Source organism: Azotobacter chroococcum, from assembly GCF_004339665.1.
GTDB classification, from domain to species: Bacteria; Pseudomonadota; Gammaproteobacteria; order Pseudomonadales; family Pseudomonadaceae; genus Azotobacter; species Azotobacter chroococcum.
Window position 1 is genome coordinate 56,449 of sequence record NZ_SMMU01000013.1, and the last position, 54,454, is coordinate 110,902.

General features: G+C 69.3%; 52 protein-coding genes and 2 pseudogenes (2 of these 54 running past the window's edge). 30 read left to right on the forward strand and 24 right to left on the reverse strand.

Annotated features, from left to right (window positions below):
- On the forward strand, positions 1-485 hold the 3' portion of the coding sequence (locus EV691_RS12865) for a rhomboid family intramembrane serine protease (protein ID WP_207390131.1). The gene continues 379 nt to the left of window position 1, outside the view; only the last 485 of its 864 coding nucleotides appear in the window; its start codon lies beyond the left edge, outside the window; it ends in the stop codon at positions 483-485.
- 9 nt (positions 486-494) lie between these two features.
- Here the strand turns inward: EV691_RS12865 and EV691_RS12870 are convergent.
- Positions 495-1,744, reverse strand: a pseudogene (locus tag EV691_RS12870) (OprD family outer membrane porin).
- Positions 1,745-1,950: 206 nt separating this feature from the next.
- On the opposite strand from EV691_RS12870, the gene EV691_RS12875 reads away from it, so the two are divergent.
- The 9 genes from EV691_RS12875 (at position 1,951) to EV691_RS12915 (ending at position 9,084) form a co-directional block, all read left to right on the forward strand.
- The gene (locus tag EV691_RS12875; RefSeq protein WP_165496511.1) at positions 1,951-2,637 is read left to right on the forward strand and encodes a thermostable hemolysin; all 687 of its coding nucleotides are present in this window, start codon (positions 1,951-1,953) and stop codon (positions 2,635-2,637) included.
- Positions 2,621-4,081, forward strand: coding sequence for an AMP-binding protein (locus EV691_RS12880; RefSeq protein ID WP_131297330.1), 1,461 nt, complete (start codon positions 2,621-2,623; stop codon positions 4,079-4,081). Before EV691_RS12875 ends, EV691_RS12880 begins: the two co-directional genes overlap by 17 nt.
- A 9-nt stretch (positions 4,082-4,090) precedes the next feature.
- The gene (locus EV691_RS12885) at positions 4,091-4,744 is read left to right on the forward strand and encodes an iron-containing redox enzyme family protein (RefSeq protein WP_039803135.1); all 654 of its coding nucleotides are present in this window, start codon (positions 4,091-4,093) and stop codon (positions 4,742-4,744) included.
- A 10-nt stretch (positions 4,745-4,754) separates the two neighbouring features.
- Positions 4,755-5,546, forward strand: a complete 792-nt coding sequence (locus EV691_RS12890; protein WP_039803138.1) for an SDR family oxidoreductase — start codon at positions 4,755-4,757, stop codon at positions 5,544-5,546.
- A gap of 34 nt (positions 5,547-5,580) precedes the next feature.
- Positions 5,581-6,237, forward strand: a complete 657-nt coding sequence (locus tag EV691_RS12895) for a tetratricopeptide repeat protein (protein WP_131297331.1) — start codon at positions 5,581-5,583, stop codon at positions 6,235-6,237.
- A 23-nt stretch (positions 6,238-6,260) separates the two neighbouring features.
- Entirely contained in the window at positions 6,261-6,920 is a 660-nt protein-coding gene (locus EV691_RS12900) for a response regulator (protein ID WP_131297332.1), read from the forward strand.
- Positions 6,920-8,338: an ATP-binding protein gene (locus EV691_RS12905; RefSeq protein WP_131297333.1), complete on the forward strand. Its 1,419-nt coding sequence runs from the start codon at positions 6,920-6,922 to the stop codon at positions 8,336-8,338. Before EV691_RS12900 ends, EV691_RS12905 begins: the two co-directional genes overlap by 1 nt.
- A 108-nt stretch (positions 8,339-8,446) precedes the next feature.
- On the forward strand, positions 8,447-8,872 hold the full coding sequence (locus tag EV691_RS12910) for an HIT family protein (protein ID WP_131297334.1): 426 nt from the start codon (positions 8,447-8,449) through the stop codon (positions 8,870-8,872).
- Positions 8,869-9,084, forward strand: a complete 216-nt coding sequence (locus tag EV691_RS12915) for a SlyX family protein (protein ID WP_169531523.1) — start codon at positions 8,869-8,871, stop codon at positions 9,082-9,084. The genes EV691_RS12910 and EV691_RS12915 overlap by 4 nt, the downstream gene beginning before the upstream one ends.
- Positions 9,085-9,105: 21 nt before the next feature.
- Here the strand turns inward: EV691_RS12915 and EV691_RS24140 are convergent, their stop codons facing one another.
- Positions 9,106-9,720, reverse strand: coding sequence for a cold-shock protein (locus tag EV691_RS24140; RefSeq protein WP_131297335.1), 615 nt, complete (start codon positions 9,718-9,720; stop codon positions 9,106-9,108).
- A gap of 265 nt (positions 9,721-9,985) precedes the next feature.
- Here EV691_RS24140 and EV691_RS12925 point away from each other — a divergent pair, with 265 nt between their 5' ends.
- The 4 genes from EV691_RS12925 (at position 9,986) to EV691_RS12940 (ending at position 15,487) form a co-directional block, all read left to right on the forward strand.
- On the forward strand, positions 9,986-10,249 hold the full coding sequence (locus EV691_RS12925) for a YeaC family protein (protein WP_131297336.1): 264 nt from the start codon (positions 9,986-9,988) through the stop codon (positions 10,247-10,249).
- Positions 10,249-11,076: a DUF2797 domain-containing protein gene (locus EV691_RS12930; protein WP_131297337.1), complete on the forward strand. Its 828-nt coding sequence runs from the start codon at positions 10,249-10,251 to the stop codon at positions 11,074-11,076. The genes EV691_RS12925 and EV691_RS12930 overlap by 1 nt, the downstream gene beginning before the upstream one ends.
- A gap of 74 nt (positions 11,077-11,150) precedes the next feature.
- Entirely contained in the window at positions 11,151-13,808 is a 2,658-nt protein-coding gene (pepN, locus tag EV691_RS12935; protein WP_131297338.1) for an aminopeptidase N, read from the forward strand.
- Between the two features lie 182 nt (positions 13,809-13,990).
- Entirely contained in the window at positions 13,991-15,487 is a 1,497-nt protein-coding gene (locus EV691_RS12940) for an acetyl-CoA hydrolase/transferase family protein (protein ID WP_039803157.1), read from the forward strand.
- A gap of 106 nt (positions 15,488-15,593) precedes the next feature.
- On the opposite strand, the gene EV691_RS12945 is transcribed toward EV691_RS12940, so the two are convergent.
- The 7 genes from EV691_RS12945 to EV691_RS12975 form a co-directional block, all read right to left on the reverse strand.
- Positions 15,594-15,845 (reverse strand): hypothetical protein, encoded by a 252-nt coding sequence (locus EV691_RS12945; RefSeq protein WP_131297339.1) that lies wholly within the window; start codon positions 15,843-15,845, stop codon positions 15,594-15,596.
- 280 nt (positions 15,846-16,125) lie between these two features.
- Positions 16,126-17,760 (reverse strand): BatD family protein, encoded by a 1,635-nt coding sequence (locus tag EV691_RS12950; RefSeq protein ID WP_131297340.1) that lies wholly within the window; start codon positions 17,758-17,760, stop codon positions 16,126-16,128.
- A complete protein-coding gene (locus tag EV691_RS12955; RefSeq protein ID WP_131297341.1) occupies positions 17,757-19,502 on the reverse strand; it encodes a VWA domain-containing protein in 1,746 nt (581 codons plus the stop codon). The genes EV691_RS12950 and EV691_RS12955 overlap by 4 nt, the downstream gene beginning before the upstream one ends.
- Positions 19,499-20,506 carry a vWA domain-containing protein gene (locus tag EV691_RS12960; protein ID WP_131297342.1) on the reverse strand — a complete coding sequence of 336 codons (1,008 nt, stop codon included), beginning with the start codon at positions 20,504-20,506 and terminating at the stop codon, positions 19,499-19,501. Before EV691_RS12960 ends, EV691_RS12955 begins: the two co-directional genes overlap by 4 nt.
- Positions 20,499-20,990, reverse strand: a complete 492-nt coding sequence (locus tag EV691_RS12965) for a DUF4381 domain-containing protein (RefSeq protein ID WP_131297343.1) — start codon at positions 20,988-20,990, stop codon at positions 20,499-20,501. The genes EV691_RS12960 and EV691_RS12965 overlap by 8 nt, the downstream gene beginning before the upstream one ends.
- On the reverse strand, positions 20,987-21,943 hold the full coding sequence (locus tag EV691_RS12970) for a DUF58 domain-containing protein (protein ID WP_089168641.1): 957 nt from the start codon (positions 21,941-21,943) through the stop codon (positions 20,987-20,989). Before EV691_RS12970 ends, EV691_RS12965 begins: the two co-directional genes overlap by 4 nt.
- Entirely contained in the window at positions 21,943-22,902 is a 960-nt protein-coding gene (locus EV691_RS12975) for an AAA family ATPase (protein ID WP_131297344.1), read from the reverse strand. Before EV691_RS12975 ends, EV691_RS12970 begins: the two co-directional genes overlap by 1 nt.
- Positions 22,903-23,182: 280 nt before the next feature.
- On the opposite strand from EV691_RS12975, the gene EV691_RS12980 reads away from it, so the two are divergent.
- Positions 23,183-28,039 carry an NAD-glutamate dehydrogenase gene (locus EV691_RS12980; protein ID WP_131297345.1) on the forward strand — a complete coding sequence of 1,619 codons (4,857 nt, stop codon included), beginning with the start codon at positions 23,183-23,185 and terminating at the stop codon, positions 28,037-28,039.
- Between the two features lie 23 nt (positions 28,040-28,062).
- Here the strand turns inward: EV691_RS12980 and EV691_RS12985 are convergent, their stop codons facing one another.
- The 3 genes from EV691_RS12985 to EV691_RS12995 all read right to left on the reverse strand — a co-directional run bounded on the left by EV691_RS12985 (position 28,063) and on the right by EV691_RS12995 (position 30,626).
- The gene (locus tag EV691_RS12985) at positions 28,063-28,437 is read right to left on the reverse strand and encodes a hypothetical protein (RefSeq protein WP_039803174.1); all 375 of its coding nucleotides are present in this window, start codon (positions 28,435-28,437) and stop codon (positions 28,063-28,065) included.
- A 247-nt stretch (positions 28,438-28,684) separates the two neighbouring features.
- A complete protein-coding gene (locus EV691_RS12990; protein WP_131297346.1) occupies positions 28,685-29,710 on the reverse strand; it encodes an alpha/beta fold hydrolase in 1,026 nt (341 codons plus the stop codon).
- Positions 29,711-29,735: 25 nt separating this feature from the next.
- Positions 29,736-30,626 (reverse strand): DUF6685 family protein, encoded by an 891-nt coding sequence (locus EV691_RS12995; protein WP_232487113.1) that lies wholly within the window; start codon positions 30,624-30,626, stop codon positions 29,736-29,738.
- A 198-nt stretch (positions 30,627-30,824) separates the two neighbouring features.
- Between EV691_RS12995 and EV691_RS13000 the strand changes: the two genes are divergently transcribed.
- Together EV691_RS13000 and EV691_RS13005 are read left to right on the forward strand one after the other, a co-directional pair.
- Positions 30,825-31,970, forward strand: coding sequence for an aldo/keto reductase (locus EV691_RS13000; RefSeq protein ID WP_131297347.1), 1,146 nt, complete (start codon positions 30,825-30,827; stop codon positions 31,968-31,970).
- Between the two features lie 154 nt (positions 31,971-32,124).
- Positions 32,125-33,165, forward strand: a complete 1,041-nt coding sequence (locus EV691_RS13005) for a quinone-dependent dihydroorotate dehydrogenase (protein WP_131297348.1) — start codon at positions 32,125-32,127, stop codon at positions 33,163-33,165.
- A 93-nt stretch (positions 33,166-33,258) separates the two neighbouring features.
- Here the strand turns inward: EV691_RS13005 and rmf are convergent, their stop codons facing one another.
- A complete protein-coding gene (gene rmf, locus EV691_RS13010; protein ID WP_039803184.1) occupies positions 33,259-33,474 on the reverse strand; it encodes a ribosome modulation factor in 216 nt (71 codons plus the stop codon).
- A gap of 411 nt (positions 33,475-33,885) precedes the next feature.
- On the opposite strand from rmf, the gene rlmKL reads away from it, so the two are divergent.
- Positions 33,886-36,099: a bifunctional 23S rRNA (guanine(2069)-N(7))-methyltransferase RlmK/23S rRNA (guanine(2445)-N(2))-methyltransferase RlmL gene (rlmKL, locus tag EV691_RS13015; RefSeq protein WP_131297349.1), complete on the forward strand. Its 2,214-nt coding sequence runs from the start codon at positions 33,886-33,888 to the stop codon at positions 36,097-36,099.
- 42 nt (positions 36,100-36,141) lie between these two features.
- On the opposite strand, the gene dacB is transcribed toward rlmKL, so the two are convergent.
- From dacB to EV691_RS13045, 6 genes are all read right to left on the reverse strand, one after another.
- Positions 36,142-37,602, reverse strand: coding sequence for a D-alanyl-D-alanine carboxypeptidase/D-alanyl-D-alanine endopeptidase (gene dacB / locus EV691_RS13020; protein ID WP_131297350.1), 1,461 nt, complete (start codon positions 37,600-37,602; stop codon positions 36,142-36,144).
- 136 nt (positions 37,603-37,738) lie between these two features.
- A complete protein-coding gene (locus EV691_RS13025; protein ID WP_193388196.1) occupies positions 37,739-38,800 on the reverse strand; it encodes an FUSC family protein in 1,062 nt (353 codons plus the stop codon).
- A gap of 80 nt (positions 38,801-38,880) precedes the next feature.
- Positions 38,881-40,212: a deoxyguanosinetriphosphate triphosphohydrolase gene (locus EV691_RS13030; protein ID WP_131297351.1), complete on the reverse strand. Its 1,332-nt coding sequence runs from the start codon at positions 40,210-40,212 to the stop codon at positions 38,881-38,883.
- A 97-nt stretch (positions 40,213-40,309) separates the two neighbouring features.
- Positions 40,310-40,654 (reverse strand): hypothetical protein, encoded by a 345-nt coding sequence (locus EV691_RS13035; protein ID WP_039803193.1) that lies wholly within the window; start codon positions 40,652-40,654, stop codon positions 40,310-40,312.
- Positions 40,651-41,037, reverse strand: a complete 387-nt coding sequence (locus EV691_RS13040; RefSeq protein WP_131297352.1) for a phage holin family protein — start codon at positions 41,035-41,037, stop codon at positions 40,651-40,653. The genes EV691_RS13035 and EV691_RS13040 overlap by 4 nt, the downstream gene beginning before the upstream one ends.
- A 20-nt stretch (positions 41,038-41,057) precedes the next feature.
- Positions 41,058-41,447, reverse strand: a complete 390-nt coding sequence (locus tag EV691_RS13045) for an ElaB/YgaM/YqjD family protein (RefSeq protein WP_243649661.1) — start codon at positions 41,445-41,447, stop codon at positions 41,058-41,060.
- Positions 41,448-41,617: 170 nt separating this feature from the next.
- Between EV691_RS13045 and EV691_RS13050 the strand changes: the two genes are divergently transcribed.
- A complete protein-coding gene (locus tag EV691_RS13050; RefSeq protein WP_131297353.1) occupies positions 41,618-41,875 on the forward strand; it encodes a glutaredoxin family protein in 258 nt (85 codons plus the stop codon).
- On the opposite strand, the gene EV691_RS13055 is transcribed toward EV691_RS13050, so the two are convergent.
- The 3 genes from EV691_RS13055 to EV691_RS13065 all read right to left on the reverse strand — a co-directional run bounded on the left by EV691_RS13055 (position 41,862) and on the right by EV691_RS13065 (position 43,580).
- Positions 41,862-42,365: a thermonuclease family protein gene (locus tag EV691_RS13055; protein ID WP_131297354.1), complete on the reverse strand. Its 504-nt coding sequence runs from the start codon at positions 42,363-42,365 to the stop codon at positions 41,862-41,864. The two genes, EV691_RS13050 and EV691_RS13055, sit on opposite strands and share 14 nt — an antisense overlap.
- Positions 42,366-42,655: 290 nt before the next feature.
- Positions 42,656-43,036: a VanZ family protein gene (locus tag EV691_RS13060; protein ID WP_165901255.1), complete on the reverse strand. Its 381-nt coding sequence runs from the start codon at positions 43,034-43,036 to the stop codon at positions 42,656-42,658.
- A 13-nt stretch (positions 43,037-43,049) separates the two neighbouring features.
- Complete coding sequence (locus tag EV691_RS13065; protein ID WP_131297355.1) at positions 43,050-43,580, reverse strand: hypothetical protein; 531 nt, start codon at positions 43,578-43,580, stop codon at positions 43,050-43,052.
- A gap of 254 nt (positions 43,581-43,834) precedes the next feature.
- On the opposite strand from EV691_RS13065, the pseudogene cas3 reads away from it, so the two are divergent.
- The 9 genes and pseudogenes from cas3 to cas2e form a co-directional block, all read left to right on the forward strand.
- A pseudogene (gene cas3, locus EV691_RS13070) lies at positions 43,835-45,709 on the forward strand (CRISPR-associated helicase Cas3'); the annotation flags it as partial.
- Between the two features lie 410 nt (positions 45,710-46,119).
- On the forward strand, positions 46,120-46,491 hold the full coding sequence (locus tag EV691_RS24195; RefSeq protein ID WP_341352478.1) for a hypothetical protein: 372 nt from the start codon (positions 46,120-46,122) through the stop codon (positions 46,489-46,491).
- The gene (casA, locus tag EV691_RS13075; protein WP_131297356.1) at positions 46,488-48,047 is read left to right on the forward strand and encodes a type I-E CRISPR-associated protein Cse1/CasA; all 1,560 of its coding nucleotides are present in this window, start codon (positions 46,488-46,490) and stop codon (positions 48,045-48,047) included. Before EV691_RS24195 ends, casA begins: the two co-directional genes overlap by 4 nt.
- Positions 48,044-48,586, forward strand: a complete 543-nt coding sequence (gene casB, locus EV691_RS13080) for a type I-E CRISPR-associated protein Cse2/CasB (RefSeq protein ID WP_131297357.1) — start codon at positions 48,044-48,046, stop codon at positions 48,584-48,586. The genes casA and casB overlap by 4 nt, the downstream gene beginning before the upstream one ends.
- 10 nt (positions 48,587-48,596) lie before the next feature.
- Positions 48,597-49,739: a type I-E CRISPR-associated protein Cas7/Cse4/CasC gene (gene cas7e / locus EV691_RS13085; RefSeq protein ID WP_131297358.1), complete on the forward strand. Its 1,143-nt coding sequence runs from the start codon at positions 48,597-48,599 to the stop codon at positions 49,737-49,739.
- Positions 49,740-49,741: 2 nt separating this feature from the next.
- Positions 49,742-50,404, forward strand: a complete 663-nt coding sequence (cas5e, locus tag EV691_RS13090; protein ID WP_131297359.1) for a type I-E CRISPR-associated protein Cas5/CasD — start codon at positions 49,742-49,744, stop codon at positions 50,402-50,404.
- A complete protein-coding gene (gene cas6e / locus EV691_RS13095) occupies positions 50,379-50,993 on the forward strand; it encodes a type I-E CRISPR-associated protein Cas6/Cse3/CasE (protein WP_131297360.1) in 615 nt (204 codons plus the stop codon). The genes cas5e and cas6e overlap by 26 nt, the downstream gene beginning before the upstream one ends.
- Positions 50,993-51,910, forward strand: coding sequence for a type I-E CRISPR-associated endonuclease Cas1e (gene cas1e / locus EV691_RS13100; protein WP_207390133.1), 918 nt, complete (start codon positions 50,993-50,995; stop codon positions 51,908-51,910). The genes cas6e and cas1e overlap by 1 nt, the downstream gene beginning before the upstream one ends.
- Positions 51,910-52,209 carry a type I-E CRISPR-associated endoribonuclease Cas2e gene (cas2e, locus tag EV691_RS13105; protein WP_039803226.1) on the forward strand — a complete coding sequence of 100 codons (300 nt, stop codon included), beginning with the start codon at positions 51,910-51,912 and terminating at the stop codon, positions 52,207-52,209. The genes cas1e and cas2e overlap by 1 nt, the downstream gene beginning before the upstream one ends.
- Before the next feature lie 483 nt (positions 52,210-52,692).
- Here the strand turns inward: cas2e and EV691_RS24145 are convergent, their stop codons facing one another.
- Complete coding sequence (locus EV691_RS24145; protein ID WP_278250219.1) at positions 52,693-52,986, reverse strand: dienelactone hydrolase family protein; 294 nt, start codon at positions 52,984-52,986, stop codon at positions 52,693-52,695.
- Positions 52,983-53,345 carry a dienelactone hydrolase family protein gene (locus EV691_RS24150; protein WP_278250218.1) on the reverse strand — a complete coding sequence of 121 codons (363 nt, stop codon included), beginning with the start codon at positions 53,343-53,345 and terminating at the stop codon, positions 52,983-52,985. The genes EV691_RS24145 and EV691_RS24150 overlap by 4 nt, the downstream gene beginning before the upstream one ends.
- A gap of 172 nt (positions 53,346-53,517) precedes the next feature.
- Here EV691_RS24150 and EV691_RS23365 point away from each other — a divergent pair, with 172 nt between their 5' ends.
- Together EV691_RS23365 and EV691_RS13115 are read left to right on the forward strand one after the other, a co-directional pair.
- A complete protein-coding gene (locus EV691_RS23365; RefSeq protein WP_165496507.1) occupies positions 53,518-53,826 on the forward strand; it encodes a hypothetical protein in 309 nt (102 codons plus the stop codon).
- Between the two features lie 20 nt (positions 53,827-53,846).
- Positions 53,847-54,454: the start of an OprD family porin gene (locus tag EV691_RS13115; protein ID WP_131297361.1), read on the forward strand. Its footprint extends 721 nt past the window's final position; only the first 608 of its 1,329 coding nucleotides appear in the window; its start codon is at positions 53,847-53,849; the stop codon falls past the right edge of the window.

Genomic DNA, 54,454 nt, shown 5'->3' on the forward strand with positions numbered 1-54,454 from the left:
TGTATTTCGTCCCCCTGGCAGAAAGCCTGGCTGCCGGGCAGTGGTGGCGCCTGCTGACCCCCATGCTGATCCACTTTGGCTGGTTGCACCTGGCGATGAACGCGCTCTGGTACTGGGAGCTGGGGCAGCGCATCGAGGCTCGCCAGGGGGCGCTGATGCTGCTGCTCCTGACCCTGCTGTTCGGCCTGGCGTCCAACGTCGCGCAATACCTGTTCGGCGGCCCGGCGCTGTTCGGCGGCCTGTCCGGGGTGCTCTACGGCCTGCTCGGCCACTGCTGGATCTTCCACCGGCTCGCGCCCGGCGCGGCCTATCGCCTGCCGCCGGGCGTGGTGGTGATGATGCTGATCTGGCTGCTGGTCTGCCTGTCCGGACTGGTCACCGCTCTGGGGCTGGGGGCCATCGCCAATGCCGCGCATGTCGCCGGACTGGTCGCCGGCTGCCTGACCGGCGCCCTCGGTGGCGCCTGGGCACGCCGCAGAGGCTGAATCCGGGGTTCAGAGAAGCTCCAGCGGGTATTCGATGAACAGCCAGATCTCGTTCAGGTCGCGGCTGGCGCGGTAGATCGAGCCATAGAGGTTGATCGACAAGTCCTTGGCCGCGCCTTCCGGCACCACGTACAGGATCTGGTTGTAGAACTCCCGTTCGCTCGCCGTGCCGCCCCAGCCGGTGTCGATCTGGCTGCCGTGCACGTAGGCGCTCTTCCAGCTCAGCCCCGGCACCCCATAATCGGTGAAATCCAGTTCGTAGCCGAGCTGCCAGGAGCGTTCGTCCTTGCGGTTGAAGTCGGAGTAGAAGGCGTTGGCCAGGTAGTTGGCGTCGCCACCGTCGCCGAAGTCGAAATCGTAGCCGTGGGTGACCGGCTGGCCGTCCTCGTCAAGGTTCTCGAAACCGCCGATGGAGCGCTGCCAGGCGAGGATGAGGGCATGGGGACCTCAGTGATAGGTGGCCATCAGGCTCCAGATGCGGTTGTCCTCGTCCTTGCCGGTCTGGGTGTAATCCCGATCGTAGCGGGTTCGGTAGAAGTCGAAATCGAGTTCCAGGGAGCGCTCTTCGGCGAGGGGCAGCCGCCAGGCGATATTGGCGTAGCGCTTCCTGGCCACCGCCTCGATGTCGGAGAAGTACAGGGTGGCGCTCAGATGATCGCTGAAGACATAACTGCCGCCGATGAGCTCGATGGAGTCCAGTTCCCGCCCCGGCACATCCCGGCCGCTGTGGTTGTTGTCGTTCTGTGCCGTGAAGTGCCCGGCATGTAGGCTCAGGCCGTCGATTTCCCCGCTTTCGAGCAGGATTCCGCGGAAGGTCTGCGGCAGCAGGCGGGAACTGTCGTAGGACAGCACCGGCAGGGCGGGCAGCTGATCGCCGTATTTCAATACCGTATCGGACAGCCGCAGCTTGAGGACGAGGCCGAGCTCGCCCAGATCCTCTTCGGTATCGCCGTCGCTGTCGGTGGGGAAGTAGGCGATGTCGCCGTCGTCGCGGCTCTTGCCGGTGTCGAGCCGGACGGCGAGCAGGCCGTAGGCATCCAGAAGCCGGACTCGAAGGTGGCGATGACGGCCTGGGCCCAGCGCGACTGGTCGCGCACGCCGTCCTGGTTGTCGCGATACACGTAGCCGTTGCGCAGCAGCAGGCTGGCGCTGGCCTCTTCGGCGAACCCGCCGGGTGGCATCGGGCTGGCGACGGTTTCCCGGAAAACCGTCACGGCCAGGAGCAGGGCGATCAGCTTCCCTCTGATCGTTGCAGGCATCGGGACACGGCTCCTGTCGAGCTGTACTCGCTGTCGTTCGCTGGGGACGTCGTTTCGGGCGACCCCGGTCATCGCCAGAGCGCGAATGCAGCTTAGCCGGTCCGCTGGATTGTGCCGACGGCTTGTCCGCTTTTACAGACTTAAGCGTTTGTTAAGGCTGGGGGAACAAGAATGCTCCCAATCCCCCACCCGCCGAGGTCTGCAAGATGGAGCTGTCATGGGAACAGCACGAACCGCTGGCACTGATCGGGCGCCAGCGGTCGCTGAGTGTGCATCTGGTCAAGCCCAGCCCGGGCTCGGCCCGGCGCCACGCGCTGGAAGCCTTCATCAGCGCCCGCTTCGCCGACTACTACGCGGCACACATCCATCATTTCATGCCCTGTCTGCTGGGCTTCGAGGACGAGGACGGCAAGGTGCAGGCGGCAGCCGGTCTGCGTCCTGCCAGCGGCATGGAGGGGCTGTTTCTCGAGCGCTATCTGGATGAACCCATCGAGCGCGTCGTTGGCGCACGCACGGGCCTGCCGGTGGCGCGCCAGGACCTCGTCGAGGTGGGCAACTTCGCCGCCCAGGGGCCTGGCGGCGCACGCCTGCTGATCACCGCACTGACCGACCTGGTGGGCGCCCAGGGCTTTCGCTGGGTGGTCTTCACCGGCACGGCGATGCTGCTGAACAGCTTCCAGCGCCTGGGCCTGCCGCTGGTCGAGCTGGGTCCGGCGGACCCGGCCCGCATGGGCGAGGATCTGGCCGACTGGGGGCGCTACTACGACAGCCATCCCCAGGTCATGGCGGCGAACGTGGCCGAAACCCACAAGCGTCTGCAGGCCTCCGGCACCTATCAGCGCCTCGGCTATCGGCCGTTGTATCAGGAGATCGCCGATGTCGCCTGCGGTTGAGTCCTTCTGGCAAACCCTGGCGGCCCATGGCGAGCGGCCGGCGCTGCAGGAGGGCGAGCGGCGGCTGAACTACCGCCAGCTGCTCGACGAGATCGAAATGCGGGCCGGCTATCTGCGCCGGATCGCTGCCCGGCACCTGGCGCTGGAGCTGGACAACGGCATCGAATGGGCGCTCTGGGATCTGGCGGCGCTGCGCGCCGGCGTCGTCTGCATACCCCTGCCGGGCTTCTTCTCCGCCGACCAGCAGCGCCACGTGCTGGACAGCGCCGGCGTCGACACGCTGATCGCCACCGATCCTTCCCGCCATGCACCGCTGGGCTTCGAGTCGCTGGCCGAGGGGGTCTCGCAGCGTCGGCCGGCACAGGTCGCCGAACTGCCGGCGGGAACCCTGAAGATCACCTACACCTCCGGCACCACCGGCCAGCCGAAAGGCGTCTGCCTCGACGCCGGAGCGCAGCTGCGCGTGGCGACCAGCATCTGGCAGGCCTGCGGGCCGAGCGGGATCGAGCGTCACCTGTGCGTGCTGCCGCTGGCGGTGCTGCTGGAGAACGTCGCCGGCCTCTATGCGCTGCTGCTCGGCGGCGCGCTGGTCGAGCTGGTGCCGCTGGCCCAGGTGGGCCTCGAGGGGGCCAGCCGCTTCGACCTGCCGCGCTTTCTCGGAACGCTGCAGCGCAGCCGTCCGAACAGCCTGATCCTCCTGCCGCAGCTGCTGCTGGCCTGGGTGACGGCTCTGGAAAGCGGCTCGCCGCTGCCCGACTCCCTGCGTTTCGTCGCGGTCGGCGGCGGTCGGGTCGCGCCGCAGCTGCTGGAGCGCGCCGAGGCCCTCGGCCTGCCGGTGTTCGAGGGCTACGGGCTGTCCGAGTGCGCCTCGGTGGTCTGCCTGAATACGCCCGGACAGCGCCGCATCGGCAGTGTCGGCCGGCCCCTGCCGCATCTGCAGGTGCGCCTGGCCGACGACGGCGAGGTGCTGGTCCGCGGCGCGCGGATGCTCGGCTACCTCGGCGAGCCGGCGCCGGCCGGCGACTGGCTGGGCACCGGCGATCTCGGCCACTTCGAGGGCGACTTCCTGGTCCTGCACGGGCGCAAGAAGCACCAGTTCGTCACCGCCTTCGGGCGCAACGTCAATCCGGAATGGGTCGAGGCCGAACTGGTGCAGCAGCTGCCGATCGCCCAGGCCTGGCTGCACGGCGAGGCGCAGCCCGCCAACGTGGCGGTGCTGCAGCCGCGCTCGGCCGGGATCGACGACGAGGCGCTGGCGCGGGCCGTGGCGCGGGTCAACGCCGGCCTGCCGGACTATGCCCGCGTCCATCACTGGCTGCGCGCCGAACAACCCTTCAGCGTCGCCAACGGCCTGGCCACCGCCAACGGCAGGCTGCGCCGGGCGGCGCTGTTCCAGCATTACCGGACGGCCATCGAGCGTGTGCTGGCCACCCCCATTCCCTGAGGAGACACCATGGATTTCCATACGAGGTTGCAAGAGCAGACCGCCGCCGAGCGCGAGTACCTGCTGGCGGCACCGCTCATCGGGCAGGCGCTGCAGGGCCGGCTCGGTCTGTCCAGCTACCTGGCGTTTCTCGGCCAGGCCTATCACCACGTCAAGCACACCGTGCCGCTCCTGATGGCCTGCGGCGCGCGCCTGCCCGAGCGCCTGGAATGGCTGCGCGAGGCGATCGCCGAGTACATCGAGGAGGAATACGGCCACCAGGAGTGGATCCTCAACGACATCCGCGCCTGTGGCGGCGATGCCGAGGCGGTGCGCCGCGCCACGCCCAACCTGCCCACCGAGCTGATGGTCAGCTACGTCTACGACCGCATCCAGCGCGGCAACCCGGTGAGCTTCTTCGGCATGGTCCAGGTGCTCGAGGGCACCAGCGTCGCCGTCGCCACCCGCGCCGCCGGCTCTCTCCAGGAGTCACTGGGACTGCCGGCGCAGGCGTTCAGCTACCTGACCTCGCACGGCAGCCTCGACCTCGAGCACATCGAGCTCTTCAAGGGGCTGATGAATCAGCTGGATAATGAGGAGGACCAGGCTGCGGTGGTGCATACCGCGAAGGTGGTCTATCGCCTGTATGGCGACATGTTTCGCAGCCTGCCGTTGACGGCCTGAGGAGGGAGAAATGCAGTTGTCCGATTGTCGAGGATTGATCACCGGCGCCAGTGGCGGCATCGGCCAGGCGCTGGTCGTCCGGCTCTGCGAGGGCGGTGCCCGGCTGCTCCTGGCCGGCCGCCATCTCGAGCCCCTGCAGGCCCTGCAGCAGCGCTATCCGGCCCAGCTGGAAATCGTCCAGGCGGACATCGCCGAGGCCGAGGGGCGCCAGGCGGTGCTGGCCGCGGCCCGGCGCTTCGGCGGCCTGAACACGCTGATCAACGCCGCCGGGGTCAACCGCTTCAGCCTGCTGGAGGACCATGACGAGGAGGGCATCGCCGAGCTGATCGGGCTGAACGTCACCGCCACCCTGCAGCTCACCCATCGCCTGCTGCCCTTGCTGCGCCTGCAGGAGCGCGCCCTGGTGGTCAACGTCGGCTCGACCTTCGGCTCCCTCGGCTATCCCGGCTTCACGGCCTACTGCGCCAGCAAGTTCGCCGTGCGCGGCTTCTCCGAGGCTCTGCGCCGCGAACTCGCCGATACCCAGGTCAAGGTGCTCTACGTCGCGCCGCGGGCGACCCACACGGGCATGAACGCCGACAACGTGGTGGCGATGAACGACGAGCTGAAGGTGGCCATGGACGATCCGCAGACGGTGGCCGCGGCACTCGCCGAGGCGATCCTGCGCGAGCAGGAGGAACTCTACCTGGGCTGGCCGGAAAAGCTCTTCGTGCGCCTCAACAGCCTGTTGCCGCGGGTCGTCGACCAGGCCCTGCGCAAGCAGTTGCCGGTCATCCAGCGCTTTGCCCGCGGCAAGTCCTGAGCGAAGATCCCACCCTCACCGAACGAGGCACCCCATGAACACATCCCTCCTGCGCGCCCTGCTGCTGGGCGGCACGCTGGCCTTCAGTCTGCCCGGCTTCGCCCTCAGCGACGCCGGTACCCTGAGCCTGCGGCACCTGCAGAACCGCTGGGCCGAGATCAACTACCAGTTGCCCGAGGCACAGCGCGAGGTGGCCTTCGAGCGTCTCGCCGGCGAGGCCGAGGCAGCGCTCAAGAGCGAGCCGAACTCGGCCGAACTGCTGATCTGGCGCGGCATCGTCCTCAGCACCTGGGCCGGCGCCAGGGGCGGGCTGGGCGCGCTGGACCTGGCCAGGCAGGCCAGGGCGAGCTTCGAGCAGGCCCTGGCGATCGACCCCAAGGCCCTCGACGGTTCGGCCTACACCAGTCTCGGCACCCTCTACTACCAGGTGCCGGGCTGGCCGCTCGGCTTCGGCGACGACGAGCGCGCCGAGACGCTGCTCAAGCAGGCCCTGGGCCTGAACCCTGACGGCATCGACCCCAACTACTTCTATGCTGACTTCCTGTATCGCGAGAAGCGTTATCCCGAGGCGCTCGCGGCGCTGCAGAAGGCGCAGGCCGCACCGCCGCGCCCCGGCCGCGGCGTCGCCGATGCCGGTCGGCACAGGGAAGTCGAGGCGCTGCTCGGCAAGGTCCGCGCCGAGCTGAAATGAGCTGCGGGAGAGACGACCGGGATATGCGTATTCTGCTGGTGGAAGACGATGCGGCGCTGGGCGAGGGCATCCGCACCGCACTCAAGCCCGAGGGCTACACGGTCGACTGGCTGCAGGACGGCGCCGCGGCGCTGCATGCGCTGGGCTGCGAGAGCTTCGACCTCTGCGTGCTCGATCTCGGCCTGCCGCGGCTGGACGGGCTGGAGCTGCTGCGGCGCCTGCGCGCCGCGGGCAATCCGCTGCCGGTGCTGGTGCTGACCGCGCGCGACGCCACCAGCGAGCGCATCGCCGGGCTGGATGCCGGTGCCGACGATTATCTGGTCAAGCCGTTCGACGTCGCCGAGCTGAAGGCGCGGCTGCGCGCGCTGCTGCGGCGCAGCTTCAATCGCCCGCAGCCGGTCCTGGAGTACCGCGGTATCTGCCTCGATCCGCAGAGCCAGGCGGTCAGCTACCAGGGGCGGGACATCGCCCTGGCGCGCAAGGAGTTCCTGCTGCTGCACGAGCTGCTGGCGCAGCCGGGCCGGGTGCTGACCCGCGACCGGCTGCAGCAGGCGCTCTACGGCTGGGACGAGGAGGTAGAGAGCAACGCCCTGGAGGTGCACGTCCACCACCTGCGCCGCAAGTTCTTCCCCGAGCTGATCCGCACGGTGCGTGGCGTCGGCTACATGGCGGACAAGCCCTGATGCGCTCGATCCGTGCCCGCACCCTGTTTCTCGTCCTCGGTGTGCTGACCCTGTCCCTGTCGCTGATCTCCTACAAGAGCTACCGGGATGCCCAGCACGAGATCGAGGAACTGTTCGATGCGCAGCTGGCGCAGACCGCCCGGCTGCTCGCCGGGCTGGTCGGCCGCGAAATGCTCGAACGCGAGCGCGGGGAGGTGCAGGCCATGCTCGACGAGGCGCTGGCGCTGCAGACCCTGCCGGGCGGGCACGGGGCGCTGTCGCTGGGCCATCGCTACGAAGGCAAGCTGGCCTTCCAGGTGTTCGACGAGCAGGGCCGGCTGCTGCTGCATTCGGCGAGCGCCGCGCACACCCTGTTTTCCAGACTGCTGGCGGAGGTGCCGGCCGGTCTGGCCGACGAGCGGCTGATCGGCTATCACCTGCTGGAGCTGGAGCCGTTCCGCTGGCGGGTCTTCGCCCTCCACGACCGGGTCGACCGGCGCTGGATCCTGGTTGGCGAGCGCGAGGATGTGCGCGGCGAGCTGGCGGGCAAGATCGCCAAGCGCAGCCTGCTGCCGGACCTGTTCGGCCTGCCGCTGCTGGCGCTGCTGGTCTGGCTGGCGATCGGCTGCGGGCTACGTCCGCTCGAGCGGATGGTCGGGCTGATCAGGGCGCGCGATCCGAACAACCTGGCGCCGCTGCTGCTGGCGCCCCTGCCACGGGAACTGGAGCCGGTGATGGCGGCGCTCAACCGCCTGCTGCTGCAGCTCACCCAGCTGCTGGAGCGCGAGCGCCAGCTGCTCGCCGCCGCTGCCCACGAGCTGCGCACGCCGCTGGCGGTGTTGCGCATCCATGCACAGAACGCCCTCGAGGCGCCGGACCCGGCCGACCGCGACGAGGCGCTGCGCCAGTTGGGCGGGGGCGTCGAGCGGGCGACCCGGGTGGTCGGGCAGTTGCTGGCGCTGGCCCGCCTGGAGCCGGCGGCGGTGCAGTTGAACATGACTCGCCTCGACCTGGCCGCCTTCCTGCGCAACGAGCTGGCCGAGCTGGCGCCGCTGGCGCTGGCCAGGGAGCAGGAGCTGACCTTGGAGACCTCCGGTGCGGGCGGCTACGAGCTGCGCGGCGATGCGCCCAGCCTGGCGATCCTGGTGCAGAACCTGGTCGCCAACGCCGTGCAGTACACCCCGGAGGGCGGCTGCATCCGGCTGCTGCTCGAGGCTGATGCGGACAGCCTGCGCCTGCGCGTGCAGGACAGCGGCCCGGGGATTGCGCCGGCGCTGCGCGAGAAGGTGTTCGAGCGCTTCTTCCGGGAGGGCGCCGGGCAGGGCGCCGGACTCGGCCTGTCCATCGTGCGCCGGGCGGTGGAACTGCACGGCGGCGAGATCGCTCTCGGCGAGTCGCCCCTCGGCGGGCTGGAGGTTTCCGTTCGCCTGCCCCGTTAGCTATGCTGCGCAGCTATGGCGGGCTGCCAGCCTCGCGTGATGAGCGGGTGCGGTGATTCTCCGGCGGCTTGCTAAGATCCACTTTGAATCCGAACAAGGAGATCGGTCATGTTCGCTCTGGATTCACGTTTGCAACAGGACACCCTGCCCATCGGCGACTTCCCGCTCTGCCGTCTGCTGCTGATGAAGGATGCCCGCTATCCCTGGTTCGTCCTGGTGCCGCGGCGCGAGGAGGTCGTCGAGCTGTTCCAGCTCGATGCCGAGGACCAGCGGACCCTCTGGCAGGAAACCTGCGAATTGGCGGAAACCCTCAAGGACACCTTCGGCGCCGACAAGATGAACGTGGCCGCTCTCGGCAACGTGGTTTCCCAGCTGCACATGCACGTCATCGTGCGCCGGCGCGACGACGACGCCTGGCCGGCGCCGGTGTGGGGGAAGCATCCGGCGCTGCCCTACACGGACGGGCAGATCGCCGCGATCCGCGACAAGCTGCGCCTGGTGCTGACCGGGGACTTTCGCTTCAGCGAGGATTGAACATGGACCTGGAAACGCGCATCAACGATCTGGAAACCCGCCTGGCCTTTCAGGACGACACCATTCAGGCGCTGAACGATGTGCTGGTCGCCCAGCAGCGGGTGGTCGAGCGGCTGCAGATGCAGCTGGAAGCGCTGGCCAAGCGTCAGCAGGAGTTGGTCGACGAACTCGGCTCGGTGGACGACGACGAGGCGCCGCCACCGCACTATTGAGCAGGGCGCGCCAGCCTTGCCTCAGCGCCGGGGACGCGGTCTGGCGATCACGTCCTCGGCCTGCAGTCCCCGGTCGCGCCGGATCACGCTGAACTCCACCCGCTGGCCCTCGACCAGCACCCGGTGCCCCTCGCCGCGAATGGCGCGAAAGTGCACGAACACATCCTCTCCGGTATTGCGGGCGATGAAGCCGAAGCCCTTGGCGCTGTTGAACCACTTTACCGTGCCGACCTCGCGGTCGCTCCACTGCGGTTCGTCTTCCCCGTCGCTCTGGAACTGCTCCTGCTGCGGCGCGGTGCGCCAGCCCAGGTTGAGGCCCAGATGCAGCAGCACGCCGGCAGCCGCGCAGGACAGGCTGAACAGCACGGCCGGCTGCCCGCCGCCGGACTCCAGCGGCATCAGCAGGATCAGCGCCTGAATCGCCACGCTCAATATCAGCAGGGCCGAGACCAGCCGCTGCGCCGGGCGGGGGAAGCGCTCGGCGCCGGGCGTGTGGAGCAGGTTGAGCAGGCCGAACAGGTTCAGGTAGAGGGCATTGGCCTGCTGCAGGAAGGGCAGGGCCTCGCTGTCGAAGGCGGGAACGAGCGATAGCGGCAGGGCCATGCTTCCTGTCGCGAGGTGAAGGATCTTCAGCATGTTCGATGACTCACGATAACGATGAAAAAGTCGGGACCGGTAAATACATAGACGATCGAGGGCTGGGTGTTGCCCGATCCGGCCGGGTGCCATTACGAAAATACGCGCGCTGCGCGGCCGCCGATTATCGACTCGCCGGCGAGTGCGTTTCATGCGCTGGGGCACGGTGGCCGTGCAGTCTCCGGCAATCTTTCGGGCGGCCGGGCGCGGGGCAGTCCGCATGGCTCTGGGTTAGAATGCAGGCAGAATCCTGCAGGAGCCTGCCATGTCGTCCTTTGAAGCAATGATCGAGAACATCACCCCGGAGATCTACCAGAGCCTCAAGCTGGCGGTGGAAATCGGCAAATGGCCGGATGGCCGCAAGCTGACCCAGGAACAGAAGGAGCTGAGCCTGCAGGCGATGATCGCCTGGGAGATCCGCAACCTGCCGGAAGAGAAGCGCACCGGCTACATGGGCGAGCAGAAGTGCAAGTCCAGCGGCGAGCCGATTCCCAACCTGCTGTTCAAGTCCTCGGACACCCTGCACTGATGGCCGAGCTCGCCCGCGGCGCACTGGACAAGATGGCGGCGCGCCTCGACGCCCCGGTGCAGTACGCCCTGCGTCTGGGCGAGGCACAGGTGCCGGTCAATCCGCTGATCGGCCAGCCGCTGCGCCTGGAGTACCTGGGCGCGATCCACTGCAGCCACTGCGGGCGCAGGACCGCCAAGAGCTTCGGCCAGGGCTACTGCTACCCCTGCTTCAGGAAGCTGCCGCAGTGCGACAGCTGCATCGTCAGCCCGGAGAAGTGCCACCATGCCCTCGGCACCTGCCGCGACCCGGCCTGGGGCGAGCGCTTCTGCATGACCGAGCACGTCGTCTACCTGGCCAACTCCTCCGGCGTCAAGGTCGGCATCACCCGGGCCAGCCAGGTGCCGACCCGCTGGCTCGACCAGGGCGCCCGCCAGGCGCTGCCGATCCTGCGCGTCGCCACCCGCCAGCAGTCCGGTCTGGTGGAGGACCTTCTGCGCAGCCAGGTCGCCGACCGCACCAACTGGCGCGCGCTGCTCAAGGGCGAGGCCGCGCCGGTCGATCTGCCGGCCGTGCGCGAGCAGCTCTTCGACAGTTGCCGGGAGGGCCTCGAAGCCCTGCAGGCGCGCTTCGGCCTGCAGGCGATCCAGCCGCTGAACGATGCCGAGCCGGTGGAGATCCGCTATCCGGTGGAGAGCTACCCCGGGAAGATCGTCAGCCTCGACCTGGACAAGACGCCGGTGGTGGAGGGAATCCTGCGGGGCATCAAGGGTCAGTACCTGATCTTCGACGTCGGGGTGATCAACATCCGCAAGTACACGGCCTACCAGCTGGCGGTCTCGGCCTGAGTCCGGCCAGTCTTTCATCCCCTCATCCCATCCCGCTGTCCCCCGGAGAGCGGGTATCGACGGAGCCGAACGCGATGCGTACCGAACAGCCGAAAACCATCTACCTCAAGGACTATCAGGCGCCGGAGTACCTGATCGACGAGACCCACCTGAGCTTCGAGCTGCACGAGGACCGCACCCTGGTGCATGCGCGCCTGGCGATGCGCCGCAACCCGGCGCGCGGCGCCGGCCTGCCGCCGCTGGTGCTGGACGGCCAGCAGCTCGAGCTGCTGTCGGTGGTCCTCGACGGTCGCGAGCTGGGCGCCCACGAGTACCAGGTGGACGACAGCCACCTGACCCTGCAGCCGCCGCAAGCCGAGTTCGTCGTCGAAACCCGCGTGTGCATCCACCCGGAAAGCAACACCGCGCTCGAGGGCCTCTACAAGTCCGGCAGGATGTTCTGCACCCAGTGCGAGGCCGAGGGCTTTCGCAAGATCACCTACTACCTCGATCGCCCGGACGTGATGAGCACCTTCACCACCACGCTGAGCGCCGAGCAGCAGCGCTACCCGGTGCTGCTCTCCAACGGCAACCCGGTGGCCAGCGGCAGCGCGGACAACGGCCGGCACTGGGCGACCTGGGAAGACCCCTTCAGGAAGCCGGCCTACCTGTTCGCCCTGGTCGCCGGTGACCTCTGGTGCGTGGAGGATGAGTTCACCACCATGAGCGGCCGCAAGGTGGCCCTGCGCATCTACGTCGAGCCGGAGAACATCGACAAGTGCCAGCACGCCATGGACAGCCTCAAGCGCTCCATGCGCTGGGACGAGGAGGCCTACGGCCGCGAGTACGACCTGGACATCTTCATGATCGTCGCGGTCAACGACTTCAACATGGGCGCCATGGAGAACAAGGGGCTCAACATCTTCAACTCCAGCGCCGTGCTGGCCAAGGCCGAGACCGCCACCGACGCTGCCCACCAGCGGGTCGAGGCGATTGTCGCCCACGAGTACTTCCACAACTGGTCGGGCAACCGGGTGACCTGCCGCGACTGGTTCCAGCTGTCGCTCAAGGAAGGCTTCACCGTGTTCCGCGACGCCGGTTTTTCCGCCGACATGAACTCCGCCACAGTCAAGCGCATCGAGGACGTCGCCTACCTGCGCACCCATCAGTTCGCCGAGGACGCCGGCCCCATGGCTCACTCGGTGCGCCCGGACTCCTACATGGAGATCTCCAACTTCTATACCCTGACCGTCTACGAGAAGGGTTCCGAAGTGGTCGGCATGCTGCGCACCCTGCTCGGCGCCGAGGGCTTCCGCCAGGGCAGCGACCTGTACTTCCAGCGCCATGACGGCCAGGCGGTGACCTGCGACGACTTCATCAAGGCCATGGAGGACGCCAACGGCGTCGACCTGGCCCAGTTCAAGCGCTGGTACGGCCAGGCCGGCACGCCGCGCCTGGAGGTCGCCGAGCAGTACGATGCGAAGGCCGGAACCTGCACCCTGACCTTCCGCCAGAGCTGCCCACCGACCCCCGGCCAGGCGCACAAGGAGCCCCTGGTGATTCCCGTGGCGCTGGCGCTGCTCGACGGCCAGGGCCGCGAACTGCCGTTGCGCCTGGCCGGCGAGAGCGAGGCGGCCGGCACCAGCCGGGTGCTGGCGGTGAACGCCGCCGAGCAGTCGTTCACCTTCGAAGGCATTCCCGAGCAGCCGCTGCCGTCGCTGCTGCGTGGCTTCTCCGCGCCGGTCAAGCTGGTCTATCCGTACAGCCGCGACCAGCTGATGTTCCTCATGCAGCACGACTCCGACGGCTTCAACCGCTGGGAGGCCGGTCAGCAGCTCGCCGTGCAGGTGCTGCAGGAGCTGGTCGGCCAGCACCAGCGCGGCGAATCCCTGGTGCTCGACCGACGCCTGCTCGTGGCGCTGAAGAGCGTGCTGGAGAACCAGAGCCTGGACCAGGCGATGGTCGCCGAAATGCTCTCCCTGCCGGGTGAGGCCTATCTCATCGAGATCAGCGCGGTGGCCGACGTCGTGGCCATCCACGCGGCCCGCGAGTTCGCCCGCCGCGAGATCGCCAGCGCCCTGTACGAGCCGCTCTGGCAGCGCTACCAGGCCAACCGCGAGCTGTCGCGGCAGAGTCCCTACGTCGCCTCGGCCGAACATTTCGCCCGCCGTGCCCTGCAGAACATCGCGCTGTCCTACCTGATGCTCAGCGAAAGGCCCGAAGTGCTGGCGGCCTGCCAGGACCAGTACCAGGCGACCGACAACATGACCGAGCGCCTCGCCGCCCTGGCGGTGCTGGTCAACTCGCCGTTCGAGGCCGAGAAGGGCGAGGCGCTGGTGCTGTTCGCCGACTATTTCCAGGACGATCCGCTGGTCATGGACCAGTGGTTCGGCGTGCAGGCCGGCTGCCCGCTGCCCGGCGGTCTGGAGCGCGTGCAGGCGCTGATGGAGCACCCGGCGTTCACCCTGAAGAACCCCAACAAGGTGCGCGCGCTGATCGGCGCCTTCGCCAACCAGAATCACGTCAACTTCCACCGCGCCGACGGCCAGGGTTACCGCTTCCTTGCCGACCAGGTGATCATGCTCAATGCCCTCAACCCGCAGATCGCCGCCCGTCAGCTGGCGCCGCTGACCCGCTGGCGCAAGTACGACGCGTCGCGCCAGGCGCTGATGAAGGCCGAGCTGGAGCGCATCCTCGCCTCCGGCGAGCTGTCCGGCGACGTCTACGAAGTGGTCAGCAAGAGCCTGGTCTAGGGCCTGCGGCCCTGCCTTTCCCGGGAGCGGAAGGGCAGGGCCGCAGCGCTGCGCTTTGCAGGCGAACGTCGGCGAATTTCTTCCATTCGACTTTCGTAAGGCCCCGACTTTCGTCGGGAAGCCAAATTGTCGCAAATGCATAAGACTCGGGCTCGTCGTCAACCTGACTCCGAGAAGCTCCCATGTATTCCGATCGTATTCGCCTGCCCTCCCTGCTTGAAAAAATCATGAGCGCCGACGAAGCCGCAGCGCTGATCCAGGACGGCATGACCGTCGGCATGAGCGGTTTCACCCGCGCCGGCGAAGCCAAGGCAGTGCCCCTGGCGCTGGCCAAGCTGGCCACCAGCTCGCCGCGCAAGATCTCCCTGGTCACCGGCGCCAGCCTGGGCAACGATCTGGACAAGAAGCTGACCGAAGCCGGCGCGCTGGCCCGCCGCATGCCGTTCCAGGTGGACAACACCCTGCGCAAGGCGATCAACGAAGGCAAGGTGCTGTTCGTCGACCAGCACCTGTCGGAAACCGTCGAGCAGATGCGCTCCAAGCAGATCAAGGCTCCGGACATCGCGGTGATCGAGGCCGTCGCCATCACCGAGGAAGGCCACATCGTGCCGACCACCTCCGTGGGCAACTCCGCCAGCTTCGTCGCCGAGGCCAAGCAGGTGATCGTCGAGATCAACCTGGCCCACAACCTGAACCTCGAAGGTCTGCACGACATCTACATTCCGGCTGCCCGTCCGGGCCGCGGTCCGGTCCCGCTGATCAATGTCGACGACCGCATCGGCACCAAGGCCATCCCGGTCGATCCGGCCAAGATTGCTGCCGTCGTGATCTGCGACACCCCGGACTCGCCGTCCACCGTCACCCCGCCGGACGACGAGACCCAGGCCATCGCCGACCACCTGATCGCCTTCCTCGAGCGCGAAGTGGCCGCCGGTCGTCTGACCAAGAGCCTGCTGCCGCTGCAGGCCGGCATCGGCTCCATCGCCAACGCCGTGATGTGCGGCCTGCTGAAGTCCGACTTCAGCGGCCTGACCATGTACTCCGAAGTGCTGCAGGACTCCACCTTCGAGCTGATCGACGCCGGCAAGATGGACTTCGCTTCGGGCTGCTCCATGACCCTCTCCGAAGAGTGCGGCAAGCGCGTGTTCGGCAACATGGAGAAGTACAAGGACAAGCTGGTGCTGCGTCCGCAGGAAATCTCCAACCTGCCGGAAATCGCCCGCCGCCTCGGCATCATCGGCGTCAACACCGCGCTGGAATTCGACATCTACGGCAACGTGAACTCCACCCACGTTGGCGGCACCAAGATGATGAACGGCATCGGTGGTTCCGGCGACTTCGCCCGTAACGCCCACACCTCGATCTTCGTCACCAAGTCCATCGCCAAGGGCGGCGCGATCTCCAGCGTGGTGCCGATGGTCGGTCACGTCGACCATTGCGAACACGACGTGGACGTCGTGGTGACCGAGCAGGGCCTGGCCGACCTGCGTGGCCTGGCGCCGCGCGAGCGCGCCCGTGCCATCATCGACAACTGCGTGCACCCGGACTACCGCGCCGCGCTGAACGACTACTTCGAGCGCGCCTGCGCCAAGGGCGGTCAGACCCCGCACATCCTGCGCGAAGCCCTGGAGTGGCACATCAACCTGGAAGAGCGCGGCAGCATGCTGGCCAAAGGCTAACGCCTGACACTCGCTCGACCCTGAAAACCGCGGCCTCCGGGCCGCGGTTTTTTTTGCTGGAGAGTGCCAGGGCATTGATCTGGGACCGGGCCTGGATGGGGACAGCTCAGAGGGTAGAGCGAATCCCGGCCGGGCAAATATCCGGCTTGCGAAACTCCCACTGCAGGCAGCCATCCTCTTCGAGGGCCGGTTCCGCCATCTCGCCCTCCAACGGCGAAAGCCGAATGATGAAGTCTACATATGAGCCTTCTTCTTCGGGCTCATCGGCCATCCACCCAGGTGGCGTCTCGTCCGGGTGCGTACGCCGCCAGTATTCGAGCGGTTTCTCCGGCTGTATGCCGGGGTGGGGGCCGAACATCCGCGGCTCGGTGATCGTTCCCCAGCCCCCGAGAGATCGCCAGGCGGATAGCCATGGATCTCGATCCGGTAAGCACCAGGCGGCACGGCGATGTACGCGCCCAGCCAGTACGAGCCGTTGGCTTCGGCCGGCACCATGGTCGCGAACTCTGCCTGGAAATCGGGCGTTAGCACGCCGGAGACCAGAACTTCTCCACAACGCTCGTCAATGTGCGGTCGGCAGCTTAGCGGGCAACGGCCTGTGGCCGTCGCGCCCCGTGTCACGCCGCCGCATGCGTCGCTCAGCGCGGATACAGCGGCGGCAGCTGGCTCGGCTCGCGGGGCGTGCTCGACTGCAGGGCTGGCGGCAGGTCGCGGATCGCCTGCCAGAGGTCGTCGCCCTGCCAGTACTGGCCGCTCTCGCTGTAGAGCGCGCCGTTCAGGCCGTCGAGGGCGGCGGACAGGGGCACGTAGCGTGCCGCCATCGCGGCGAGGGTTTCCGGTTGCTGGCGGGCCCAGGCGTCGAGGGCCTGGCGGGTTGCCTGGGTGTCATTGGCCTGGCAGGCGCGGCGCAGGTCGTCGAGCAGGCTGCGCGGGCTCGGCCCGGCGACGGCGCTGCGGATCGCCGGCTGGCGGCGGGCATGCCACCAGAGGCCGAAGCCGAGCAGGGTGGTGCAGAGCAGCAGGGCGCTGGCCAGCTGCCAGAGCCAGAGCGGCTGGCCGGGCAGGGCCAGGGGCGCGCCGAGGGTCTGCGGCGATTCCGCGGCCAATTCCGGGTTCGTCTCCACCACCAGGGTACGCGCCGGCAGGCGGGTGCGCTCTAGGCGTTCGTGGACAGTGTTCCACCACACCACTTCCTGCGCCGGCAGTTCGATCCGGCCGTCGCGGGTCGGCACCAGTGCCTCGCGCTCCTCGCGGCTGCCGATCAGGCCGCGTTCGCCGGGCTGATCGGTCAGCAGCGGCTGGTCCGGATAGCGGCGCAGGCCCTCGACCGGCAGGCTGGCCAGCGGCGGCAGCTGGGCGCCGCTCAGGCCGTCGGCCTTGAGGGTCAGCTGGCGGGTCAGCGAATCGCCGGCCCGTGCCTGTTCCGGCGCGGGGCTCCAGTTCTCGCTCAGGACGAGGGCGCGCGCCGGCAGCCAGGGTGCGTCGGCCGGGTATTCGGCCGGCTTGGCCCGGACCGTCAGGGGGATCGCCGGCGACTCGACGCGGATCTGCCGGCCACTGTGCGGGCCGAAGGGCAGCAGGCCGTCGCGGCCGGGGGCGCGGCTGACCTCGGTGGCGGTGAAGGACTGGGCGGGGATCAGCAGTTCGCCGCTGCGCTGGGGAAACAGTGCGTAGCGCACCTCGATCACCCCGTGGCGCACGCCGTTGACGCTGGTTTCGTAGGTGCGTGGCGCGCCGAGCGCCTCGATGTGGGCATCGGCCATCTGCAGCGGGCTCAGGTTGCTGTCGTCGTAGAGCGACACCGAATGGTAGATGCGCAGGGTGAGCACGACCTGGGCCTGCACGTAGATGCTTTCCCGGTCCAGGGTGGCGTCGATGAACACCGGCGCCAGCCTGGCCGGGTCGCTGTCCACCTCGCTTTTCTGCACCTGCAGGACGATTGCCCGGGTCTGCCGGTCGCCCAGGCGCAGGGCTGGGATCGTCACCTGGCCGCGGCGCTTCGGCTGCAGGGTGACGATCCACTGGGTGGTGCTGCGGGAGTCGCCGGCCGTGCTGCTCGGACGGTTGACCTGGCGGGTGCCGAGCACCTCGAAGTGCTCCTCCAGGGGGCTCAGGTCCGGCTTGCCGAGCGGAGTGGAGTCGCTGCTTTCCAGGGTCAGCTCGAGGGTTTCGCCGGCGCCGAGGCGGGTGCGGTCGACCCGGGCGGTGAACTCCTCGGCCTGGGCCGTCCAGGCCAGCAGGCAGAGCAGGAGGGTGCAGAGCAGGCGGATCATGGGCTGGCTTCCCGGTGCTGTTGCTGTTCGTACCAGAATTTGCGCCGCAGCAACTCGCCGGGATTGTCCGGGATCTGCCGCAGCCACTGTTCCAGGGCCTGGCGGCGTTCGGCGGCGAACGGCTCCTCCGGGGTCGCCTCGGCGACCTGGCCGGAGCCTGGCGGCGCCTCGCCCGTGGCCTGCGCTCCGTCCTGGGCCGTTCCGGGCGCTCCCGGCTGTGCCGGTGCGCTGTCCGCAGCGGCGTCCTCGCTCGTCCCGGGCGCGGGCGTATCCGCCTGGCCGTCGTTCTGCCCGCTGCTCTGCCCGGACGGGCTGTCCTGGCCCGGCTGGCCCGATGGCTGCTCGGCAGTGCTGTCGGCGTCCGGCGACGGCGCCTGCTGCTGGCGCTGGCGCAGCAGTTCCTCGATCAGGGCCTTGTTGTGCAGTGCCGGTTCCAGTGCCGGCTGCAGTTCCAGGGCGCGCTCGTAGGCGTCCAGCGCGGCCTCCAGCTCGCCGGCCCGGGCCAGGGCGTTGCCGCGGTTGTAGTGGGCGGCGGCACCCTGGCCCTGGGCGAAGCGCTCGGCGGCGGCGGCGTAGTCGCCGGCCTGGTAGAGGGCCAGCCCCTGCCACTGGCTGTCCGCGAAGCGCCGTGCGGCCTCGCCAGGCTGGCCGGCCTGGAGCAGGATGCGGCCCTGCTGGTCGGGGCGCAGCCACAGGTCGGTGAACTCGAAGGCCTGGCCGGGCTGGGGCAGGACGAGCAGCAGGGGCAGGGCGAGCAGCCAGCCGCGCCGGCCGGCGCAGGCAGCCAGCAGGAGCAGCGGCAGCAGCAGCCAGTGGCCCTGGTCGGCCCAGGCGTCGAAGCGCGCCGTCTGGTCGCCCTCGCGCAGTAGTTGCGGACCCGCCAGCAGGCCCAGCTGGCGCAGGTCGCGGTCGTCCAGGCTGACGCTCTGGTAGCGCCCGCCGAGGTTGTCGGCAAAGCGCGCGAGGCCGGCGCTGTCCAGCCGGGCGAGGAGGATGGCGCCCTGGTCGTCCTTGAGGAAGGTGCCGTCCTCCTGGGCGATGGGCGCTCCGCCGGGACTGCCGATGCCGAGGATGGCGAGGCGTTCGCCGTCGCCGCCGAGTGCCCGGGCGATGCCCTGGCGTTCCCGTTCGTCCAGCTCGCTGCCGATCAAGAGCAGCTGGCCGCGGCCCTGGGCGCCCTGTTCGAGCAGGGCCAGGCCGCGGGCCACGGCAAGGTCGGCGCGCCGCCCGGCGACCGGCATGATCGGCGGGGCGAGGGCATCCAGCAGGTTGCGGATGGTTTCCAGATCGTCGGAGAGCGGCACCAGGGTGTGCGCGCTGCCGGCGTAGACGACCACCGCGGTCTGTGCCTCCTGGCGCGCCGCGAGCAGGTCGAGCAGCTTGTGCCTGGCCAGCGCCAGGCGGTTCGGCGCGACGTCGCCGGCGAGCATGTTCGGGGTCAGCTCGAGCAGTACCACCAGCGGGTCGGCGCGCTTCAGGGTGCTCTGCTCGATGCGCTGCCAGCTCGGCCCGAGCAGGGCCAGCAGGGCGAGCAGCCAGGCCAGGCCGAGGGCGATCCACGGCAGGCGGCTGCCGCGCCCGGCGCGCGCGCCGAGCAGCGCCGGGTGGAAGGCCGGCGGCAGCAGCAGCTCCCAGCGGCCGGCGCGCCGCTCGCGGTGCCAGAGCCGCCAGAGCAGCCAGGCGAGCAGGGGCAGCAGGAGCAGCCAGCCGGGGCGCAGCCAGTGTGGCCAGAGGACGCTCATCGGCGTGCTCCGCCCAGGCGGGCGCGCGGCGGCCACAGGGTGCGGGCCACCGGCAGCAGGCCGATCAGCAGCGCCGCGGCCAGCGGCCAGGGGTACAGCGGACGGGCCGGGCGTGCCTGGCTCGGCGGCTGGGCGACCGGCTCCAGGCGGTCGAGGGTTTCCTCGATGGCGTGCAGCTCCTCGGTGCTGCGGGCGCGGAAATAGGTCCCGCCGGTCTGTTCGGCGATGGCGCGCAGGGTCGGCTCGTCGAGGTCGAGCCCGGGCGTCAGGCCGAGCAGGCCGGGCAGACCGTTCTGCCGGGGATCGGCGCCGATGCCGATGGTGTGGATGCGTACTCCTTCCTCGGCGGCCAGGCGGGCGGCGACCTGCGGGTCGATCTCGCCGGCGGTGTTGGCGCCGTCGGTGACCAGCACCAGCACGCGGCTCTGTGCCGGGCGCAGGCGCAGGCGCTTGAGGCCCAGGCCGATGGCGTCGCCGAGGGCGGTGTTCTTGCCGGCGATGCCGATCATGGCTTCCTCCAGCCAGGTGCGCACGGTCTGCCGGTCGAAGGTCAGCGGCGCCTGCAGATAGGCCTGGCTGCCGAACAGGATCAGCCCGACGCGGTCGCCCCGGCGGTCCTCGATGAACTGGCCGAGCAGGCGCTTGACCAGCTCCAGGCGGCTGATGGTTTCGTCCTGCCACTGCATGTCGGCGTATTCCATGGAGCCGGAAACGTCCACTGCCAGCAGCAGATCGCGGCCGCTGGTGGGCAGCGGCAGGGGTTTGCCGACCCATTCGGGACGGGCGCCGGCAGTGAGCAGCAGCAGCCAGAGCAGGACGAAAGGCGCCTGTTGCCGCCAGCCCGGCAGGCGCAGGCGGGCGCGGCGGCCGCTGAGACTCTCCAGTTCATCGAGGAAGGCCACCTTGAGCGCGGCCTCGCCGCTGTCGGCCGGCGGCAGCAGCAGGCGCAGCAGCCAGGGCAGCGGGGCGAGCAGGAAGACCCAGGGCCAGACGAATTCAAACATGCCGGCGGATCCAGATTTCCACGGACTGGTAGAGCCCGTCGATGGCCTTGTCGTCGAGCCGGCACTCGGCGCGGTAGCCGCCTTCCACCAGGATCATCCAGCGGGTCAGGCCGGCGGCCGGACAGCGGCTGTCGAGATAGGCCAGCCAGGCGCGGCCGCTCAGGGTGTGGCTGTGGTTGTCCGGGTAGTGGGCGCGGCACAGGCGCTTGAGCAGCGCGTTGAGCTGCTGCAGCCAGGGGCCGGCCGGCACGTCGTAGGGTTTGCGCAGCTGCGCCAGCTCCTCCAGGGCGGCGACGCGCAGCGGGTCGAGGACCTGCGCCGGCGCCGGCTCGGCGCGCCGGCGCGGACGCCGCCACTGCAGCCAGCAGAAGGCGGCGAGGGAGACGAGGGCGACCAGCGCCAGCAGCCACCAGCCAGGCGCCGGCGGCCACCAGCGAATGGCTGGCGGGGGGATCAGCGGTTGCAGGTTGTCGAGCGGGTTCATGGCTGGCCTGCCGGCCGCGGCTGCAGCCGCTCGCGCAGCTGCTCGACCAGCTCGAACTGGGTGCTGAGCGGCATCAGCAGGCTGCCGAGGCGTTCGGCGAGGCGCTGCCAGCGCGCCTGGCGCGCCTGGCCGAGGGCGTGGTAGGCCTGGCGCAGCGCGCTGTCGTGGGTGTCCAGCTCCAGCTGCGCGCCGTCCTGGGCGAAGCGCAGCAGGCCGGCGGCGGGCAGGGCATGGTCGAGGGGGTCGGAGAGCGGCAGCAGCAGCAGCTCGCTGTGCCGGCCGAGCAGCAGCAGCTGGCGCTCGGCGGTGTCGGACAGCGCCCGCTCGTCGCACAGCACCACCACCAGGCTGCCCGGGCGCAGCACCTCGCGGGCGCGGCGCAGGGCCAGGCCGAAGCCGTCCGGCTCGTCCGGCAGTTCGCCGTGCAGCGCATGGTTGGCGCGCACCAGGCGGTTGAGCAGCTGCAGCAGGCTCTGCTTGCTGCGCCGCGGCTTGATCTCGTGGGGCGCGCTGCTGCCGAACACCAGCCCGCCGACCCGGTCGTTGTGCTCCAGGGCGGCCCAGCCGATCAGCGCCGCGGCCTGGGCGGCGAGCACCGACTTGAACTGCCGCGAGGAGCCGAAGAACAGCTGCCGGCTCTGCTCGACGAGGATGAAGATCGGCCGCTCGCGTTCTTCGTGGAACAGCTTGGTGTGCGGTTCCTGGGTGCGCGCGGTGACCCGCCAGTCGATGTTGCGCACGTCGTCGCCGGCCTGGTAGACACGCACCTGGTCGAAGTCCACGCCACGCCCGCGCAGCCGCGAGTGGTGCGCGCCGAGCAGCATGCTGCGCCGGGCGGTGCTGGAGAACAGCTGCACCTCGCGCACCCGGTGGCGGATCTCGATCAGCTCGGCCAGGTTCACCCGGATGCCGTCCGGAGCCGGGCGTGGTCCGCCTGCCGCCTGCGGCTGCATCAGGCCACCGCCACCACGTCGAGGATGCGCTGGATGACCCGATCCTGGTCGACCCCGGCGGCCTCGGCCTCGAAGGAGAGGATCAGGCGGTGGCGCAGCACGTCGAACAGCACCGTCTGGATGTCCTCCGGGCTGACGAAGTCGCGTCCGGCCAGCCAGGCGTGGGCGCGCGCGCAGCGGTCGAGGGCGATGGAGCCGCGCGGGCTGGCGCCGTAGGTCAGCCATTCGCCCAGCTCGGCGTCGAAGCGCGTCGGCGTGCGCGAGGCCATCACCAGCTGCACCAGGTATTCCTCCACCGCATCGGCCATGTACAGGCCGAGGATCTCCTTGCGCGCGGCGAAGATCGCCTGCTGGCTGAGCCGCTGCTCGGGCTTGGTCTCGCCGTGCAGCGCCTCGCCGCGGGCCTGCTGGAGGATCTTGCGTTCCACCGCGGCGTCCGGGAAGCCGATCTTCACGTGCATGAGGAAGCGGTCGAGCTGGGCCTCGGGCAGCGGGTAGGTGCCTTCCTGCTCGATGGGGTTCTGGGTGGCCATCACCAGGAACAGCGGCGACAGCTCGTAGGTGCGCCGGCCGATCGACACCTGGCGCTCGGCCATGGCCTCGAGCAGCGCCGACTGGACCTTGGCCGGGGCGCGGTTGATCTCGTCGGCCAGCACCAGGTTGTGGAAGATCGGTCCCTGCTGGAAGACGAAGCTCCCGGTTTCCGGGCGGTAGATCTCGGTGCCGGTGATGTCCGCCGGCAGCAGGTCGGGGGTGAACTGGATGCGATGGAATTCCGCCTCGATGCCCTCGGCCAGGTCCTTGATCGCCTTGGTCTTGGCCAGGCCGGGGGCGCCCTCGACCAGCAGGTGGCCGTCGGCGAGCAGGGCGACGAGCAGACGGTCGATCAGCTTTTCCTGGCCGAGGATCTGGCCGGCCAGGTATTGCCGCAGTGCCACTAGCGCTTCTCGGTGATCCATCTCTCTACACTTCCGCAAAAGGACCGCAGGTCTTGGCTGCCACAGGGCAGCGGGCGCCACTTTAAAACAAAACCTGGCGCCGCGCTGCCGTACCGATGGCCAGATCGGACCTCCTCCCGGGCGGTCGCATCGAGGCGATTGTAGATGAGCACGCGGCGCCGAAGCTGCGAGCGATCGGCATGGCGCGCTCGGCGTGGCCCGTGCTCGGGCAGCGGGCCGGCATGGAGAGGGGGCCGGGGCCGCCTATGCTGCATGCAGGGACCCTTTCAGGAGTACGACCATGGCGTTCTTCACGGCCGACAGCAAGGCCGATTTCCTGGTGCAGTTGCAGGCCGCTCTGGGGGCGCATCTGGACGAGCGGCTGCTGCCGCAGGTGATGCTGTTCGCCGAGGAGTTCTTCGCCATGACCGCTCTCGACGAGCTGACCGAGCGGCGCCTGCCGGACCTGGTCGGCAGCACCCTGTCGGCCTGGCGCCTGCTCGAGCGCTTCGACCCGGCGCAGCCGGAGGTGACGGTCTTCAACCCCGACTACGAGAAGCACGGCTGGCTGTCCAGCCACAGTGTGGTCGAGGTGCTGCACCTGGACATGCCCTTTCTGGTCGACTCGCTGCGCATGGAGCTGAACCGTCACGGCCACGGCATCCACAGCCTGCAGGGCGGAGTGTTCGGCGTGCGCCGCAACGCCGCCGGCGAGCTGTTGGAGATCCTGCCTCGCGGCAGCCGTGGCGACGGGGTGCGCCAGGAGGCGCTGATCGCCGCCGAGATTGACCGCTGCGCCAGCCTGGGCGAGCAGCGCGCGCTGGAGCAGGCGATACAGGCGGTGTTCGGCGAGGTGCGCCTGGCGGTCGCCGACTTCGAGCCGATGACCTCCTGCATGCGGGCGCTGCTGGATTGGCTGGAGCGGGCGCAGCTCCAGGTGGACGCCGAGGAACTGGCGGAGATCAAGGTGTTCCTGCGCTGGCTGCTGGAGGACCATTTCACCTTCCTCGGCTACGAGGAGTTCAGCGTGGCGGACCTGCCGGACGGCGGCGGGCGCATCGTCTACGACGAGCGCTCCCTGCTGGGCCTGAGCAAGCGCCTGCGCACGGGGCTGGACGAGGCCTGGCTGCGCATCGAGCCGGAAGCCCTGCACTATCTGCGCGAGCCGCTGCTGCTGTCCTTCGCCAAGGCCTCGCAGCCATCGCGGGTGCACCGCCCGGCCTATCCCAACTACGTTTCCCTGCGCGAGCTGGACGAGACCGGCCGGGTGGTCCGCGAATACCGCTTCATGGGCCTGTACACCGCCTCGGTGTACAACGAGAGCGTGCGGCACATCCCCTACATCCGCCGCAAGGCCGCGGAGATCGAGCGGCGTGCCGGCTTCGACAGCACCAGTCACCTGGCCCGCGAACTCAGCCAGGTGCTCGAGGTGTTGCCGCGCGACGACCTGTTCCAGACGCTGCTGGACGAGCTGCTGCACACCGCGATCAGCATCGTGCAGATCCAGGAGCGCAACCGGCTGCGCCTGTTCCTGCGCAAGGACCCCTACGGGCGCTTCGTCTACGGCCTGGCCTACGTGCCGCGGGACATCTACTCCACGGAGATCCGCCAGAAGATACAGCAGCTGCTGATGGAGCGCCTGAAGGCCAGCGACTGCGAATTCTGGGTGTACTTCTCCGAGTCCATTCTGGCCCGGGTGCAGTTCATCCTGCGCGTCGATCCCAAGGCGCGGGTCGACTTCGATCCCCGGCGCCTGGAGCAGGAGATGATCCGCGCCTGCCGCTCCTGGCAGGACGAATATGCCAGCCTGATGGTGGAAAGTTTCGGCGAGGCCCAGGGCACCGGCCTGCTGGCGGACTTTCCGCAGGGCTTTCCGGCCGGCTACCGGGAGCGCTTCGCGCCCCACTCGGCGGTGGTCGACATGCAGCACCTGCTCTCCCTGGGCGACGAGCGGCCGCTGGTGATGAGTTTCTACCAGCCGCTGCGCCAGGGCGACCAGCAACTGCACGGCAAGATCTACCATCCGGACACCCCGCTGCCGCTGTCCGACGTCCTGCCGATCCTCGAGAACCTCGGCCTGCGCGTGCTCGGCGAGTTCCCCTTCCCGCTGCGCCGGCGCGACGGCCGCGAGTTCTGGATCCACGATTTCTCCTTCACCTGCGCCGGCGGGGCGGAGGTGGACCTCCAGCAGCTCAACGACACCCTGCAGGACGCCTTCATCCACATCGTCCGCGGCGACGCCGAGAACGACGCCTTCAACCGCCTAGTGCTGAGCGCCGCCATGCCCTGGCGCGAGGTTGCCCTGCTGCGCGCCTATGGCCGCTACCTCAAGCAGGTCCGCCTGGGCTTCGACCTCGGCTACGTCGCCGCCGCCCTGCTCAACCACAGCGACATCGCCCGCGAGCTGGTGCGTCTGTTCCGCATCCGCTTCTACCTGGCGCGGCGCATCGCCGGCGAGGACCTGGAGGACAAGCAGCAGCGCCTGGAGCAGGCCATCCTCGGCGCCCTGGACAAGGTCGAGGTGCTCAACGAGGACCGCATCCTGCGGCGCTACCTGGAGCTGATCAAGGCCACCCTGCGCACCAACTTCTACCAGCCGGACACCGCCGGCCAGGCCAAGAGCCACTTCAGCCTCAAGCTCGACCCGCGGGCGCTTTCCGAGCTGCCGAGGCCGGTGCCGCGCTTCGAGATCTTCGTCTACTCGCCGCGGGTCGAGGGCGTGCATTTGCGGGGTGGCAAAGTGGCCCGCGGCGGCCTGCGCTGGTCCGACCGCGAGGAGGACTACCGTACCGAGGTGCTCGGCCTGGTCAAGGCCCAGCAGGTGAAGAATGCGGTGATCGTGCCGGTCGGCGCCAAGGGCGGCTTCGTGCCGCGGCGCCTGCCGGTCGGAAGCAGCCGGGACGAGATCCAGGCCGAGGCGATCGCCTGCTACCGGATCTTCGTCTCGGCCCTGCTGGACGTCACCGACAACCTCAGGGAAGACGAGGTGGTGCCGCCGGCCAGCGTGCTGCGCTACGACGGCGACGACCCCTACCTGGTGGTGGCCGCCGACAAGGGCACGGCGAGCTTCTCCGACATCGCCAACGGCATCGCCGCCGACTACGCCTTCTGGCTCGGCGACGCCTTCGCGTCCGGCGGCTCCAGCGGCTACGACCACAAGAAGATGGGCATCACCGCCCGCGGCGCCTGGGTCGCCGTGCAGCGCCATTTCCGCGAGCGCGGCATCGACGTGCAGAAGGACCCGATCAGCGTGATCGGCATCGGCGACATGTCCGGCGACGTATTCGGCAACGGTCTGCTGCAGTCGCAGAGCGTGCGCCTGCTGGCGGCCTTCGACCACCGCCACGTGTTCGTCGATCCCGAGCCGGACCCGGCGCAGAGCTTCGCCGAGCGGCGCCGGCTGTTCGAGCTGCCGCGCTCCTCCTGGGCCGATTACGATCCGGCGCTGATCTCGATCGGCGGCGGGGTGTTCCCGCGCAGCGCCAAAAGCATCCGGATCAGCCCGCAGATGCAGGAGCGCTTCGCCATCGCCGCCGAGCGGCTGACTCCCGCCGAGCTGATCAGCGCCCTGCTCAGGGCGCCGGTCGACCTGCTGTGGAACGGCGGCATCGGTACCTACGTGAAGTCCAGCCAGGAGAGCCACGCGGACATCGGCGACAAGGCCAACGACGCGGTGCGGGTCAACGGCAGCGAGCTGCGCGCCAAGGTGGTGGGCGAGGGCGGCAACCTGGGCTTCAGCCAGCTCGGCCGGGTCGAATACTGCCTCAAGGGCGGCGCCGGCAACACCGACTTCATCGACAACGCCGGCGGGGTCGACTGTTCCGACCACGAGGTGAACATCAAGATCCTGCTCGGCAAGGTGCTCGCCGCCGGCGACATGACCGGCAAGCAGCGCGACCAGCTGCTCCACGAGATGACCGATGCGGTGGCCCAGCTGGTGCTGAACAACATCTACAAGCAGACCCAGGCGCTGTCCCTGGCCGAGCGCCGCGCGCGCCTGCATCCGGGCGAGTACCGCCGGCTGATCGACGCCCTGGAGCATGACGGGCGGCTGGATCGCGCCCTGGAATTCCTGCCCTCCGACGAGCAGCTCGCCGAGCGCCTCGCCGGCGGCACCAGCCTGACCCGCCCGGAGCTGGCGGTGCTGATCTCCTACAGCAAGATCGACCTCAAGGAGTCGCTGCTGGACTCCAGGGTGCCGGACGACGACTACCTGATCCGCGACATGGAGAGCGCCTTCCCGACGCTGCTGGTGGAGCGCTTCGGCGCGCTGATGCGCAGCCACCGGCTGCGCCGGGAGATCGTCGCCACGCAGATCGCCAACGATCTGGTCAACCACATGGGCATCACCTTCGTGCAGCGCCTCAAGGAGTCCACCGGCATGGACGCCGCGGCGGTGGCCGAGGCCTATGTGATCGTCCGCGACATCTTCCATCTGCCGTACTGGTTCCGGCAGATCGAGGCGCTGGACCACCAGGTCCCTGCCGAATTGCAACTGACCTTGATGGACGAGCTGACCCGCCTGGGCCGCCGCGCCACCCGCTGGTTCCTGCGCAATCGCCGCGGCGAGCTGGACGCCGCCCGCGACGTGGCGCACTTCGGCCCGCAGGTCGCCGCCCTCGGCCTCAAGCTCGACGAGCTGCTCGAAGGCAGCACTCACAAGCAGTGGCAGCTGCGTTACCGCGCCTATGCTGAGGCCGGGGTGCCGGAGCTGCTGGCACGGCTGGTCGCCGGCACCGGCTACCTCTACACCCTGCTGCCGATCCTCGAGGCGGCCGACGTCACCGGGCGCGAGCCGGCGGTGGTGGCGACCGCGCACTTCGCCGTCGGCGGCGCCCTGGAGCTGCCTTGGTACCTGCAGCAGATCACCAACCTGCCGGTCGAGAATCAGTGGCAGGCGCTGGCCCGGGAAGCGTTCCGCGACGACATGGACTGGCAGCAGCGGGCGATTACCATCGCCCTGCTGCAGATGGTCGACGGTCCGGAGGATATCGAGGCGCGGGTAGCGCTCTGGCTGGAGCAGAACCAGCCGGCGGTCGAGCGCTGGCGGGCGACCCTGGCCGAGCTGCGCGCGGCCGGTGGCGCGGACTATGCCATGTTCGCGGTGGTCAACCGCGAGCTGGCGGATCTGGCGCAGAGCGGCGCGCGCGGGGCCTGAAGAATGGCCCCGCTGGCGTCGGCTTAGCGGGCCTGGCTGGAGAGCTCCCGCCGGGGGCGGAAGCGCTGGCCGTGTTCGGGCAGCCAGCGGTAGAAGAAATAGAACTCGAAGAGCGTGGGGTGGGAGCAGTGGCAGAGGAAGTGGGTGGAGGACTCCTGGAAACCACTTTCGCACTGCAGATAACCCAGATCGATCATCGGCGAGAGCGCCTCCCGCTCCTCGGTACTCACCCATACCCGCTTGCCGCGGATCAGGTCGACCACCAGGCTGCACAGTTTGGCGAGGGTGGCGGTTCCCCGGGGGGGGGCGGTATCTGCCGGGGCGGGAGGGGCATCCACGATCCGGTTGGCCGGCTTGAATCTGAATGGCAGGCCGGTCTTTCGCCATTGTCTGGCCATTGCAAACATCTCCTTGTCGAGCACAGTCCATTCCCTAACAGCTGGCGGATACCGGCTGCGGCCAGGAAAGCCACGCCGCGAGCGGTTTCCGCACCCCGCCACTTTACCTGAGGCGAGTGCAATTACGACCGGGAGAGTAAAAAAAGGTTTGACCAATGCCGCGGGAAACTAGTGTCTGGAGCCGACCAGGGCGCTGTTCTCGTCGGGGCGATGCCGGGCCGCCGGGGGCAGGCCCGGGTGCGGCCGGCTATTCGGCCGGTTTGGCCAGCTGCTGCAGCAGGGCCTCGTGGAAGCGCTCCGGCGCCTGGATCTGCGGGGAGTGGCCGAGGTCGGCGAAGGTCTGCAGGGTGGCTCCGGGAATGCGCTTGGCCGCTTCCCAGGACAGCCGCCGATAGTCGCCGAGCAGCGGGCGCAGTTCGGGCGCCACCGCGTCCTTGCCGATGGCGGTGTTGTCCTTCTCGCCGATCAGCAGCACGGTCGGTACCTTCAGCTGCTCGAACTCGTAGTACACCGGCTGGGTGTAGATCATGTCGTAGGTCAGTGCCGAGTTCCACGCCACGCGCTGCTTGCCCGGCCCCTGGAACAGGCCGGCCTGCATCTCCACCCAGCGATCGAACTCGGGGCGCCACTGGCCGGCGTAGTAGGTGCTGAGCTGGTAGTTGCGGATGCCCTCGGCGCTGGTCTCGAGTTCGCGGGCGTACCACTGGTCCACCGTGCGATAGGGCACGCCGACCGCCTTCCAGTCCTCGAGGCCAATGGGGTTGACCAGCACCAGGCGTTCCAGTTGTTGGGGATAGAGCAGGGCGAAGCGGGTGGCGAGCATGCCGCCCATGGAGTGGCCCATGAGGCTGTAGCGCGCAAGGCCCAGGGACTCCAGCAGCGCCCGGGTGTTGGCCGCCAGCTGCTGGAAGCTGTACTGGTAGTGCGCAGGCTTGCTGGACTTGCAGAAGCCGATCTGGTCCGGCGCCACCACCCGGTAGCCGGCCTTGGACAGGGCGGCGATGCTGCCTTCCCAGGTCGCCGCGCAGAAGTTCTTGCCGTGCAGCAGGACCAGGGTGTGGCCGTTGGGTTCGGCCGGCTGCACGTCCATGTAGGCCATCTTCAGCGACTGGCCCTGGGATTCGAGGGTGAAGTACTGGACCGGGTGGGGGTAGTCGAAGCCTTCCAGCTCGGGGCCGTAGAGCGGGGGCTCGGCCGCCATGGCAGCGGGCAGGCCCAGGGCCAGCAGGGCGGGGCAGAACCGGCGGGACAGGGACAGCTCCTTCATGAACATCTCCTTGGGGCGGTGGCTGGCGGACTCAGCCGGGCGCGCTGTCCGCGGCCGGCAGCAGCCCGGCGAGAAAGCCGGTCACGTCCGGCGCGCCGGCCTGGTAGAGCCCTTCGCCGAGGGCGTTGGCCGCCGGATGGCGGCGGGGCAGCAGGAGGAACTCGGGGGCGCCGCTGCGGCGCAGCAGGGCGAGGCGGGCATAGGGCATGCCCTGGTCGAGCAGCAGGCCCATGAAGGCCGGATCGCTCCAGGCCTGCGCCGGCATGGCCAGCACGTGGTAGCGCCGGCGCAGGCCGGCCAGGCCGCTTTCGCTCAGCCGGTAGCGGGTCAGCTCGGCAGGCTGGACGACTTCCAGGCCGCGCCGCCGCGCATAGGCGACGGCCGCGGCGAAGGCCGCCAGCTGTTGTGGCTCGCCGGCCCAGAACAGCCGTTCGCCACGCCAGCCGGCCTGGCGCAGCTGCAGGCGGCCGGCCTCGGGAAAGCCGGCCACGGCCTGGCCGAGGGTGCGCACGAAGTCCTTGTAGCCGATGATCCGCACGGCGCGGCATTCGGGGGTCGCGCTGTAGGCCTCGAGGCCGTCGTACTGCGCGGCCTGCGGGTCCTTGCCGACCAGCCCGTCGACCTGGCGCAGGTCGATGCCGTCCAGGCTGCGCTGTTCCCGCTCAACGAGGCGCATCAGCACCGTGCGGGCCGCGGCCTTGTCCTCCTGGACCGGCCCGGACAGGGCGTCGCGTGGCAGCTCGACCAGCCGGTGCAGGGGCGGGTCGGCCTGCCACCAGATGCTTTCCTGCACCGGCGGCAGCGGCTGGAAGGGCAGGCGCAGCGCGCGGGCCTTGTGCAGCAGCTGACGTGGCGTATGCCTCCCCGGGCCCAGGCCCAGGCGCTGGGCGAGTGCGACGAGGCTCGGTGGCAGGAAAGACATGCTTGGACGATCCATTGACAGGCTGGGGCGGGCAGTTTGGCAGATGACCGGGCAGGTGCCTACCCTGAGTGCTGGTGTCGAGTCCTGCAATCGAGCCGTGTCACAGAGAAAGCGGCGCCGGCGAATTTTGTCCGGCCGTGCTGTCGGAAAGCACAGGGATTTGCCTATCCATCATCAGCTTCAGGAGGAGCATTCGTCATGAGCACACGCCGTCAACTTCTTTCCGCCGTCGCAACCGGGACCGCCGTACTGGCGGCCTCGCCCCTGTTCGCGCAGGCCCAGGGTCCCGGGTCGCTGCTGCCGACCCAGGGTACGCCGGGCAGCGGACCGGCACCGACCCACGCGCCGATCGCCGGCGGCAAGTTTCGTCCGTTCAGTCGCATCGGTCTGGGCGGCGTGGCTATCGGCAATGGTTTCGCGCCGGCCAGCGACGAGCAGAGCCAGGCCACGCTGCAGGCCGCCTTCGCGGCCGGGGTCCGCTATTTCGACACCTCGCCCTGGTATGGCCTGGGCCTCGGCGAGCGCCGCTTCGGTCACTTCCTGCACGACCTGAAGCGCGAGGAATATGTGCTGTCGACCAAGGTGGGCCGCCTGCTGAGCGCGAGCGACAGCCCGCCGAAAACCATGTGGAAGGAGCCTTCGCCCTTCGCCTACCGCTACGACTACAGCGCCGAAGGCGTGCGCCGCTCGATCGAGGACAGCCTGCAGCGGCTCGGCGTCCCGTACCTCGACATCGTGTTCATCCACGACCTGTCGCCCGACAACCGCGACATGGGCGAGCGCTGGAGCGAATACTTCGAGCAGGCGGCCAGGGGAGCGATCCCGGAGCTGTCGCGGATGCGCAGGGAGGGTCTGATCAAGGCCTGGGGCTTCGGCGTCAACCACCCCGCGCCGGCGGTGCGGGCGCTGGAGGCCGGCGATCCGGACATCTGCCTGCTGGCCTGCCAGTATTCGCTGCTCGACCATCGGGAGGCGCTCGACAACACCTTCCCGCAGCTCGCCAAGCGCGGCGTCTCGGTGGTGGTTGGCGCGCCGCTGCTCGCCGGCTACCTGGCCGGGCGTGACCGCTACCTCTACGCCGGCAGCGTTCCTGCCTGGGCGCCGGAGAAGCGCGCGCGGATCATGGCGGTCGCCGAGCGCCACGGCATCGACCTGCGCACTGCCGCCCTGCAGTTCGCCGCCGCCCATCCGCTGGTTTCCGCCGTCATCCCCGGCGCCCGCACGCCCGAGCAGGTGCAGGCCAACGTGCAGTCGATGCAGGTCGCTATCCCCGGCGAGTTCTGGGAAGCGCTCAAGCGCGAGCAACTGATCGCGCCGAACGCGCCGGTGCCCGCTCAGGCCTGAGGTGCCGCGCCGACGGGCCGGGCGGTTGCCGAAGCCGGCCGGGATTCGGAGGCCTGCGCCGAAATCGCTGCGGCGAATCGACCAAACAGGCCCCGGAAGCGTGCGGCGTGGCTATAATCGCCGCCCCACGCCAACCGCCGAGTCACGCCTGCCCATGTACAACCTGGCCCGCCAGCTGCTGTTCAAACTGTCCCCGGAAACCGCCCACGAACTGTCCATCGGCCTGCTCGGGGCGGGTGGCCGGCTGAACCTCAACGGCCTGCTGTGCCGCAAGCCGGCGAGCCTGCCGGTGCGAGTGATGGGCCTGGATTTCCCCAACCCGGTCGGCCTTGCCGCCGGGCTGGACAAGAACGGCGATGCCATCGACGGCCTTGCCCAGCTGGGCTTCGGTTTCATCGAGATCGGCACCGTGACGCCGCGGCCGCAGCCGGGCAATCCCAGGCCGCGGCTGTTCCGCCTGCCGGAGGCCGAGGCGATCATCAACCGCATGGGCTTCAACAACCAGGGTGTCGACCATCTGCTGGCGCGGGCCCAGGCCGCGCGCTACAGCGGCGTGCTCGGCATCAACATCGGCAAGAACTTCGACACCCCAGTCGAGCGGGCGGTGGACGACTACCTGATCTGCCTGGAGCGGGTCTACCCGCATGCCAGCTATGTGACGGTCAACGTCAGCTCGCCGAATACTCCCGGCCTGCGCAGCCTGCAGTTCGGCGATTCGCTCCGCCAACTGCTCGAAGCCCTGCGCCAGCGCCAGGAGGAACTGGCCGGACGTCACGGCCGGCGCGTGCCGCTGGCGATCAAGATCGCCCCGGACATGAGCGACGAGGAAACCGTGCAGGTCGCCCGGGCGCTGCTGGACACCGGCATGGACGCGGTGATCGCCACCAACACCACCCTCGGGCGCGAGGGCGTCGAGGGGCTGGCGCATGCCGGCGAGGCGGGCGGGCTGTCCGGTGCGCCGGTGCGCGAGAAGAGTACCCACACGGTGCGGGTGCTGGCCGGGGAGCTGGCCGGGCGGTTGCCGATCATCGCGGTCGGCGGCATCACCGAAGGCCGCCATGCGGCGGAGAAGATCGCCGCAGGGGCCAGTCTGGTGCAGATCTATACTGGTTTCATCTACAAGGGACCGGCGCTGATCCGCGAGGCGGTGGAGGCCATCGCCGCGGAGCAGGCCCGTTCGGCCAGGTCGCACTGAGCGCGATGAGAAAGGGCTCCCGAAGGAGCCCTGTGGTCTTGATGCCTGACGCCTGCAGCGGCGTTCAGGATGAGAATGCCGTGATCCCTCCGATCAGCTTACGGCTCGCAGTTGATTCAGGCGGTGAATGCCCGCAGTGCCGGTGAGGCCGTCCCAGTTATCACCGCGGCCCTCGCGCCAGCCGTTGATCCAGGCCTGTCGCGTCGACGGGTGGGTGAAGGGACAGAGTTCGCGGGATTTGCCATGAATGCCATTCTGATAGCCGCGCAGAAAAGCCCGTTCCAACGGATCACGTTTGAGTCTTCTCATAGGGTGTTGCCCTCACTGTTGACTGTTATGTCCCATTGGCCTCATGGCGAGACCGGGCAGCCTTGGCTGCCGACGAAACCGCTGCCGGCGTGGCGGTTTCTTCCCCCGCCGTTGCAGCGAGGGACTTGATTGATTTCTATCCAATGAGTTCTGGCCTGTGAATGACCGTTTTGTCATAAGAGCGAAACTTTTTCGGTGCTCAGGCGATAAGAATTCATGGAAATTGCCGCTGGTTCGGCAAAACCCCGCTGATTTGGGGCCTTTCAAGCCGGATGGCGCGAATCTGCCGCCGGCGGGCTCCGTAGTTGTGCTCCATGGGCCATGCGACGAAGGGTCACGCCGCGGGCCTGCCATGATTGAACGGCGTGCCGTCTGGCGCGCGCTAATTGCCTGAGGCACTGGAAGATTCCCATGTCGGATCGTTACGAACTCGTTCTCACCTGCCCGAAGAGCCTCGAAGGCCTGCTCGCCGAGGAGGCGGCCGGCCTTGGGCTGGCCGAGGTCCGCGAGCAGGTCGCCGCGGTGCAGGGCCGGGGCGACCTGGAAACCGCCTACCGGCTGTGCCTCTGGTCGCGCCTGGCCAACCGCGTGCTGCTGGTGCTCGGACGCTTCCCGGTCGGTAACCCCGAAGAGTTGTACCTGGGCGTGCAGGCGGTCGACTGGCAGGATCACCTGCTGCCGACCGGCAGCCTGGCGGTGGAGTTCAGCGGCCACGGCTCGGGCATCGACAACAGCCATTTCGGCGCCCTCAAGGTCAAGGACGCCATCGTCGACCAGCTGCGCCGGCACAGCGGTCAGCGCCCCTCGGTGGACAAGCTCGATCCGGACCTGCGCATCCACCTGCGCCTGGACAGGGGCGAGGCGGTGCTGTCCCTGGATCTCTCCGGGCACAGCCTGCACCAGCGTGGCTACCGCCTGCAGCAGGGCGCCGCGCCGCTCAAGGAGAACCTTGCCGCGGCGATCCTGATCCGCGCCGGCTGGCCGCGCATCGCCGCCGAAGGCGGGGCGCTGGCCGACCCGATGTGCGGGGTCGGCACCTTCCTGGTCGAGGCGGGGATGATGGCCGCCGACCTCGCGCCCAACCTGAGGCGCGAGCACTGGGGCTTCAGCCAGTGGCTGGGGCATGTCCCGGCGCTGTGGAAGAAGCTGCATGCCGAGGCCGAGGCGCGCGCCGCCGCCGGGCTTTCCCGGCCGCCGCTGTGGATTCGCGGCTACGAGGCCGACCCGCGGCTGATCCAGCCGGCGCGCAACAACATCGAGCGCGCCGGACTGGACGGCTGGGTGCGGGTCTACCAGGGCGAGCTGGCCACCTTCGAGCCGCACCCGGACCGCGGCCAGAGCGGCCTGGTGGTGTGCAACCCGCCCTACGGCGAGCGCCTCGGCGATCCGGCCAGCCTGCTCTATCTCTACCAGCACCTCGGCGAGCGCCTGCGCAGCCAGTGCCAGGGCTGGGAGGCGGCGGTGTTCACCGGCGCGCCGGAGCTGGGCAAGCGCATGGGCATCCGCAGTCACAAGCAGTACGCCCTGTGGAACGGCGCGCTACCGTGCAAGCTGCTGCTGTTCAAGGTCGTGGCAGAGCAGTTCGTCACCGGGCGCAACGAGCCGGCGCCGAGCCAGGCGCGGATGATCGGCGGCCAGCTGGTGGAGCGTCCGCCGGCGGTGCGCAGCGAGCCGGCACGACTGTCCGAGGGCGGGCAGATGTTCGCCAACCGCCTGCAGAAGAATCTCAAGACCCTCGGCAAGTGGGCTCGCCGCGCAGGCATCGAGTGCTACCGGCTGTACGATGCCGACATGCCGGAATACGCCCTGGCGGTGGACCTGTACCGCGACTGGGTGCACGTGCAGGAGTACGCGCCGCCGCGCTCGATCGACCCGGAAAAGGCCCAGGCACGCCTGCTCGACGCCCTGGCGGCGATCCCCCAGGCGCTGGACATCGACCCGGCGCGGGTGGTCATCAAGCGCCGCGAGCGCCAGGCCGGCAAGAAGCAGTACGAGCGCCAGGACCAGCAGGGCCGCTTCATGGAGGTCGGCGAGGGCGGCGTGAGGCTGCTGGTCAACCTCACCGACTACCTGGACACCGGGCTGTTCCTCGACCACCGTCCGCTGCGCCTGCGCATCCAGCGCGAGGCGGCCGGCCGGCGCTTCCTCAACCTGTACTGCTACACGGCGACGGCCACCGTGCATGCGGCCAAGGGCGGTGCGCGCAGCACCACCAGCGTCGACCTGTCGAAGACCTACCTCGACTGGGCGCGGCGCAACCTGGCGCTCAACGGCTTCTCCGACAAGCACCGGCTGGAGCAGGCCGACGTGATGGAGTGGCTGGAGAAGGACCGCGGCGAATACGAGCTGATCTTCATCGATCCGCCGACCTTCTCCAACTCCAAGCGCATGGAAGGAGTGTTCGACGTGCAGCGCGACCAGGTGCGCCTGCTCGACCTGGCCATGGCGCGGCTGGCCAGGGGTGGGGTGCTGTACTTCTCCAACAACTTCCGCAAGTTCCAGCTCGATCCCGGGCTCGAGCAGCGCTACGCGGTGGAGGAGATCAGCGCGCAGACCCTGGATGCGGACTTCGCCCGCAACCCGAAGATCCACCGCGCCTGGCGGCTGCAGGCGAAACAGGACTGAGGGCGGCGGGCCGCTCCGCCAGGGAGCGGCCCGCCCGGAGGGTCAGCGCTGGGCGGTGTCGGACAGCTTCGGCTGGCGGTACAGGTCGACCAGCACCTGATCGAGGATCGACGAGGCGCCCCAGGGCCGCGAATGGTTGAGGATGGCGACCACCGCCCAGGTGTGGCCGTTCTGGTCGCGGCTGAAGCCGGCGATGGCGCGCACGGTGTTCAGGGTGCCGGTCTTGATGTGCGCCTCGCCGACCAGCGGGGTGCGGCGCAGGCGCTTGCGCATGGTGCCGTCCATCGCCACCAGCGGCATCGAGGAAATGAATTCGGCCGCATAGGGACTGTGCCAGGCGGCCCTGAGCATCTCGGCCATTTCCCGCGCGCTGATCCGCTCGATCCGCGACAGGCCGGAGCCGTTCTCCATCACCAAGTGCCGCGCGTCGATGCCCTTCTGCGTCATCCACTGGCTCACCGCGCGGTACGCCGCCTGGGCGTCGTCGGCGTCGGCACCGCTGCGGTACTGCCTGCCAATGCTGAGGAACAACTGGCGGGCCATGGTGTTGTTGCTGAACTTGTTGACGTCGCGAATGATCTCCACCACGTCCGGCGAGACGGCGCGGACCAGCAGGCGCGCCTGGCGGGGCACCTCGCCGAGGCGGTCCTGGCCCTGGATGCTGCCGCCCAGCTCCTGCCAGATGGCGCGCACGGCGCCGGCGGCGTAGGTCTGGTGGTCGAGCGGGGCGATGTAGCTCTGCGCGCTGCAGCCGGCCGGCAGCGAGCCGGTGACCACCATGCTGTGGCCCCTGTCCTGCGGAATCAGGTTGTAGCGCACGTTCGGCCAGTCCGGACAGGCGCTGGCCGGCAGCGCCTTGACCTGGTTGTCGATGGTCATGCCGGCGATCGGCGGCTCGACGCTGACCTGCACCTTGCCGGGCTCGGCGCGGGCGATGAAGCGCAGCGCCTTGAGGTTGACCAGCAGGGAGTCGGGCTCGACCAGGAAGGGCTTGCTGCTGTCGCCGCCGTCATCGTTGAACGTCGGCAGCTGCGGCTTCACGAAGTGGCTGCGGTCGAGCACCAGATCGCCGCGCACCTCGCGTACGCCGTTGGCGCGCAGATCACGCATCAGCAGCCAGAGCTTCTCCATGTTCAGCTTGGGGTCGCCGCCGCCCTTCAGGTACAGGTTGCCGTCCAGCACGCCGTCGCGCAGCGGGCCGTCGGTGTAGAACTGGGTCTGCCACTTGTGGGTCGGGCCGAGCAACTCGAGGGCGGCATAGGTGGTCACCAGCTTCATGGTCGAGGCTGGGTTCAGCGGCACGTCGGCGTTGACGATAGTCGGGGTGCCCGGTCCGGTGAGTGGCAGTACCACCAGGGACAGGGCGTTGCCGGGGAGCTTGTGGGCACTCAGCGCCTGCTGGACATTCTTCGGCAGCGTGGTGTTGATCTGGGCTGCGCCCGCCGACAGTGCGAGCGGCAGCAGCAGGCTGGCAATGGCCAGCCGGCGAAAGGTTGCAATCATCGAGGGTGCCCCTCCGACTCAGGGCTGAACGAAGCGAAATGGGTGAAAAATCCGGCGGCTCCGGGAATGGGGTCGCATTATGCCCGAAGCGCGGCGGCCGATGGCTGCCCGATGTGCGGATCGCCGGTCGCACGCTTCAGCGCGGCAGCCCATCCGTGCCGGAGCGGGCGCTACGCCAGACCTGCAGCCGGCGCCTGACGTTCAGGGTCAGCGCCACCAGCAGCGCGAGCGACACGCCGATCAGGCTGCCGAGTAGGCGTTCGCGGTCCAGCTGCCAGTCCTGCGCCAGGCTCTCGGCCAGCAGGAGGATGCAGAAGGTCATCTGCAGCACGTAGAGGCTGTAGCGCCCCACCTGGAAGGCGCGACCGAGCAGGGTCAGCGCCAGCACCAGGGCGACCATCTGCGCCGGGTTCTGCAGGCTCTCGCCGAGCAGCACCAGCAGGCCGGCGGCGAGCAGGACGCTCAGGGCGATCTTGAAGGCGCGCGGCAGCCGGCCCTTGAGGTCGATCTGCAGGCTGGTGACCACCGCCAGGGTCAGCCAGTAGCCGCGCGGCTGTCCGGCCAGGTTGACGATCAGGCCGGCCAGGCCGCAGACCAGGCTGCAGCCCAGGGCATACAGACGCCACTGCGGGTGCGGCAGGCGCGCCGCGTGCTGGCGCAGCACCTTCAGCACGTTGGGCAGGCGTGGCATGTAGGGCCACAGGCGCAGGCCGTGCAGGCCACGCAGGGTGAAGGCGAGCAGGGTCGCCCAGAGGCCGCCGAGGGTGAACAGGGTGGCCACGGCATAGGGGTTGGGCATGCTGCCCAGGTACTGCTGGCCCTGGCCGAGACACAGGCAGACCAGCATGCCGAGGCCCAGCTTGCCGGCCTCGCGGCCGAAGCGCTGCAGCCAGGCGAGCAGCAGGCCGCCGGCGGCGAACACCAGCAGGCTCTCCAGCGGGCCGGGTGCGGACCAGAAGCCCAGGCCCGCGCTGCAGGCGCCGAGCAGGGTGAGCAGGAGCATGCGCAGCATGCCGAAGCGGTGCAGGGGGTCGGCCTGGGCAGCGAGGAAGGCGCCGATCGACGCCCAGAGAAAGCCGGAGTGGCCGCTGAACAGCCCGAGCAGCAGGGGCAGGGCGCAGCCGAGGGTGGCCACGATGGCCGCTCCCCAGGTGGGGGCGGCCGTCCATTGGTGGCGGGAGGGTAGAAAGCGGAGCATCGGCTGCGTTCCTTCTTCACTTCGATGCGGCCGGGGGCCTCGTGCCCCTCGCCGGGCTTCGGCCAGCGGGTCGCAGACGCTTATGCGGGGCCGGCAAGCCCTTTCATTTCCCGAGCCATCTCGGTGGCATAGCCGTCGGTCATGCCGGCGATGAAGTCGATCATGCGCAGGAAGGCATGGTACAGCGGCCACTGCGGGTCCGGGGCGTTGTTGCCGAGCAGGTCGAGGATGCGCCGGTTCTTGAACGACGGCCGCCGCCCGCCGTGCTGTTCCAGCGCCGCGCCGCAGAAGGCGTCGAGCAGGGTCTCCAGGGTGGTGTAGGCGCCGATCTCGTGGAGGGTCTTGCGCTTGTCGTGGAAGATCTTCTCGCGGGCGATGCGCTTGGCCTGCAGCACGCAGTCCTTGGACGGTCCGTACATGTGTTCGACCAGATCGCCGCTCAGGCTGCCGGCGAGCAGGGCTTTCTGCTGTTCGACGAAGGCCCGTGCCGCCGCGTTGGTCAGGTGCTCGATGGCCTTGCCGCGCAGGATCGCCAGCTTGCGCCGCCGCGAGTCGCGCGGGCCGAGCTGGCGGTAGGACTCCGGCAGGTCGTCGCCGACCAGGCCGAGCAGCAGGGCCTCGACCTCGGGGTAGTCGAGCAGCCCCATTTCCAGGCCGTCTTCCAGGTCGATCAGCGCGTAGCAGATATCGTCCGCCGCCTCCATCAGGTAGACCAGCGGATGGCGCGCCCAGCGCTGCTCGTCCAGCTGCGGCAGGCCGAGCTTCCCGGCGATCTGTTCGAGCAGCGGCAGCTCGCTCTGGTAGCAGCCGAACTTGTGCTTCTTGTAGCCCAGGGCGGGGGCATGGCGCGAGGCCCAGGGGTATTTGAGGTAGGCGCCGAGGGTGGCGTAGGTGAGCCGGGTGCCGCCGTCGAACTGGTGGTATTCCAGCTGGGTGAGCACGCGAAAGCCCTGGGCGTTGCCCTCGAAGTGCAGGAAGTCGTCGCGCTCGGCCTCGCCCATCCCGTCCAGCCAGCCGCGCTCGGCGGCCTGATGGAACCAGTAGCGGATGGCATCCTCGCCGGAGTGGCCGAACGGCGGGTTGCCGATGTCGTGGGCCAGGCAGGCGGACTGGACGATCATGCCGAGGTCGGCGGGGCCGCACCAGTCCGGCAGGGCGTCGCGCAGCACCTCGCCGACCCGCATGCCCAGCGAGCGACCGACGCAGCTGACTTCCAGTGAGTGGGTCAGGCGGGTGTGGATGTGGTCGTTGCTGGACACCGGATGCACCTGGGTCTTGCGCCCCAGGCGCCGGAACGCCCCGGAGAAGATGATGCGGTCGTGGTCCTTGTGGAAGGGGCTGCGGCCCAGTTCGTCGACGCTGTGCACCGATTTGCCCAGGCGTTCCCGGGTCAGTAGGGTTTGCCAGTCCAAAGCCGTTCCTCGTTGTTCAGTGGGCAGCCGGCACGGGGGCCGAACGCGCGGGCCGCCGTGCGACTGCCAGCCATCCTTGGGCAGTGTGAAGAATCCGTCAAGCCTGCGGTCTGGGCGGTGCCTGCGGCGGCTTCGGCGGGTGGGATTCGCGGTAGTAGCGCAGGCCGGCGCTGACCAGGGGATAGGCTTCCAGGGCGAACAGCGCCAGCTTGCCGAAGCGGCCCAGGCGTTTGCCGAACAGGCTCAGCAGCAGTGCCCCACCGACGGCCAGCGGCGTGCCCTTGCCCGGCCTGGCGCGGCTGGGGGCGAACAGCTGGCCGAACTGGCGCAGCGGATGACGCAGCGGCTCGGCGTGATAGTCGAGCTGCTGGCGCTGCATCTCCATGCGCAGGCGTACCAGCTCCTTGCGCATCTCCAGCGGGGTGCGGCGGCGCGGGCTCATGGCAGCAGCTCCCGGTTGCGCGCCAGTTCCTCGAGGCTTGCCTGGAACGGATGCTCGCTGCGCCGCGCCAGCTTCAGCGTGCGGGCGATGCAGAACAGCAGGGCCAGGCCGTAGGCGAGGCACAGGCCGAGGATCGCGGCCAGCCGGTGGCTGTCCCAGAAGACGACGACCACGGCGGCGGACAGGCCGATCAGCAGCAGCAGGCCGAACAGCAGGCACAGGCTGGCGAAGATGAACAGCCGGAAGGCGTAGCCCTTTTCCTCCTGGAGCTCGATGCCGAGCAGCTCCAGGTGGTTCTGCAGCAAGCCGAGCAGGGCGCCGCCGAAGCGTTTCAGGGACGGCGTGCGGTCTTCCCCGGACGGCGGCGGTGGCGAGGCATCCATTGGCGACGACTCCCAGGCAATCAGCGGCGGCCGGCCAGCAGGCCGAACAGCAGGCCGACCCCGGCGGCGATGCCGAGCGCCTTCCAGGGATGGCTGTGGACATACGCCTCGGTGGCCTGGATGGCCGCCTGTCCCTGGTCGCGCAGCCGCTCCTCGCTATCCTTGAGGGTCTCGCGGGCGCGCTCGAGGTTGCTCTCGATCTTCGCCCGCAGGGCGTCCGCCTCGTCGCCGGTCACCTCGGCGCCGTGGCGCAGCAGGCGTTCGGTGTCGTCGAGCAGGGCGTGGAACTCGTCGATCACCGCCTGCTGGGCGCGCTGCAGGTTGCGCCGGTGCACCGAGGCCGATGCGCACGGCTCCCAGCTGCAGGTGTGGGGGTCGGAGGAGGCCGACTGGGTTTGGCTGCTGTCCATGGTCATGCTGGATGGTCCTCATCACGGGGTGGGCAATGGCGGCCGAATGCCGGCGGCGGCCAGGCAAGCTGCGCCTGCGGGGCGGCTTGCGCTTCCGCGGCTTGCGCTTCCGCCATAGGGTGTCTTGGTTGCATGTTAGACTTCAAGTTCATTGTCGTTAGGAGGCGCCCATGCTCCCCGAGTGCCAGCTGTTCGGAACCCTCGGTTGCCATCTCTGCGAGCAGGCCGAGAGCCTGTTGATGCCCTTCGTCGAGAACGGCCTGCTGGTCGAGCTGGTCGACATCGCCGAGGACGAGCGCCAAGCCGAGCGCTATGGCCTGCGCATCCCCGTACTGCGGCGACTGGACAACGGCGGCGAGCTGGACTGGCCCTTCGAGGCGGAGCAGGTCGCCACCTTTCTGAGCCGGCCGGAACTCAGCGGCTGCTGAGCCGACTACTGCGCTCGCTGCGCCATTGCCAGGGCGGGACGATCTCCGCCTGCGGCAAACCCCAGAGGCCGCGCTGCAGGGAGCGGGCCTCGGCCTCCAGCGCGGGCAGGCGCGAATCGCCTTCGCCCTCGTCGTAGGCCCAGGCCGAGCCCTGCCGGACCATGGCGTCATTGACGTAGAGGTCGCCGAGGTAGACGCGGGCGACCTTGAGCCCGTAACGCGTCTGCTTGACGACCTCCAGCCGGATTTCCTTGTTGTAGACCAGGCGGAACAGCTGCAACTGGGCCAGCTGCCCGTACGGCTGGGCGCTTTCCGGAGCGTCGAGATCGGCCAGGCGGACCTCGATCCGCTGCTTGCTCGGGCTCAGGCAGGTCAGGCTGTCGCCGTCCTGCACGCGGATGACTCGGCAGGTCGGTTCGGCGGCATGGAGGGAGGTCGTGAACAGCAACGCAATGGCGCCGCATGCGCCAACTGCACTGGAAATGTTCATTCTTGCTTCGCGAGAAAGCCCTGCCTCGCCGGACAGGGGGGATAGCCTGTCACGCACAGCGTGATCCGTCTTCTCGCATTCTCCGGGTCGGGGGCTATCGAACGGGCTGACTGGAAGCCGCGGCTTTCCGCCTACGGCCGTTCCTGGCACCAAGCGGTTACTGCTCTCGTTGATTGCCTGTCCGGGGCTGGACTGCTCGTCCCGGGGCGCCCTGCCGCATGGGCGGGGCTACGTAGGAGGATAGTAAGGCCCGCTCGGCTTTGCCGAGGGAAAGCCGACGTCCGGCGGGCTCAAGCGCCCGGCTGCCGTTCCTGACGCCTGTACCGCAGCCAGCCGGCGGCGACCAGACTGCCCAGGGCGATGCCCAGCAGGTCGGCGAGCAGGTCGCGGTATTCGGCGACGCGATAGCCGGTCAGCCCCTGCAGGACCTCGATGAGGATGCCGTAGAGGAACAGGCCGGACGGCACCAGCCAGTGCCGTCCGGGAAAGCCCAGGCGGCCGAGCAAGGCCAGCACGCCGAAGGCCAGCAGGTGGTTGCTCTTGTCCCAGCCGGTATCCAGCGGTGGGCTGACGTCCTTCAGCAGCGCCAGCGCCAGCACCGCCGCCAGGCAGGCGAAGAAGGCCAGACGCCAGAGCAGCAGGGGATGGGCGAGGCGGCGGGCGGCAGGCATTGGCTGGCTCTCCTCAGGCACCTGGTTCGGCGCGTAGCGCCTCGTAGGCCGGCGCGGCATGGATGCCCGCCGCGGCCGCCAGCGCCTGGGTCGCCTCGAGGTCGCAGCGATACACCAGCACCGCCTGCAGTTCGTCGTCCAGCGGCTCGCTGAAGCCCACCAGCACGTAGCCGCCCTTCTCCGGGTAGAGGCTGCCCAACTGCACCTGGATGCGGTTGAGCGCCTTCAGGGGCTCCACCTTGTGCAACTGCTTGGGCTTGAGCACGAAGGACACCTCAGGGCCGAACGAGGCGACGATCTGCCCGAACAGTTCCTCGTAGCTGTCCGCCTGGAACAGCACCGTCTCCGGCAGGCTGCCGACCACCACCCACTCGCCCAGCGGAATGGGAAAGCTGTCGTCGTAGTTGATGTCCGGGTTGGCGGCGAGGAAGGCCTGCGGATCGGCATAGGCCTGCGCCGCCTCGTCGGCGATCTGTGAGATCTCTTCTTCGCTGAGGCAGCCCGAGCTGATGTTGCGGATGAGTTCCTGGAGCTGGTTTTTCATGGCGGCCTCGGTGGCTGGAAGGGAGACGGGGTGCGGCGCGCCGGGTGGGGCGCGTTTCACGGCGCGGATTCTAGCCCATTCGCACGGCGAGGCCGGCCGGCGTCTTTACTGTGATCAGGACAGGACACCTCGGAGCGGTCGCTCCGTGGCCCTTTCGAAAGAGGATAGTGGCATTGTGCCTCTATCTCTTGTCGGAGTAATTTCCAGTGCGGGAAGCCGGGACAGGCTTCCCGCGCTGCGACAGGAGGTGAGACATGACCGCCCGATTTTCCCAACTCACCCCGGCGGCCCGCCGGCTCTGGGCCAAGAGCGGCGAGGTGTCGGGCCATGGCCTGCTCGCCCATCTGCTGGACGTGGCGGCGGTGGCCGAGGTGCTGCTGGAGCACGAGCCGCCCGCGACGCTCGAGCACTTCGCCCGTCAGTTCGGCCCGCCCGTGCCGGCCTTCGCGCGGCATGCCGCCGCGCTGGTAGGCCTGCACGACTTCGGCAAGGCCATTCCCGGTTTTCAGGACAAATGGCCCGAGGGCCGGCAGGCCGACGAGGCCCTGGGGCTGCCGTTCCCGCCGCGTTCGCTGAGCGTGGCCGAGCATGCCAGCGCCAGTGCGGCCCTGCTCTGGGAGCACCTGTCGGGCCTGGGTATCCCGCACCTGCTGTGGATCCGCCATGCGCTGCAGGCGATCAGCGCCCATCACGGCTACCACTTCAACCAGCCGGAATTCAACCGCGCCAGGCCCCCCTTCGAGCCGGCAGCCTGGGCCGAGGCGCGCCGGGAAATCTTCGCGGCGTACTGGGCCGTGCTGGCGCCGCAGGGGATTCCGCAGGTCGAGGCCCTGTCCCTGCCGGCCGTGCAGTGGCTGGCCGGTCTCACCAGCGTGGCCGACTGGATAGGCTCCAATCCCGACTGGTTTCCCCAAGGCGAGCGCGAGGATTCGCTGGCCGGCCATCACGCCGATGCCTGTCGGCGGGCCGAGCAGGCCCTGGCGGCCATCGGCTGGTCGCGCAGCGCCGTCCTGCTGCACGAGGCGGCCGGCGTGGATCAGTTGATCGGGCGCATCGTCCAGCGCCCGGCGTCGAGCGCGCGTCCCCTGCAGCGCGAGGCCGACCGGCTGCTCGACGGCGTGCGCGGGCCGGCCCTGCTGCTGGTCGAGGCGCCGATGGGCGAGGGCAAGACCGAGCTGGCCTTTCTCGCCCATCTGCGTCTGCAGGCGGCCAACCGGCACCGCGGCCTGTATGTCGCGCTGCCGACCCAGGCCACCGGCAATGCCCTGTTCCGCCGCGCGCTGACCTTTCTCCGCGCGTTCGCCGGCGATGCCGCGCTGGACATGCAACTGGTGCATGGCGGGGCGGCGCTGAGCGACGACGTCCGGCAGCTGCATGACATCCACGGCGTGCCCGGCGAAAGCGTGACCGCGTCCGCCTGGTTCTCCCAGCGCCGCCGGCCGCTGCTGTCGCCCTACGGCGTCGGCACTGTCGACCAGGCGCTGTTCGCCGCGCTGAACGTCAAGCACCACTTCGTCCGCCTGTGGGGCCTGGCCAACCGGGTGGTGGTGCTCGACGAGGTGCATGCCTACGACAGCTACACCGGCGGGCTGATCGAGGCCCTGCTGCGCTGGCTCAAGGCGCTCGGCAGCTCGGTGGTGCTGATGAGTGCGACCCTGCCGGCGCAGCGGCGCGCTGCCCTGCTGCGGGCCTGGGGCGTGGCGGACGAGGATGCCCCCGCGCCGGCCTATCCACGCCTGCTGCTGGCCGACGAACGCGGCCTGCTGGGCGCCACCTGCGAATCGCGGCCGCTGCCGTCGATCCGCCTGCAGGCGGTCGGCACGGAGCTCGACAGCCTGGCTGACTGCGCCCTGGAGTGCCTGCAGGGCGGCGGTTGCGGCGCGCTGATCGTCAATACCGTGGATCGCGCCCAGGCGCTGTACCTCGGGCTCAGGGAGCGCCTGGGCGACAGCGCGCGCCTGCTGCTGTTCCATGCGCGCTTCCCCGCCGACCAGCGTGGCGAGCGGGAGCGCGAGGTGCTGGCCGCCTTCGGCGCGGACGGCGAGCGGCCGGCCGGGGCGCTGCTGATCGCCACCCAGGTGGCCGAGCAGTCGCTGGACATCGACTTCGACTTCATGCTCAGCGACCTGGCGCCGGTCGACCTGCTCCTGCAGCGCGCCGGCCGCCTGCATCGCCATCGGCGGACTCGTCCCGCTGCGCATGCCGAGGCGCGTCTATTCGTCGCCGGCCTCGCCCCCGAACGGCTGCCCGACCTGAAGGGCACCGGCTGGGAGTACGTCTACGACTCCTACATCCTCGGCCGCACCTGGGCGCTGCTGTCGCGTGAGGCGGAGTTGCAGCTGCCGCAGGACATCGACCGCCTGGTGCAGGCGGTGTATGGCGAGACCGGGCTGCCGGCCGACCTTACCGAGGTCGATCGCGCCCTTATCGAGGATGAGGCCTACGGCAGCCACCTCGGCAAGCGCCAGACCGAGCAGATGATGGCGCTCAATGTGGCGATCGATCCGGATGCCGAGCCGCAGGCGGCCTACGTGCAGAAGTGCCGCGGCTACGAGGAGGGGGAGGAGGGCCTGGGGCTGCCCAACTACACCCGCCTGGGCGAGGAGTCCGTCAGCCTGGTTCCGCTGCATGTGGTGGCGGGGGGCTGGAGCCTGACGGCGGATGGCGAGGCCTTCGATCCGCCAGGGCGCTGCATGCCCGCCAGCTCAGGACCTCGCGCCAGGCGCTGGTCAGGCATCTGCAGGCCGTGGAAGCGCCGCGGGCCTTTGCCGAGTATCCGTTGTTGCGCCATCTCAAGCCGCTGCCGCTGGAGCAAGGCTGCATGACGCTTGGCCGGCTGAGGGTGCGCCTGGACGACGAGTTGGGGCTGGTTTACCAGGCCCCCCTTGCTTCGCCCGAGGACCAGGCATGAACAAGCACTTCAATCTGCTCGACCAGCCCTGGCTGCCGGTGCGTCTGCACGACGGGCGGGTCTGCGACCTGGGGCTGCTGGAGCTGTTCGAGCGCGCCGGCGAGATCGGCGCCCTGGCGGAAACCGCACCGCCCGGGCTGATCGCCCAGTACCGCCTGCTGCTGGCCATCGTCCATCGCGCGCTGAGCCGCGCCCAGGGCCGCTGGACGGATGCCGACCGGGTGCGCTGGTATCACCAGCGCCTGCCGGTCGAGGTCGTGCGCGACTATCTGGAGCGCTGGCGCGAACGCTTCTGGCTGTTCCATCCCGAGCAGCCCTTCATGCAGGTGGCAGCCTTGGCCGAGGCCGAGGAGACCCGCGACCGGCACAAGCCCTGGTCGCAGATTTCCCTGGCCAGCGCCAACGGCAATGCGCCGGTGCTGTTCGATCATTCCTGGGATCTGGCGCCGCGCCCCATCGCCGCTGCCGATGCGCTGCGCACCCTGCTGGGCTTTCTGCAGTTCACCCCCGGCGGCCTGGTCAAGAGCCTGCGCGACGCCGACAAGGCCGGTGCGCTGGCCAATACCGCCGCGGTCATGCCGCTTGGCGAGTCGTTGGCGCAAAGCCTCTGCCTGGCCCTGCATCCGCCCAGCCGGGCCGGCCATGAGGATCTGCCCAGCTGGGAGCGGAACCCGCCGGGCCTCGCGCAACTGCGCGGCGAGCCGACCCTGGCGAGCGGTCCCAACGATCGCTACAGCCGCCTGACCCGCGCCGTGCTGTTGCTGCCCGACGAGCAGGGCCGGGTGCAGTGGATACGCTTCGCCGCCGGCATCGCCCTGGCCGAGGATGCGCAGGCGCCCGATCCCATGGCCAGCTACCGTGCCGGCAGCCATGGCCTGGTACGGCTGAGCTTCACCGAGGGACGCGCATTCTGGCGCGATCTGCCGGCGCTGTTACCCGATGCTGAGGGCCTGGCGTCCCAGCCGGCAGCAGTCCTGGGCTGGGCGGCCAACCTGCAGTTTCTGCTGGGTGGCAGCGAGCAGCCTTTGCTGGTGGCCGGGTTGGCCAGCGACCAGGCCAAGTTGTTGCGCTGGCGCTCCGAGCGCATCGCCTTGCCGGCGGCACTGCTGGTCTCGGCGGACTGCGCGAACGAACTGCGCCGGCAGGTACGCGAGGCCGAAGAGCTGTTCGGCGATATCCGCAAGCTCGCCGCCGGCATGCTGGCCGACACCCTGCCCGATCCCTCCAGCAAGGACACCTGGGCCAGGGCGCGCAGCCTGTTCGATGCGGGACCGGCGCCGGCGCTTTATTTCGCCTCGGCCGAGCGCGCCCTGGGCCAGGTGATGGCCTTGCTCGGCAGCGGCGACCCGGATGATCTCGACAAGGCCGAAGCCCTCTGGTCGCGCACCCTGCTGGCGGCGGCCCAGGCCGCCTGGCAGTCCGTCCGTGACGGCCTGGGCCGCTCGCCGAAGGCGCTGCGTGCCGAGGCTCTCGCCTGGCCGCGCTTCCGTGCCCTGCTGCGCGACCTTCAATCGGCCGATCCGAGTCCGCAACCATCCGAGGAGGCTCGAGCATGAGCGATTACGCACAGCGCTTCATCGCGCACCTGGAAAGCCTGCACGAGCGCGACCGCGGCGCCCTGGCGGTGCTGCGCCGCAGCCTGGGCTTCGCCCCCGGCGTCTATCCGCCGGCCTATCCCCATGTCGAGCGTTTCGTCGCGGCCGAACGGCACGCCCAGGATGCATCGCGCCTGGCGCTCTACGTGGTGGCCGGGCTTTACGCCCTGCACCCCAGGCTGGGCGGGAAGAGCCTGGCCACCAGCCTGGGCGAGCTGATGCGCCAGCGCGACGGCACCGGCATCGAGCAGCGCTTCATCGCCCTGCTGGGCGCCGACGCCGAGAACCTGGCGGTCTACCTGCGCCAGGTGATCAGCCTGCTGGCCACCAGCGACCTGCCGCTGGACTACGCCGCCCTGCTCAGGGATCTGCACCTCTGGCTCGCCCCGTGGATCGACCCCGAGCGGCGCGATGTCGTGCGCCAGCGCTGGGCGCGGGACTTCTACCGGGCGCTGGCGGCTCCCGCTGGCGAAACAGCGCCAACCCCTGTCAACGATTGAGAAGGACATCATGAGTCTGTTCATCGAATTCCACCTGATCCAGAACTTCGCCCCGTCCAACCTCAACCGTGACGACACCGGCGCACCCAAGGACGCGCTGTTCGGCGGCCATCGCCGGGCGCGGGTGAGCAGCCAGTGCTTCAAGCGCGCCATCCGCCTGGCCGCCCGCGAGCATGAGCTGGTGGCGCCGGAGTTCCGCGGGGTGCGCACCCGCAAGCTCCAGGCCCTGCTGCTGGAGCGCCTGGCCGGCCGCGACCCGCTCGAAGCGGCAGGCAAGATCGAAAGCGCCCTGGCTGCCGCCGGTCTCAAGCTCAAGGACGACGGCAAGACCGAATACCTGCTGTTTCTCGGCGAGGCGGAAATCGCCGGCTTCGCCGAACTGATCGAGCAGCACTGGGACGAACTGGCCGCGTCGCCCGCCGGCGACGGCAAGAAGGGCAAGAAGGAAGCCAGGGCCAGCGCGCCGGCCGAGGTGGTGAAGAAGGCCAAAGCGCTGCTCGACGGCGGCAAGGCTGTGGATGTGGCGCTGTTCGGCCGCATGCTGGCCGACCTGCCGGAGGTCAACCGGGAGGCGGCCTGCCAGGTGGCGCACGCCATCAGCACCCACCGCGTCGAGCGCGAGTTCGACTACTTCACCGCTGTCGACGACCGGGGTGGCCCCGGCGAAACCGGCGCCGGCATGATCGGCCAGGTCGAGTTCAACTCCGCGACCCTCTACCGCTACGCGGTGGTCGATGCGCGCAAGCTGCTGGGCAACCTGCAGGGCGACCGCGAACTGACCCTGGCGGCGCTGGAGGCCTTCACCCAGGCCATGGTGCGCGCCATTCCCAGCGGCAAGCAGAACAGCTTCGCCGCGCACAACCTGCCCGGCTTCGTCGGCGTCTGCCTGCGCCATGGCGGCCCGCTGAGCCTGGCCAACGCCTTCGAGAAGCCGGTGAGCCCGCGCGCGGACAGCTCGCTGAGCAGCCAGTCGGTCGAGCGGCTCGCCGGCCATGAGGACAGGCTGGCGGCCGTCTATGCCGACGGCCGCGACCAGTGGGCCTACCTGGATCTGAGCGAGGCCTGGCCGGCGCAGAAGGGCTGGCGGGCGGCGAACCTGAACGAGCTGGCGGCCTGGGTGCGCGAGCAGGCCGCCTCCCGGCTGGAGGCCTGAGCATGGCCACCCTGCTGATGCGCCTGCAGGGGCCGCTGCAGTCCTGGGGGACCACCAGCCGTTTCGACGAGCGCGACACGCAACTGGAACCGTCCAAGTCCGGCGTGCTCGGCCTGGTCTGCGCCGCCCTCGGGCGCGACCGTAGCGAGCCGGTGGAGGACCTGGCGGTACTGCGCATGGGCGTGCGGGTCGACCGCGAAGGCGTGCCGATGCGCGATTACCAGACCGCCACGGGCGTGCTGCTCGCCAGCGGCAAGCCCGACCTGCGCCGTACCGTGGTCAGCCCGCGCTTCCACCTGGCGGATGCGGCGTTTCTGGTCGGCCTGGAGGGCGCGGACGAAGCGCTGCTGGCGCGCATCCATGCCGCCCTGCGCGCGCCGTTCTGGCCGCTGGCCCTGGGCCGCAAGAGCTTCGTCCCCGGCCTGCCGGTCTGGCTGGCGGACGGCCTCTCGCCCCTGCCGCTGGAGCGGGCCCTGGCCGGCTATCCGCGCCTGGCGCCGGCCCGGCGGGGCGAGGAGGGACAGCCGCTGCGCTGCCTGCTGGAGGACGAGCGCGAGGGCGCCATCCGTCTGGACCAGCCGGTCGCGCCTTTTGCCGAGCGGCGCTTCGGCCCGCGTTTCGTGAAATCGGGAGTGCTGCATGCACCTGACCAGACTGACGCTTGAGCCGCGCAGCGCCCAGGCCCGTCGCGACCTGAGCGACGCCTATGAAATGCACCGCACCCTGGCGCGCGCCTTCGCCGCGGATGCGCAGAGCCGGCCCGCACGCTTTCTCTGGCGCCTGGAGGCGGGCGGCAATGCCTGGACCACCCCCGTGGTGCTGGTGCAGGCCAGCGTCGAGGCCGACTGGTCGGCCTTGCAGGCGCTGCCCAACTACCTGCAGCGGCCCGTCGAGAGCAAGCGGCTGGCGCTCGAGGCATGGGGCGAGGATGGTGCGGGCTACCGCTTCCGTCTGCAGGCCAACCCGACCGTCAGCCGCCAGGGCAAGCGCTACGGCCTGGTGGGCGAGGCCGAGCAGCTGGCCTGGCTCGGCCGGCAGGGCGAACGCCACGGCTTCGCCGTCGAGGCGGCCCTGGTGACGGCCAGCGACCTGCTGGTCTCCCGCAAGGGCGCAGGGCGCATCAGCGTGCAACGAGCCTGCTTCGAGGGCCTGCTCCGGGTGCAGGATCCGGCGGCCTTCGGCTGCGCCCTGGCGGCGGGCATCGGCCCGGCCAAGGCCTTCGGCTGCGGCCTGCTCAGCGTGGCGCGCTGCTGATGCTGCCGCCGCTCAAGCCTCTGCCGATGAAGGATCGTGTCTCCATGATCTTCGTCCAGTACGGGCAGATCGACGTGCAGGACGGCGCCTTCGTGGTGATCGACCAGAACGGCGTGCGCACGCACATCCCGGTCGGCTCGGTGGCCTGCATCATGCTCGAACCGGGCACCCGGGTGTCCCATGCCGCCGTGCACCTGGCCTCGACCGTGGGCACCCTGCTGGTCTGGGTGGGCGAGGCCGGCGTGCGCCTGTACGCCAGCGGCCAGCCCGGCGGCGCCCGCGCGGACCGCCTGCTCTATCAGGCGAAACTGGCGCTGGACGACGAGCTGCGCCTGAAGGTGGTGCGCAAGATGTACGAGCTGCGCTTCCAGGAGAAGGCCCCGGAGCGGCGCAGCGTGGAACAGCTGCGCGGCATCGAGGGCGCCCGCGTGCGCGAGACCTACAAGCTGCTGGCCAGGCAGTACGGCGTCGACTGGCGCTCGCGCAACTACGACCGCCAGCAGTGGGACGCCGCGGACGTGCCCAACCGCTGCCTGTCGGCGGCCACCAGCTGCCTCTACGGCATCACCGAGGCGGCGGTGCTGGCCGCCGGCTACGCACCGGCGGTGGGCTTCATCCATACCGGCAAGCCGCTGTCGTTCGTCTACGACGTGGCCGACCTGTTCAAGTTCGAAACCGTCGTGCCCGTGGCCTTCCGCATCGCCGCCCGCGCGCCGGCCCAGCCGGAGCGGGAAGTGCGCCTGGCCTGCCGGGACATCTTCCGCTCCAGCAAGCTGCTGGCCAGGATCATCCCGACCACCATCGAGGAGGTACTGGCCGCCGGCGGCATCGCCCCGCCCGAGGCGCCGCCGGAGTCCGTGGCGCCGGCCATTCCCAACCCGCAAGGCATCGGCGACGCCGGGCACAGGACGCAGTGATGGCCTTCGTCGTCGTGGTCACCGAAAACGTCCCGCCGCGCCTGCGCGGACGCATGGCCATCTGGCTGCTGGAAGTGCGCGCCGGCGTCTATATCGGCGACGTATCCCGGCGCACCCGGGAAATGATCTGGCAGCACCTGGCCGAGGGGCATGAGGACGGCAATGTGGTCATGGCCTGGGCGAGCAATCACGAGTCCGGCTACGAGTTCCAGACTCTGGGGGAAAACCGGCGTTTGCCGGTCGAGTTCGACGGCTTGCATCTGGTCGCCTTTCAGCCCCAGGAAAAGCCCGATCTTTAACAAGGAAAATCGGTAGATTCTTGGCGGCCGATTTTTTCCTTTTGAAACAATCTGTTACGCTAAGTGTGTTCCCCGCGCCTGCGGGGATGAACCGCGCGAAGTCGGCCATCTCGCGGTGGTAGAGCTGTGTTCCCCGCGCCTGCGGGGATGAACCGGCCATGAACGGCGTCATCGCGTACAGCAGCCAGTGTTCCCCGCGCCCGCAGGGATGGTTCAACGAAGGTCTTCGTCGGACTTTCCGACGAATGGCATCTCTTTGCCTGTCCCGGCCAGTGGGGGCTGTAACCCTGCCAATATATTCTTTGGTTATCCCCGGCTCTGCGGGGATGAACCTGGACAACCTGCAACCGCGCAAGTAGTAAACGAGCGCTCCCCGCCTTCGCGGGGCAGATCCGCAGGTCCGGCGCGATCGGGCATGGCCGCTCAGGCGGTCTGCCCGATTCGCTTTTTTCCTGTCTCCCGATCCCTTGCCGATGGCGTCGCTCAGCGCGGGCCGATTTCCCGGTGCAGGGCGGCGAGGCTGCGCTGGTGGGCGAGTTCGGCCGCGGCCTGATCGTAGTGCCGGCTGCCTGTGCGGGCGAAGGCGTGTTCGCAGCCGGGGTAGCTGTACAGCTCGATATTGGGTCTGCCGCCCAGGCCTGCCAGGATCGCGGCGCGGGCCTCGGCGATGTGCAGCACCAGCCGGCCGCGGATGCCGGCGGCCTCGTCCAGCAGATGTTCGATGCCGACCCCGTAGTAGCCGACGGCGCAGGCGACGTCGCTGCGGGCGGCCGTCAGATAGGCGAGCCGGCCGCCGCGTCCACCTCGGGCATCCGGCGCGTCGCCTCAAGGGTGGCGACGATGTCCGCGATGCCCTTGTCGACGTCGAACCGGCCGAAGAGGGCGAAGGCCTTTTCCCGGTCGGCTCCCGCGTAGCCCAGCTCGACGCAGGCCTCGAGGCGCCAGAACAGGTCGGGGGCAATGGCGACGTAGCCTTCCGCAGCATAGCGGTCGGCCACGGCGCGAATGTTGGCGTTGACGCCGAAGATTTCCTGTCCGATGACCACGGCCGGGCTGTGGCCGCCCGGCGGCAGTGCGACATAGGCCGTGAAGCGGCCGCTGCCATCGCCGGCTTCGATCTGCAGGGTGAAACCCATGGTTGCTCTCCTTCTCCCGGGCTGCCCAAGTTCGATGCCTGTCATGGTGCCCGGCCGCCGGCCGACGGGAAAGCTTCCTGATGCCACGCCAGCAGGGAGAGGAGGGGAAAGGCCTGTTCCGTTCTTCCTTATATAGAGATGGAGTGGAACCGCCCCGGGACGACAGTCTGCCATGCGCAGGTTACAGCCCGGTGTAGAGGCATTGCCGGGGGCTAGCGGAAAGTTCCCCGGGCATGAAATATTTTTTCCAATGAAATCAGTTTGCAACAAAGCGTTGCCAAGATTCCGCCCCATTCCAGCGATACGCCAAACACTCGTGTGTTTTTCAAAGTTCGATGAAAAGGGGAAATCCTTGATGATCCGCAAGCACTTCGCCGGTAGTGTCGCCAGCGCCCCGGCGCTGGGCGTCTCGGCCCAGGCTTTTGCAGGTACCGTCGTGTCCGTCAGCGCTGTCGAAACCAAGATTGGGGAGATCGTCTGATGAGCCGGGAAAAGCGCGCAATGAACAGGAAGTCCACGCTGACCCTGGCCGTGGTGGCCGGCACCCTGGGGCTGCCGATGACGGTGCAGGAGGCGGCGGCCGCGTTCATCGAGGACAGCAAGGCCAATCTGACCTTCAAGAACTTCTACATCAACCAGGACGACCGCGACCAGGATCGCCCCCGCTCGGAAGAGTGGGGCCAGGGCTTCCTCTTCGAGTTCAAGTCCGGCTTCACCGAGGGCCCCGTCGGCTTCGGTCTGGACCTGATCGCCCAGGAAGGCATCCGTCTGGATGGCGGCGGTCGCGCCGGCAAGGCGGACATCGACCGTTCGCCGGGCTCGGTGTTCCCGCTGGAAAGCAACGGCAAGGGCAAGACCGAATTCGGCCGGGTCAACGCCACCGGCAAGATGCGCATCTCCGAAACCGTGGCCGAACTGGGCGTCCTGCGTCCCAAGCTGCCGGTGGTGGTCAGCAACGATGGCCGTCTGCTGCCGCAGCTCTACCATGGTGCGCAGATCACCTCCAAGGAGATCAAGGATCTGACCCTGGTCGCCGGTAAGCTCGAGCACTCGACCGAGCGTAACTCCAGCGACAGCTACGGCCTGTCGATCGCCGGTGCCAACAACCT

Excerpts from the sequence above, each read along its gene's own strand:
- EV691_RS12875 (WP_165496511.1), top strand. The coding sequence starts at position 1,951 with ATGGAGCTGTCATGGGAACAGCACGAACCGCTGGCACTGATCGGGCGC.
- EV691_RS12880 (WP_131297330.1), top strand. The coding sequence starts at position 2,621 with ATGTCGCCTGCGGTTGAGTCCTTCTGGCAAACCCTGGCGGCCCATGGC.
- EV691_RS12885 (WP_039803135.1), top strand. The coding sequence starts at position 4,091 with ATGGATTTCCATACGAGGTTGCAAGAGCAGACCGCCGCCGAGCGCGAG.
- EV691_RS12890 (WP_039803138.1), top strand. The coding sequence starts at position 4,755 with ATGCAGTTGTCCGATTGTCGAGGATTGATCACCGGCGCCAGTGGCGGC.
- EV691_RS12895 (WP_131297331.1), top strand. The coding sequence starts at position 5,581 with ATGAACACATCCCTCCTGCGCGCCCTGCTGCTGGGCGGCACGCTGGCC.
- EV691_RS12900 (WP_131297332.1), top strand. The coding sequence starts at position 6,261 with ATGCGTATTCTGCTGGTGGAAGACGATGCGGCGCTGGGCGAGGGCATC.
- EV691_RS12905 (WP_131297333.1), top strand. The coding sequence starts at position 6,920 with ATGCGCTCGATCCGTGCCCGCACCCTGTTTCTCGTCCTCGGTGTGCTG.
- EV691_RS12910 (WP_131297334.1), top strand. The coding sequence starts at position 8,447 with ATGTTCGCTCTGGATTCACGTTTGCAACAGGACACCCTGCCCATCGGC.
- EV691_RS24140 (WP_131297335.1), bottom strand. The coding sequence starts at position 9,720 with ATGCTGAAGATCCTTCACCTCGCGACAGGAAGCATGGCCCTGCCGCTA.
- EV691_RS12925 (WP_131297336.1), top strand. The coding sequence starts at position 9,986 with ATGTCGTCCTTTGAAGCAATGATCGAGAACATCACCCCGGAGATCTAC.
- EV691_RS12930 (WP_131297337.1), top strand. The coding sequence starts at position 10,249 with ATGGCCGAGCTCGCCCGCGGCGCACTGGACAAGATGGCGGCGCGCCTC.
- pepN (WP_131297338.1), top strand. The coding sequence starts at position 11,151 with ATGCGTACCGAACAGCCGAAAACCATCTACCTCAAGGACTATCAGGCG.
- EV691_RS12940 (WP_039803157.1), top strand. The coding sequence starts at position 13,991 with ATGTATTCCGATCGTATTCGCCTGCCCTCCCTGCTTGAAAAAATCATG.
- EV691_RS12945 (WP_131297339.1), bottom strand. The coding sequence starts at position 15,845 with ATGTTCGGCCCCCACCCCGGCATACAGCCGGAGAAACCGCTCGAATAC.
- EV691_RS12950 (WP_131297340.1), bottom strand. The coding sequence starts at position 17,760 with ATGATCCGCCTGCTCTGCACCCTCCTGCTCTGCCTGCTGGCCTGGACG.
- EV691_RS12955 (WP_131297341.1), bottom strand. The coding sequence starts at position 19,502 with ATGAGCGTCCTCTGGCCACACTGGCTGCGCCCCGGCTGGCTGCTCCTG.
- EV691_RS12960 (WP_131297342.1), bottom strand. The coding sequence starts at position 20,506 with ATGTTTGAATTCGTCTGGCCCTGGGTCTTCCTGCTCGCCCCGCTGCCC.
- EV691_RS12965 (WP_131297343.1), bottom strand. The coding sequence starts at position 20,990 with ATGAACCCGCTCGACAACCTGCAACCGCTGATCCCCCCGCCAGCCATT.
- EV691_RS12970 (WP_089168641.1), bottom strand. The coding sequence starts at position 21,943 with ATGCAGCCGCAGGCGGCAGGCGGACCACGCCCGGCTCCGGACGGCATC.
- EV691_RS12975 (WP_131297344.1), bottom strand. The coding sequence starts at position 22,902 with ATGGATCACCGAGAAGCGCTAGTGGCACTGCGGCAATACCTGGCCGGC.
- EV691_RS12980 (WP_131297345.1), top strand. The coding sequence starts at position 23,183 with ATGGCGTTCTTCACGGCCGACAGCAAGGCCGATTTCCTGGTGCAGTTG.
- EV691_RS12985 (WP_039803174.1), bottom strand. The coding sequence starts at position 28,437 with ATGGCCAGACAATGGCGAAAGACCGGCCTGCCATTCAGATTCAAGCCG.
- EV691_RS12990 (WP_131297346.1), bottom strand. The coding sequence starts at position 29,710 with ATGTTCATGAAGGAGCTGTCCCTGTCCCGCCGGTTCTGCCCCGCCCTG.
- EV691_RS12995 (WP_232487113.1), bottom strand. The coding sequence starts at position 30,626 with ATGTCTTTCCTGCCACCGAGCCTCGTCGCACTCGCCCAGCGCCTGGGC.
- EV691_RS13000 (WP_131297347.1), top strand. The coding sequence starts at position 30,825 with ATGAGCACACGCCGTCAACTTCTTTCCGCCGTCGCAACCGGGACCGCC.
- EV691_RS13005 (WP_131297348.1), top strand. The coding sequence starts at position 32,125 with ATGTACAACCTGGCCCGCCAGCTGCTGTTCAAACTGTCCCCGGAAACC.
- rmf (WP_039803184.1), bottom strand. The coding sequence starts at position 33,474 with ATGAGAAGACTCAAACGTGATCCGTTGGAACGGGCTTTTCTGCGCGGC.
- rlmKL (WP_131297349.1), top strand. The coding sequence starts at position 33,886 with ATGTCGGATCGTTACGAACTCGTTCTCACCTGCCCGAAGAGCCTCGAA.
- dacB (WP_131297350.1), bottom strand. The coding sequence starts at position 37,602 with ATGATTGCAACCTTTCGCCGGCTGGCCATTGCCAGCCTGCTGCTGCCG.
- EV691_RS13025 (WP_193388196.1), bottom strand. The coding sequence starts at position 38,800 with ATGCTCCGCTTTCTACCCTCCCGCCACCAATGGACGGCCGCCCCCACC.
- EV691_RS13035 (WP_039803193.1), bottom strand. The coding sequence starts at position 40,654 with ATGAGCCCGCGCCGCCGCACCCCGCTGGAGATGCGCAAGGAGCTGGTA.
- EV691_RS13040 (WP_131297352.1), bottom strand. The coding sequence starts at position 41,037 with ATGGATGCCTCGCCACCGCCGCCGTCCGGGGAAGACCGCACGCCGTCC.
- EV691_RS13045 (WP_243649661.1), bottom strand. The coding sequence starts at position 41,447 with ATGGACAGCAGCCAAACCCAGTCGGCCTCCTCCGACCCCCACACCTGC.
- EV691_RS13050 (WP_131297353.1), top strand. The coding sequence starts at position 41,618 with ATGCTCCCCGAGTGCCAGCTGTTCGGAACCCTCGGTTGCCATCTCTGC.
- EV691_RS13055 (WP_131297354.1), bottom strand. The coding sequence starts at position 42,365 with ATGAACATTTCCAGTGCAGTTGGCGCATGCGGCGCCATTGCGTTGCTG.
- EV691_RS13060 (WP_165901255.1), bottom strand. The coding sequence starts at position 43,036 with ATGCCTGCCGCCCGCCGCCTCGCCCATCCCCTGCTGCTCTGGCGTCTG.
- EV691_RS13065 (WP_131297355.1), bottom strand. The coding sequence starts at position 43,580 with ATGAAAAACCAGCTCCAGGAACTCATCCGCAACATCAGCTCGGGCTGC.
- casA (WP_131297356.1), top strand. The coding sequence starts at position 46,488 with ATGAACAAGCACTTCAATCTGCTCGACCAGCCCTGGCTGCCGGTGCGT.
- casB (WP_131297357.1), top strand. The coding sequence starts at position 48,044 with ATGAGCGATTACGCACAGCGCTTCATCGCGCACCTGGAAAGCCTGCAC.
- cas7e (WP_131297358.1), top strand. The coding sequence starts at position 48,597 with ATGAGTCTGTTCATCGAATTCCACCTGATCCAGAACTTCGCCCCGTCC.
- cas5e (WP_131297359.1), top strand. The coding sequence starts at position 49,742 with ATGGCCACCCTGCTGATGCGCCTGCAGGGGCCGCTGCAGTCCTGGGGG.
- cas6e (WP_131297360.1), top strand. The coding sequence starts at position 50,379 with ATGCACCTGACCAGACTGACGCTTGAGCCGCGCAGCGCCCAGGCCCGT.
- cas1e (WP_207390133.1), top strand. The coding sequence starts at position 50,993 with ATGCTGCCGCCGCTCAAGCCTCTGCCGATGAAGGATCGTGTCTCCATG.
- cas2e (WP_039803226.1), top strand. The coding sequence starts at position 51,910 with ATGGCCTTCGTCGTCGTGGTCACCGAAAACGTCCCGCCGCGCCTGCGC.
- EV691_RS24150 (WP_278250218.1), bottom strand. The coding sequence starts at position 53,345 with ATGGGTTTCACCCTGCAGATCGAAGCCGGCGATGGCAGCGGCCGCTTC.
- EV691_RS23365 (WP_165496507.1), top strand. The coding sequence starts at position 53,518 with ATGCGCAGGTTACAGCCCGGTGTAGAGGCATTGCCGGGGGCTAGCGGA.